General features: G+C 35.3%; 46 protein-coding genes and 1 other annotated feature. Of the genes, 45 read left to right on the forward strand and 1 reads right to left on the reverse strand.

What is annotated here, in order from left to right:
• Nucleotides 1-288 precede the first annotated feature (288 nt).
• The 12 genes from QA612_RS21095 to rsmI all read left to right on the forward strand — a co-directional run bounded on the left by QA612_RS21095 (nt 289) and on the right by rsmI (nt 10,400).
• Complete coding sequence (locus QA612_RS21095) at nt 289-813, forward strand: hypothetical protein (protein ID WP_278285814.1); 525 nt, start codon at nt 289-291, stop codon at nt 811-813.
• 1,099 nt (nt 814-1,912) lie between these two features.
• Nucleotides 1,913-2,140, forward strand: a complete 228-nt coding sequence (locus QA612_RS21100) for a sigma factor G inhibitor Gin (protein WP_278285815.1) — start codon at nt 1,913-1,915, stop codon at nt 2,138-2,140.
• A 485-nt stretch (nt 2,141-2,625) separates the two neighbouring features.
• Nucleotides 2,626-2,772, forward strand: coding sequence for a hypothetical protein (locus tag QA612_RS21105; protein WP_278285816.1), 147 nt, complete (start codon nt 2,626-2,628; stop codon nt 2,770-2,772).
• Between the two features lie 861 nt (nt 2,773-3,633).
• Entirely contained in the window at nt 3,634-5,088 is a 1,455-nt protein-coding gene (locus QA612_RS21110; protein WP_278285817.1) for an aminotransferase class I/II-fold pyridoxal phosphate-dependent enzyme, read from the forward strand.
• 12 nt (nt 5,089-5,100) lie between these two features.
• Nucleotides 5,101-5,727, forward strand: coding sequence for a dTMP kinase (tmk, locus tag QA612_RS21115; RefSeq protein ID WP_278285818.1), 627 nt, complete (start codon nt 5,101-5,103; stop codon nt 5,725-5,727).
• A gap of 116 nt (nt 5,728-5,843) precedes the next feature.
• On the forward strand, nt 5,844-6,173 hold the full coding sequence (locus tag QA612_RS21120; protein WP_278285819.1) for a cyclic-di-AMP receptor: 330 nt from the start codon (nt 5,844-5,846) through the stop codon (nt 6,171-6,173).
• 92 nt (nt 6,174-6,265) lie between these two features.
• Nucleotides 6,266-7,252 (forward strand): DNA polymerase III subunit delta', encoded by a 987-nt coding sequence (gene holB / locus QA612_RS21125; RefSeq protein ID WP_278285820.1) that lies wholly within the window; start codon nt 6,266-6,268, stop codon nt 7,250-7,252.
• 1 nt (nt 7,253) lies between these two features.
• Entirely contained in the window at nt 7,254-8,081 is an 828-nt protein-coding gene (locus QA612_RS21130; protein WP_278285821.1) for a PSP1 domain-containing protein, read from the forward strand.
• Nucleotides 8,082-8,096: 15 nt separating this feature from the next.
• Complete coding sequence (yabA, locus tag QA612_RS21135) at nt 8,097-8,456, forward strand: DNA replication initiation control protein YabA (protein ID WP_278285822.1); 360 nt, start codon at nt 8,097-8,099, stop codon at nt 8,454-8,456.
• 73 nt (nt 8,457-8,529) lie between these two features.
• Entirely contained in the window at nt 8,530-9,270 is a 741-nt protein-coding gene (locus QA612_RS21140) for a tRNA1(Val) (adenine(37)-N6)-methyltransferase (RefSeq protein WP_278285823.1), read from the forward strand.
• Nucleotides 9,257-9,550: a GIY-YIG nuclease family protein gene (locus tag QA612_RS21145; protein WP_278285824.1), complete on the forward strand. Its 294-nt coding sequence runs from the start codon at nt 9,257-9,259 to the stop codon at nt 9,548-9,550. Before QA612_RS21140 ends, QA612_RS21145 begins: the two co-directional genes overlap by 14 nt.
• Nucleotides 9,522-10,400 carry a 16S rRNA (cytidine(1402)-2'-O)-methyltransferase gene (gene rsmI / locus QA612_RS21150; protein ID WP_278285825.1) on the forward strand — a complete coding sequence of 293 codons (879 nt, stop codon included), beginning with the start codon at nt 9,522-9,524 and terminating at the stop codon, nt 10,398-10,400. Before QA612_RS21145 ends, rsmI begins: the two co-directional genes overlap by 29 nt.
• Before the next feature lie 192 nt (nt 10,401-10,592).
• On the opposite strand, the gene QA612_RS21155 is transcribed toward rsmI, so the two are convergent.
• Nucleotides 10,593-10,877: an AbrB/MazE/SpoVT family DNA-binding domain-containing protein gene (locus tag QA612_RS21155; protein WP_278285826.1), complete on the reverse strand. Its 285-nt coding sequence runs from the start codon at nt 10,875-10,877 to the stop codon at nt 10,593-10,595.
• A gap of 409 nt (nt 10,878-11,286) precedes the next feature.
• Nucleotides 11,287-11,562 (forward strand) — a binding site (T-box leader).
• Between the two features lie 68 nt (nt 11,563-11,630).
• Between QA612_RS21155 and metG the strand changes: the two genes are divergently transcribed.
• The 33 genes from metG to QA612_RS21320 all read left to right on the forward strand — a co-directional run.
• Nucleotides 11,631-13,604 (forward strand): methionine--tRNA ligase, encoded by a 1,974-nt coding sequence (gene metG / locus QA612_RS21160; protein WP_278285827.1) that lies wholly within the window; start codon nt 11,631-11,633, stop codon nt 13,602-13,604.
• 112 nt (nt 13,605-13,716) lie between these two features.
• Entirely contained in the window at nt 13,717-14,484 is a 768-nt protein-coding gene (locus tag QA612_RS21165) for a TatD family hydrolase (protein ID WP_278285828.1), read from the forward strand.
• A gap of 219 nt (nt 14,485-14,703) precedes the next feature.
• The gene (locus QA612_RS21170; protein ID WP_278285829.1) at nt 14,704-15,939 is read left to right on the forward strand and encodes a ubiquitin-like domain-containing protein; all 1,236 of its coding nucleotides are present in this window, start codon (nt 14,704-14,706) and stop codon (nt 15,937-15,939) included.
• Nucleotides 15,940-16,114: 175 nt separating this feature from the next.
• Nucleotides 16,115-16,681 (forward strand): ribonuclease M5, encoded by a 567-nt coding sequence (gene rnmV, locus QA612_RS21175; protein WP_278285831.1) that lies wholly within the window; start codon nt 16,115-16,117, stop codon nt 16,679-16,681.
• Complete coding sequence (gene rsmA, locus QA612_RS21180) at nt 16,678-17,565, forward strand: 16S rRNA (adenine(1518)-N(6)/adenine(1519)-N(6))-dimethyltransferase RsmA (RefSeq protein ID WP_278285832.1); 888 nt, start codon at nt 16,678-16,680, stop codon at nt 17,563-17,565. Before rnmV ends, rsmA begins: the two co-directional genes overlap by 4 nt.
• Nucleotides 17,566-17,613: 48 nt before the next feature.
• Nucleotides 17,614-18,492: a sporulation peptidase YabG gene (gene yabG, locus QA612_RS21185; RefSeq protein ID WP_278285833.1), complete on the forward strand. Its 879-nt coding sequence runs from the start codon at nt 17,614-17,616 to the stop codon at nt 18,490-18,492.
• A gap of 222 nt (nt 18,493-18,714) precedes the next feature.
• Nucleotides 18,715-18,987, forward strand: a complete 273-nt coding sequence (gene veg, locus QA612_RS21190) for a biofilm formation stimulator Veg (protein ID WP_278285834.1) — start codon at nt 18,715-18,717, stop codon at nt 18,985-18,987.
• Nucleotides 18,988-19,335: 348 nt separating this feature from the next.
• Nucleotides 19,336-19,518: a small, acid-soluble spore protein, alpha/beta type gene (locus QA612_RS21195; protein WP_278285835.1), complete on the forward strand. Its 183-nt coding sequence runs from the start codon at nt 19,336-19,338 to the stop codon at nt 19,516-19,518.
• Nucleotides 19,519-19,656: 138 nt separating this feature from the next.
• Nucleotides 19,657-20,520 (forward strand): 4-(cytidine 5'-diphospho)-2-C-methyl-D-erythritol kinase, encoded by an 864-nt coding sequence (ispE, locus tag QA612_RS21200; RefSeq protein ID WP_278285836.1) that lies wholly within the window; start codon nt 19,657-19,659, stop codon nt 20,518-20,520.
• Between the two features lie 154 nt (nt 20,521-20,674).
• Nucleotides 20,675-21,511, forward strand: coding sequence for a pur operon repressor (gene purR / locus QA612_RS21205; RefSeq protein ID WP_278285837.1), 837 nt, complete (start codon nt 20,675-20,677; stop codon nt 21,509-21,511).
• Between the two features lie 155 nt (nt 21,512-21,666).
• Nucleotides 21,667-21,954 carry a septation regulator SpoVG gene (spoVG, locus tag QA612_RS21210; RefSeq protein ID WP_278285838.1) on the forward strand — a complete coding sequence of 96 codons (288 nt, stop codon included), beginning with the start codon at nt 21,667-21,669 and terminating at the stop codon, nt 21,952-21,954.
• Nucleotides 21,955-22,400: 446 nt separating this feature from the next.
• Nucleotides 22,401-23,777, forward strand: a complete 1,377-nt coding sequence (gene glmU / locus QA612_RS21215) for a bifunctional UDP-N-acetylglucosamine diphosphorylase/glucosamine-1-phosphate N-acetyltransferase GlmU (RefSeq protein ID WP_278285839.1) — start codon at nt 22,401-22,403, stop codon at nt 23,775-23,777.
• 17 nt (nt 23,778-23,794) lie between these two features.
• Nucleotides 23,795-24,745 (forward strand): ribose-phosphate diphosphokinase, encoded by a 951-nt coding sequence (locus tag QA612_RS21220; RefSeq protein ID WP_278285840.1) that lies wholly within the window; start codon nt 23,795-23,797, stop codon nt 24,743-24,745.
• Nucleotides 24,746-24,886: 141 nt separating this feature from the next.
• Nucleotides 24,887-25,522, forward strand: coding sequence for a 50S ribosomal protein L25/general stress protein Ctc (locus QA612_RS21225; RefSeq protein ID WP_278285841.1), 636 nt, complete (start codon nt 24,887-24,889; stop codon nt 25,520-25,522).
• Nucleotides 25,523-26,128: 606 nt separating this feature from the next.
• Nucleotides 26,129-26,686, forward strand: coding sequence for an aminoacyl-tRNA hydrolase (gene pth / locus QA612_RS21230; protein WP_278285858.1), 558 nt, complete (start codon nt 26,129-26,131; stop codon nt 26,684-26,686).
• An 82-nt stretch (nt 26,687-26,768) separates the two neighbouring features.
• On the forward strand, nt 26,769-26,999 hold the full coding sequence (fin, locus tag QA612_RS21235) for an anti-sigma-F factor Fin (protein ID WP_278285842.1): 231 nt from the start codon (nt 26,769-26,771) through the stop codon (nt 26,997-26,999).
• Nucleotides 27,000-27,097: 98 nt separating this feature from the next.
• Nucleotides 27,098-30,658, forward strand: a complete 3,561-nt coding sequence (gene mfd / locus QA612_RS21240; protein WP_481804465.1) for a transcription-repair coupling factor — start codon at nt 27,098-27,100, stop codon at nt 30,656-30,658.
• Nucleotides 30,659-31,059: 401 nt separating this feature from the next.
• On the forward strand, nt 31,060-31,599 hold the full coding sequence (gene spoVT, locus QA612_RS21245) for a stage V sporulation protein T (RefSeq protein ID WP_278285843.1): 540 nt from the start codon (nt 31,060-31,062) through the stop codon (nt 31,597-31,599).
• Between the two features lie 364 nt (nt 31,600-31,963).
• Entirely contained in the window at nt 31,964-33,571 is a 1,608-nt protein-coding gene (locus QA612_RS21250; protein WP_278285844.1) for a putative polysaccharide biosynthesis protein, read from the forward strand.
• A 22-nt stretch (nt 33,572-33,593) separates the two neighbouring features.
• Nucleotides 33,594-35,066 carry a bifunctional methyltransferase/pyrophosphohydrolase YabN gene (gene yabN / locus QA612_RS21255; protein ID WP_278285845.1) on the forward strand — a complete coding sequence of 491 codons (1,473 nt, stop codon included), beginning with the start codon at nt 33,594-33,596 and terminating at the stop codon, nt 35,064-35,066.
• Nucleotides 35,067-35,088: 22 nt separating this feature from the next.
• On the forward strand, nt 35,089-35,349 hold the full coding sequence (locus tag QA612_RS21260) for an RNA-binding S4 domain-containing protein (RefSeq protein WP_278285846.1): 261 nt from the start codon (nt 35,089-35,091) through the stop codon (nt 35,347-35,349).
• A 107-nt stretch (nt 35,350-35,456) separates the two neighbouring features.
• Nucleotides 35,457-35,768 carry a sporulation protein YabP gene (gene yabP / locus QA612_RS21265; protein ID WP_278285847.1) on the forward strand — a complete coding sequence of 104 codons (312 nt, stop codon included), beginning with the start codon at nt 35,457-35,459 and terminating at the stop codon, nt 35,766-35,768.
• Complete coding sequence (gene yabQ / locus QA612_RS21270) at nt 35,765-36,361, forward strand: spore cortex biosynthesis protein YabQ (protein ID WP_278285848.1); 597 nt, start codon at nt 35,765-35,767, stop codon at nt 36,359-36,361. The genes yabP and yabQ overlap by 4 nt, the downstream gene beginning before the upstream one ends.
• A gap of 6 nt (nt 36,362-36,367) precedes the next feature.
• Nucleotides 36,368-36,754 (forward strand): FtsB family cell division protein, encoded by a 387-nt coding sequence (locus QA612_RS21275; protein ID WP_278285849.1) that lies wholly within the window; start codon nt 36,368-36,370, stop codon nt 36,752-36,754.
• A 76-nt stretch (nt 36,755-36,830) separates the two neighbouring features.
• Entirely contained in the window at nt 36,831-37,274 is a 444-nt protein-coding gene (locus QA612_RS21280; protein WP_278285850.1) for a S1 domain-containing RNA-binding protein, read from the forward strand.
• Between the two features lie 803 nt (nt 37,275-38,077).
• The gene (gene spoIIE / locus QA612_RS21285; protein WP_481804466.1) at nt 38,078-40,567 is read left to right on the forward strand and encodes a stage II sporulation protein E; all 2,490 of its coding nucleotides are present in this window, start codon (nt 38,078-38,080) and stop codon (nt 40,565-40,567) included.
• A gap of 77 nt (nt 40,568-40,644) precedes the next feature.
• Nucleotides 40,645-41,382 (forward strand): vWA domain-containing protein, encoded by a 738-nt coding sequence (locus QA612_RS21290; protein WP_278285852.1) that lies wholly within the window; start codon nt 40,645-40,647, stop codon nt 41,380-41,382.
• On the forward strand, nt 41,342-42,337 hold the full coding sequence (locus QA612_RS21295) for a protein kinase domain-containing protein (protein ID WP_347568892.1): 996 nt from the start codon (nt 41,342-41,344) through the stop codon (nt 42,335-42,337). The genes QA612_RS21290 and QA612_RS21295 overlap by 41 nt, the downstream gene beginning before the upstream one ends.
• Before the next feature lie 48 nt (nt 42,338-42,385).
• Nucleotides 42,386-43,162 carry a threonine/serine exporter family protein gene (locus QA612_RS21300; RefSeq protein WP_278285853.1) on the forward strand — a complete coding sequence of 259 codons (777 nt, stop codon included), beginning with the start codon at nt 42,386-42,388 and terminating at the stop codon, nt 43,160-43,162.
• A gap of 16 nt (nt 43,163-43,178) precedes the next feature.
• Complete coding sequence (locus tag QA612_RS21305) at nt 43,179-43,628, forward strand: threonine/serine exporter family protein (protein ID WP_278285854.1); 450 nt, start codon at nt 43,179-43,181, stop codon at nt 43,626-43,628.
• Entirely contained in the window at nt 43,612-45,003 is a 1,392-nt protein-coding gene (tilS, locus tag QA612_RS21310) for a tRNA lysidine(34) synthetase TilS (RefSeq protein ID WP_278285855.1), read from the forward strand. Before QA612_RS21305 ends, tilS begins: the two co-directional genes overlap by 17 nt.
• A gap of 57 nt (nt 45,004-45,060) precedes the next feature.
• Nucleotides 45,061-45,600, forward strand: coding sequence for a hypoxanthine phosphoribosyltransferase (gene hpt / locus QA612_RS21315; RefSeq protein WP_278285856.1), 540 nt, complete (start codon nt 45,061-45,063; stop codon nt 45,598-45,600).
• A 74-nt stretch (nt 45,601-45,674) separates the two neighbouring features.
• On the forward strand, nt 45,675-46,770 hold a 1,096-nt coding region (locus QA612_RS21320), incomplete at its 3' end, for an ATP-dependent metallopeptidase FtsH/Yme1/Tma family protein (protein WP_278285857.1).

Below are 46,770 nucleotides of genomic sequence, written 5' to 3' on the forward strand. Positions count from 1 at the left end.
GTTGTACATTCCTAAGAGGCTCCGTATCAAGTTGTAAATATTCACCCTCTTGTATAGGAAATATTATTTGCAGAAAAGTGTACATGATTATATTGTAACTATCAATGCGAATGGGTCTTTCTTCCATTTAATTTTCTTCATCTCCTATAGGATTATTTAACTTTAGTACATTACTATATTAATAGATTTAATGTCAAAAATAAACATATTATGTAAAAATTATATTATATATAATATACTCTAATAGAGTATAATAATTCCAAAATGAAACCTCGAGGTGTAAAGAGAATGAATAAGAAGTCGCTAGTTGTAATTTTTGCTATATTTGGTTTAATTGTTGGAGTCTATTTCTTAACTACGAGTGGTTCACAAAATGGTACCTTGGCTCAGGACCGAGGAGAAAGTCTAGATAATTCTTTAACCGAAAATGAAAAGAAAGAACAAGTGAAAGAGAACGAGCATGAGAGTGTTAGAGAGTTGGAGAATTTTTTGCATCTCTTGTTTGGTAGTGATGCTTCGGTAGAAGAAATCATATCTTATCTTGATCCCGACTTTTATACAATGGAGGATTTAGAGGAAATATCAATGTTGTTAGAGGATAGTGATCCCCCACTTCAAGTTTTAGATATAAATTTATATTACTGTAACGACTCATATAGCGAAGATAAAGAATCTAATATAGAAGAATTGTGCTATATTCAAACTTACGAAAGAATGGAGGGGGCTTTCGGAAATATGATGGACTATTACCTCATAAAAAAAGAAGGTCTTGATAATTGGGTGATTCAAGCTAATCCCTATAATAAAGAGTAAGATAGCTATTCACTACAAATACCCTTTGAACATCCCTCACTTAGTATAGCTTGAAGTGGGGGATGTTTTAATTCCTGGATGCGATGTTCTAACGAACTTTTGTGATGTGCTTGGCACGTTGGGTAGGTCCATTCTCGTATAGTTACTGTTTGACTTAACCATTAAGGAAAATCAGAGCCATGAAGGTAAATTTGAGAAAAAAACGGGATAATCCTATGATAATCATGATGAGAGAGAATCGTGCTTTTCGGACTAATGCACGTATACTTTTTTCTCCATCTGGAATAATCGAGATGATAATTTCTCTCGAAAGATAATGCTCAATGACGGCACAAGGAATGATGTTTTCTTTTTTTACATTCTTATACTCACTGAGGGAAACCACTATCGTTCCTGATACTTCCCGTTTTCACTTTCGAGATACAGGCAATATATGGGGAGATTAGCTTGATTCGGCTATACGGAGAAACTTTTTTTGAATGATGCAAGGGTAGACATCAAGAAAAGTAAGATTTCCTATGCCTAGTGTCATTCTCATTCGTTTCAGGTACTTTTTCAGTGTCATTTCCATAAGCGACACATCCTTCCGTTACTCCTTATTTAGAGTTAGGTTCCAAAAGGGTGATTGGTTGGTGTAACGATTAGTTCTCATACTTAATTCCACACGCATCCAAGATACACTTTGAGGCGATGTGTTAAACGGTTCCAGCGTATTTATTCGATAGATAATAGACCTTTTTGATTCCAGATCGAGCAAGGGAATAATGTGACATATATAGAACAACCACTAAGATCCTCTGTACTGTTTAAAATAGCATTCAATTCAGCCTGGACAACAAATGGGTATTTAGTATCCAGCCACTCGTCTTCCCTTAGTTTCTAGTAAACCAATTTTAAATTACTTCATTTTCATATTTATCATTTTTTAGTTGTTTCAGAAATGTAGTTCGACAGATGACTTTATCTAATCTGTTAATATAAGTTTAATTGTTGTAACACGATAATAAATGATTGCATACAGTAAATTATATGTTTTCGTAGTTTAAAAGGAATAGATTTGTCCTTTCTCGGCCATACTATGAATGGAGGTGGAGAAGCGATGAAAAATATAATGCCTGCTAAAAAGCAAAATAGCTTACAAGACTGCTTAATTTGTGAAGAAGAGAAAGACCGTGGAATTCATTTATTAAACTATTTTATTTGTGTAGAATGCGAAAAAGATATTGTTCAAAGTGAGACAGAGGATCGAGGATACAAATTGTACTTGGACCGATTAAGAAAAGTAAAAGACACATTAATATCGATGAAAGAAGATAAGGTTCATTAATTTTATGAACCTTTTTTACTTTGAAAATATAAAAATTAAGTAATGGTTCAGGAGTGAATGGCGGTGACTCCAGTGACGAGCATATGCTTCACGAATAAGCTTCGAGTTGTCTCGACGCATATAACATCAGAGCAACACTTGCAGAGGCAGAGACAGGACAATATACTTTAGCAGTATACAAAATGTATAGTGAGGAGGCTGAGGCTTTGCCTGCGGAAAGCTTCCTCCAGTAACGGATGAACACCTTTGATAGAAAATTTTCAATCCACATGGTGCAAATTTCCACTTGCGTCGAGGTCTATCCTGAAAAAATAAGATAGAAGCAGCTTATCTGCCCGCAATTAGTGGAAAAATTGAAATGCGGAAAGATAGAAGTTGCCAATGTTACCGCAAACAGAGAAAAAGAAAATTTGCGGGAAGATAGAAGCTGTCAATGTTACCGCAAACAGAGTAAAAGAAAGTTTGCAGGAAGATAGAAGCTGCCAATGTTACCGCAAACAGAGAAAAAGAAGGTTTGCGGGAAGATAGAAGCTGCCAATGTTACCGCAAACAGAGAAAAAGAAGGTTTGCGGGAAGATAGAAGCTGTCAATGTTACCGCAAACAGAGAAAAAGAAGGTTTGCGGGAAGATAGAAGCTGTCAATGTTACCGCAATCAGAGAAAAAGAAAGTTTGCGGGAAGATAGAAGCTGTTAATGTTACCGCAAATGAAGTGAAAGCAGAAATGCGGGATGAATGAAGACGATAATCTTCCAGCAAACGGGGGAAGGTCACAAATGTAGGAAGGGAGTATACCTTAGCTAGAGTATTTTCATGCGTCATGGTGCAAATCTCCACTTGCATCGGCGGTCTACCCTGAAAATAGCTAATCCTATTAGGTTCAATCAGGGAGCATGAGGGAGTGTGAGAGAGCTTGAACTAGGGTAAAATGAAGCAGGTACAGTTGAAGCAGGTACAAAAGTATCCGGTTCAATCCGCGAGCAAAACAGAGTTTGAAGGAGATTGAACCAGGTTAAAATGAAGCAGGTACAAAAACCAGGTAAGAATAAACCATAAAACCATATAGAAAAAGCTATTATTGAAATTTCGACTTCCACATAGAACGAGAGACTTCTAGATTAGTAATTTTCATCCCACATGGTGCAAAAATTTTCACTTGCATCGAGGTCTATCCTAAAAGTAGCAATACTCAACGGTTATCATTCGCTACAGCTCACTTCACTTTTTATCCAAGGGAAAGAGTGCCACATCTTAATTTGCATTTACAGTGACTTCTTTTATTAGGAACAATCACTGTGTGTCCTCAATTACATATGTAGTCCACTATCCTATTAATGCCCTTTATAAATGACCTCCTTCTTAATGAAATTTTTACCCAAAGAAAATGAAGATTTATTTTCACTCTAGCCAATTAAAATGAATGGTAAACGATCAACATTTTTATCCTCATGTCTTGTATAATAAAGGTAAGCATTGTGTGATTGGAGAAATAGAAATGGATCAAAGTAAAACACCTATATATAGTGCCCTTGTCAAACACCGAAATAAGGAAAACATTTCGTTTCATGTTCCAGGACATAAAAATGGGTCGGTATTTTTTGAAACTGCGAAAGAATTATATAAAAATATATTAGAAATAGATGTAACTGAAATTTCTGGAATGGATGATTTACATTATCCAACTGGTATTATTAAAGATGCACAACAATTAACTGCTCATTTATATGGCTCTAAATCTAGTTATTTTTTAGTTGGTGGATCAACTGTAGGTAACCTTGCAATGATAATGAGTATGGTTGGTACTGGGGATCAAATTCTTATCCAACGAAATTCTCATCAATCAGTTTTCCATGCTGTTGAGTTATCTGGTGCTATGGCAATATATTTAGAACCAGAAATAGATATTGAAACGGGTTTATCTTTAGGTGTCTCTATAAGCGTATTGAAAGAAGCTATAAGCCGTTATCCTAATGCAAAAGCAATTGTATTAACAAACCCTACTTATGAAGGATATGGACAATCATTATATAAACATGTAAAAATAGCTCATGAAGCTAACATATATATTTTTGTGGATGAAGCACATGGTGCTCATTTACTTGTAGAGGATAATAGATGGCCCATGTCTGCCATGAAAGCTGGAGCTGATATAGTTGTTCACTCTGCTCATAAAATGCTTCCTGCGATGACAATGAGTTCTTTTTTACATATAAATTCAGAACGTATTGATGAGAACAAAGTTAGGCAGTATTTAAAAATGCTCCAATCAAGTAGTCCTTCCTATCCATTAATGGCATCATTAGATGTTGCTAGAGCTTATCTAGCAAAGATGGTATCAGATGGCTGTGAAAAAGTAACCAATGAGTTAATGGAATTGAAGAAGGAATTAATGGAAGGAGAAACATGGCATTTAGCCCCTCCTATTATTGGTGACTATCGACAAGACCCTTTAAAATTGACTTTTCTAACAAAAGGGAATGCTTCAGCATATGAATGGCAAGAGAATTTTGAATCATATGGTATGTATCCTGAGCTTGTAACACCTAACCATTTAATATTAACCCTCCCCTTTTCAATTGAGGGAATAGCAAATACAAGAAAGTTGTGTAATGATATAAAAACATGCTTATTTATTCAAAATTTCCTAGAAGCCGGGGTAAAGCTATCAAATATTATTTATAATAAGCAACATATATCAGAACCAATATTAAGCTTAGAGGAATTAAATAAAGTATCTAAAAAACATGTCTATTTGGAAGAGTCTTTGGGGGAGATTGCTGCAGAAACAGTTACTCCATATCCTCCAGGCGTACCACTTATTTTAAGGGGAGAAGAAATTCAAAGTTTTCATATAGAAAAGCTAAAGTTTTTAAAAAATAATGACGTATATTTTCAAACAGGGGATTTATGGAAGGAAATAGGCATATGTGTAGTGAATTATAGTAGGTAAGGAGAATGTGTTTTGAGTGGACTTTTTGTAACATTTGAAGGCGGAGAAGGAGCAGGGAAAACGACTGTTCTAAGAGAAATAAAGAAGCGGTTAGATGAAAAAGGTAAGAAAGTTGTTATGACTAGAGAACCAGGTGGAAGTATTATTGCTGAAAAAATCAGAGAAATTATTTTAGATCCTGCTCATACAGAAATGGATTCAAGGACGGAAGCGCTTTTATACGCTGCTGCTAGAAGGCAGCATTTAGTAGAACGAATTGTTCCTTCCTTAACGGAAGGTTACAACATTTTATGTGATCGTTTTATAGATAGCAGTTTAGTGTATCAAGGAGTTGCAAGAAAGATAGGGATTGAAGAAGTATTTAAAATCAACTTGTTTGCAACGGATGGCTTAATGCCACACAAAACTTTATTTTTTGATATTGATCCTGAAATAGGCTTAAAAAGGATCGCTAGTCATGGTGGCAGAGAGTATAATCGATTAGATAGAGAAACACTAGATTTTCACTATCTAGTTAGACAAGCATATAGCGACTTACAAAAGAAGCATCCAGAAAGAATTCAATTAATTGATGCATCTGAAACATTAGATAATGTAATCGAAGCTACATGGGCATATTTAGAGCCCTTAATAAGATGATATTGAATATTAAAATATTCTATATTAAAAATCATGCAACGTTTGTAACTTGATATAATACACTATATAATATAAGCATTTCCAAACAATTTTTTGGGATATGAGGAGGTATGGTGATGAAATTAATTATGGCGGTTGTTCAAGACAAAGATAGCAATCGATTGTCAGATGCACTAGTGGAAAAGGACTATCGAGCAACAAAGTTGGCAAGTACAGGGGGATTCCTTAAAGCTGGTAATACAACTTTTTTAATAGGTGTTGAAGATGAAAGTTTAGAAGATGTTCTATCTATTATTAAGGATAACTGTAAATCTCGTGAACAGCTTGTAGCACCAATTTCTCCAATGGGGGGGAATGCAGATTCCTATGTTCCATATCCTGTTGAAGTTCAAGTTGGGGGAGCAACTGTATTTGTTTTACCTGTTGAGCAGTTTGAAAAGTTTTAATTCATCCATACTAAGGTGCAATTATTTTTTTTCAATAAATATACTAGTGGAGTGATTGTAAAGGTTTTCCATTTAAGAACGGAGATTGTCCTATGAGTTGGGAAAAACTGCAGAGCACACAGTCAAATGTAGTGAAAATGTTATCAAATAGCTTAAAGAAAGACCGTCTTGCTCATGCTTATTTATTTGAGGGTCCAAGAGGTAGTGGTAAAAAGGATGTTGCAAAAGTTCTAGCAAAATCACTATTTTGTATGAATAAAAATGGAATCAATCCTTGTTTATTATGTGTTCATTGTAAACGTATTGATTCTGGTAATCATCCTGATGTTCATTTTATAAGTACGGAAGGACAAGCTATAAAAGTGGATCAAATTCGTCATTTGAAAAAGGAATTTAGTTTTCGAGGAGTAGAGTCTGAAAAAAAAGTATATATTGTTGAGGATGCAGAAAAAATGACAGTTAATGCTGCAAACAGTATATTGAAATTCCTAGAAGAGCCTGATGGGATGGCAGTTGCTATACTCATGACTACTCAGTATCATCGTATTCTTAAAACAATCGTTTCTCGATCACAGGTTTTATCTTTTGCACCCTTAATTCCTGAAAGACTTGTAAAAAAATTAGTTGAAGAAGGGATAAACGAAGGGGATGCACGAATTGTTTCACAAATCACATATGATTTGGAAGAAGGTATCCAACTTTGCCAAGATAATTGGATTGCAGATGCTAGAAGTAAAGTGATACAATTAATAGATGAAATTTATTTGCGTCCAAAGTATGCATTTATAACGTTACAAGAAGGTTGGATGACTTTCTTTAAAGAAAAGAAGGACATGCAATTAGGATTAGATTTATTGATGATCTGGTATCGAGATGTTTTACGTTTTCAAGTAGGCCATCATGAGCAACTTGTTTATATAGATCAACAAAATAAACTTCAAGATCAGTCTTTAAAGATTTCACAACGAAAGCTGGGGTCTAACCTCCAGGCGGTTATGAATGCAAAAAGAAGGTTGGATGCAAATACCGCTCCCCAGCTATTAATGGAGCAATTGCTTCTTAGGTTACAGGAGGGATAACGTGCATCGAGTAGTAGGTGTTCGATTTAAAAAAGCCGGGAAAATTTATTATTTTTCCCCAGGTGAAATAGATATAGAAGAAGGAGAATATGTCATTGTAGAAACTGCAAGAGGCATTGAATTCGGAAAAGTAGTTATAGGTGTAAAAGAAGTACATGAAAATGATGTAGTAATGCCTTTAAAAAGTGTTCTACGTATAGCTACTGAAAAAGATAAACTTATTGTTACTGAAAACCGCGAGGAAGCTCAAAAGGCTTTTGAAGTATGTATAGAAAAGATTGCCATTCACGAGCTTGATATGAAGCTTGTAGATGTGGAATATACATTTGATAGAAACAAAATTCTTTTCTATTTTACTGCGGATGGTCGAATAGATTTTCGTGAACTCGTAAAGGATTTGGCTTCGATTTTTAGAACTAGAATTGAGCTACGCCAAATTGGTGTACGTGATGAAGCGAAGATGCTAGGTGGTATAGGGCCATGTGGTAGGATGTTATGCTGTTCAACGTTTTTAGGGGACTTTGAACCAGTATCTATAAAAATGGCCAAGGATCAAAATTTATCCCTTAATCCAACTAAAATTTCTGGTTTGTGTGGCCGCCTCATGTGTTGTTTAAAGTACGAAAATGATTTGTACGAAACAGCAAAAAAAGATTTGCCTGATATCAACCAAGAAATGAAGACAAGCTATGGTAGAGGAAAAGTTGTTGGTTTAAATATGTTAGAACGCCTTGTTCAAATTGAAATTTTTGAATCAAATCGAGTGATTGAATTTACTTTAGATGAGCTTATTGAAGAAGGAGCAATCACCACGGAAGCCACGAAATAATGAGGTGTGGATATCGTGAATAAACAGGAAATCTTTAGTCGTGTAAGCCAAATGGATGAAAGTATAGGAGAGCTACATCAAGAATTAAACCAATTGAAGGAACAGCTAGCTCTATTATTAGAAGAAAATCATCATCTCCAAGTTGAAAATGATCATTTACGTTCACGATTACAGCAAGCAGTAGATGAAGAACTAGATGATAAGAAACTAGAGGAAAAAGATGAATCGGGACGGCTCCGTTCAGATTTTGGTGAAGGCTATGATAACTTAGCTCGACTCTATCAAGAGGGATTCCACATCTGTAATATGCACTATGGAAGTATTCGAACAGAGGGAGATTGTCTCTTTTGTTTATCCTTTTTAAACAAGAAATAACGTAAATAAAGTCTTCCCAATTGACTATGGGAAGACTTTTCTTATAATATGCCTTAAAGTGAGGGAGAAACCCATGACTAAATTAATTCAGGAACGTATAAACTATATGCCAGGAAAAAAAAGATATATTTTTCAACGTAATGATATTTTCACCTTTTCTATGGATGCAGTATTGTTAGCTAAATTTGCGAAAGTACCGAAGGAAGAAGGTAAGATTGTTGATCTATGTGCAGGTAATGGTGCAGTACCACTAATGTTATCATTAAGAACAAATGCAAAAATAGATGCCGTTGAAATACAAAAAGAACTATGTGATCTTGCTGAGAAAAGTGTAGAGTATAATAGCTTGGAAAAACAAATTTCTGTTATAAATCAAAATATTATGAAGTTATCAGATGAAGTGAAATGGGGTTCCTATGATCTAGTAACGTGTAATCCTCCTTATTACTCCATTAACTCTCATAATAGAAGAAATAATAATGAAAAAGTGTCAATTGCCCGTCATGAACTTGAATGTACACTGGAGGATGTTATTCGCATTTCATCTAGGCTTGTTAAACAAACAGGTAGATTTGCGATTGTACACCGACCAGAAAGATTAGTGGAAATAATTATGTGTATGATTAAATGTTCGTTGGAGCCTAAAGTACTTCAATATGTTTATCCAAAACGTAAAAAGGAGCCAAATATGGTATTTATCGAGGCTGTAAGAAATGGAGGACCTGGGATAAAAACCTTAGAACCGATTTATGTTTACGACAACGAAGGGCATCATTATACAGAGGAGTTTAAGAATCATTATGAGCAGTGGTAATCATTATGTTTATGTTCTTCAGTGTCAAGATACCACCTATTATACCGGCTATACTACGGATATAGAAAAACGTATGAAAGCACATAAAGAGGGGAAGGGTGCAAAATACACTAGAGGACGTGGACCATTCTCCATCGTTCACGAAGAGACATATTCAACAAAAAGAGAAGCACTGCAGCGAGAATATTTTATTAAACAATTATCTAGAAAAGAAAAGGAAAAATTAATACACAATAAAGGGGGAGCAAAAGATGAATATTCAAAAAAGCTATCAAAATGAAAGTGGTGGATGCCTGTATCTTGTCCCTACCCCTATTGGAAATTTGCAGGACATGACATATAGAGCTGTGGAAATACTAAAAACTGCTAATATTATTGCTGCTGAGGATACAAGACATACGAAAAAATTATGCCATTATTTTTCAATTGATACACCTTTAATTAGCTATCACGAACATAATAAGCGAGATCGAGAAGATTATTTAGTGGAAAGAGCTTCGAATGGAGAGGTAATTGCTGTAGTAAGCGATGCAGGGATGCCTGCCATATCAGATCCAGGTTCTGATTTAGTTGCGAGGTTCGCAAAGGAACAAATTCCAGTTATAGCATTACCAGGGGCAAATGCAGCACTAACCGCACTTGTTGTTTCTGCTTTACCGACAGATAATTTTACCTTTATAGGATTTCTAGATAGGAAGAAAAAAGATAGAGACCTCATGTTAGAAAAGTGGAAAAAAAGTAGAAGTACATTGCTCTTCTATGAAGCACCTCATAGAATTAAGGATACTTTGTTTGCAATAAAAGAAATTTACGGTAATCGTGAAATAGCTTTGTGTCGTGAAATAACAAAGCAATACGAAACGATTATTAGAGGAAGAGTAGATGAAATTGTAGATTTCGTAATAGAAAATGCTATTAAAGGAGAATGTGTTCTTGTAGTTAAAGGAGCTTCTGAAGAAGAATTAAATGAATCTGCAGAAGATAATTGGTGGGATAAGCTTTCAGTAGTGGATCATATTAATACATATATAAATGAAAAGGGTTATTCCTCGAAGGATGCAATTAAACAAGTGTCCATGGATCGTCAAATGAAGAAAAGAGATATATATCAAATTTACCATGTTGAATAAAAGTTTAGACTTAAGAGAAAATGTGAATGCTTGTGGAAATTAAGTAGATTGTAACGAATCGAATCTAGAATAAAAGCTCTTTTTTTCATATCTTTATGGAACTTGATATTAATTTGTAAACAAAGGTTAATAATGAGGTGTAAAAAAACAATCCTATATCAGGTTAAGATGTAGGATTGTTTGGGTTACTAATTAATCTTGTTTTGCTAAGTAGCTTTCTAATTCTTGAATAATTTCTTTTGCACCTTGTGGACTTAAAATGATTTTACCTTCTGCGATAGAAAGATTATCATCAGATACTTCACCAGTAACTTGGCATGTCATATTAGGCTTGTATTTTTTTAAGACGATTTTTTCATCGTCAACATAAATTTCTAATGCGTCCTTTTCAGCAATATCTAGTGTGCGGCGTAGCTCGATAGGAATAACTACCCGACCTAACTCATCTACTTTACGTACAATACCTGTGGATTTCATAATTTTGTTTCTCCTCCCATGTGTGTTAATAATAGTCGTTGTCATTTGTTGTCAAGTTTCGACAAAATCTATCAAACTTAGAATACCAACTTTTCCAAAAGAAGTCAATTAAAATGTGTTTAAATTAAAACTATTTTTCCAAATCACTTCCTTTTATACAAATTTACTTCTTTTAGTTATGATACAACCTATACCCATTTTAAGGAATAAACTAACTAAATATTTGATATTTTTTACATTTTTTTATAATCTAGTAGGATAATAATTAATAGTCGCATTTAAATTACATATAATGGAATTTTTATGAAAATAAACTAATATCTACATACATTTCTCGTATCTTGACACATTTACTTGGATTAGGTATATTCTGAGTACAGATGCAAATACTAGTAATAAAAATGAACATTTATTTCTGATGACAGGATGAGTAAAAAGGGAGATTCATGACAGAGAGCCAGGGTAGCTGAAAACTGGTATGGATGAACTTTTGAATATGGTCCTACGAGGAGTTTGCTTTCGAACGTATATTAAACGCAAGAGGGTAACGGGTTTCCACCGTTAAATGGAAAGAGCTTCGTAATGAGTCATTTGATTTGAATGATAACGGAGCATCAGAGGCTGTTTTTACAAAAGGAACAGTAAATCTGGGTGGTACCACGTGAGATTAACTCTCGTCCCAATTGAGGACGGGGGTTTTTGTTTTATAGATAGAAACTATTTTTTTATGAACAGAAGGAGGATTTACAAACAATGGCAAGAGCAAACAATTCATTTTATATTACAACACCAATTTATTATCCTAGTGGTAAACTTCATATTGGGCATGCATATACCACTGTTGCTGGAGATGCAATGGCAAGATATAAACGCCTTCGAGGATATGATGTAATGTATTTAACAGGGACGGATGAGCATGGTCAAAAAATCGAAAGGAAAGCAGAGGAAGAAGGAGTATCTCCTCAAGAGTTTGTTGATAATATCGTAAGTGATATTCGCAAGCTGTGGGATAAACTAGACATTTCTTATGATGATTTTATAAGAACAACGGAAGATCGCCATAAGGAAATTGTTCAAAAGATTTTTAATCAGCTATTGGAACAAGGAGATATTTATCTTGACCAATATGAAGGCTTGTATTGTACCCCTTGCGAATCATTTTTCACAGAGTATCAAGCCAAGGATAAAAATTGCCCCGACTGTGGTCGACCTGTAGAAAAAGTAAAGGAAGAGTCATACTTCTTCCGTATGAGTAAATATGCTGATAGATTATTACAGTACTATGAAGACAATCCAGAATTCATACAGCCAGAATCACGGAAAAATGAAATGATTAATAACTTCATTAAACCAGGATTAGAAGATTTAGCTGTATCTCGAACCTCATTTAATTGGGGAGTTAAGGTTAAAAGTGATCCTAAGCATGTAGTTTATGTTTGGATTGATGCCCTGTCCAATTATATAACTGCTTTAGGTTATGGAAGTGATAATCAGTCAAAATATGAAAAATTCTGGCCTGCAGATGTTCATTTAGTTGGAAAAGAAATTGTACGTTTCCATACTATTTACTGGCCAATCATGTTAATGGCATTAGACTTACCGTTACCGAAAAAAGTATTCGGTCATGGATGGTTGTTAATGAAGGATGGAAAAATGTCTAAATCGAAGGGGAATGTTGTTGATCCAGTGCCGTTAATTGATCGATATGGATTGGATGCTTTAAGATATTATTTACTTCGAGAGGTTCCGTTTGGATCAGACGGAGTATTTACTCCGGAAAGTTTTGTAGAACGCCTAAATTATGATTTGGCTAATGATTTAGGAAACTTGTTAAATAGAACTGTGGCTATGGTTAATAAATATTTTGATGGAGAAATCCCGAAATATGTAAAGAATGCTACACCATTTGATGAAGTACTTGTAGAACATGTTCAAGCAACGGTTACAAAAGTTGAGAATTCAATGGAGGACATGGAATTTTCCGTAGCCCTTACGGCAATTTGGCAGCTTGTAAGTAGAACGAATAAGTATATTGATGAAACACAGCCTTGGATACTTGCAAAAGATGATGAGGCAAATGAACAATTGGGATCGGTAATGTACCATTTAGCTGAGTCTCTTCGTTACATTTCAATTCTTATTCAACCATTCCTAACGGAAACTCCTGAAAAAATATGGAGCCAGCTAGGTATAACTGACGATTCTACATCATGGGATACTTTAAAAGAATTTGGTCATTTAGCTAATGGAACGAAAGTAGTCAGTAAGGGAGAGCCTCTCTTCCCTCGATTAGAAGTTAAAGAAGAAGTGACACACATTGTTGAATCAATGGGTGGAGTAATTACTTCAGATGCTGATGAGGATTCAAAAGGAGAAGAAAAACAAGTGGAGCCCCCTGAGGTGGATGAAATAACCATTGATGATTTTACAAGAGTAGAACTTCGAGTTGCTGAAGTTATAAAAGCTGAAAAAGTTAAAAAGGCTGATAAATTATTAAAAATCCAACTTGATTTAGGATATGAACAACGACAGGTTGTTTCAGGAATTGCAAAGTACTATACGCCAGACAATTTAGTTGGTAAAAAGGTTATTTGTGTAACAAATTTAAAACCAGTTAAGCTAAGAGGAGAATTGTCTCAAGGGATGATTTTGGCAGCATCAGAAGGAGATGACTTAACATTGGCAACAATTGAAACATCTCTTCCAAATGGAGCAAAAGTAAAATAATTGCTATAGAGATTGAATGTGGATATTGAAAATCTAAGATCGCCTTTCCAATTGGGAAGGCGATTTAGATTCATGTGAAGATAAAGAACAATTTACATTAGGAGGAAAAACGATGCTATTTGATACTCATGTTCATTTAAATGCTGATCAATATGAGAATGATGTAGAAGAGGTGATTGAAAGGGCGAGGAAAGCTGGTGTGTCGGAAATGGTTGTAGTGGGATTTGATGAAAAAACAATAAAAAAAGCAATGGAGCTAGTGGATTCATATGAATTTATCTATGCGGCTATTGGTTGGCATCCTGTAGATGCAATTGATTTAAATGAGGAATATCTCCAATGGATTCGTCAGTTATCATCTCATGAAAAAGTGGTTGCTATAGGAGAAACTGGACTAGATTATCATTGGGATAAATCACCTAAAGAAGTTCAAAAGGATGCCTTTAGAAAGCAAATACAGCTTGCAAAAGAAGTGAAGCTTCCAATCATAATTCATGATCGTGATGCTCATCAAGACATAGTTGAAATATTAAAGGAAGAAAATGCAGAAGAAGTTGGGGGAATTATGCATTGCTTCGGGGGGAGTATCGAGATAGCTAAAGAATGCCTTAAAATGAATTTTTATATATCTTTCGGAGGTCCTGTTACTTTCAAAAACGCCAAACGACCGAAGGAAGTAGCAAAAGAAATACCGTTGAATCGATTACTCATTGAAACAGATGCACCATTTTTAGCTCCTCATCCATATCGCGGAAAGCGAAATGAACCTGAATATGTAAAAATAGTTGCAGAAAAATTAGCAGAGATAAAAGAAATTTCATACGAAGAATTAGCAAAATCTACTACTGAAAATGCAAAAAAACTTTTCGGTATTAATTGACAAGAGTTGATAGGGATTTTTGAAGGAACTTGTCCAAAACAAGGTTTTTTTCTATCGTTCTACAAGGGTTTGGTAGGGCATATAATAGTCATGTCGATAAGTTACCCTTTCCTAATTTTTAATAATAAAAGATAATAGGCAACGTAACATTTCACAAAATTGATGTTGACAAGGTGGTGGAGGTGGCATATTATTGATTCCTGAAGGAGGGGTTCAACCATGACTCAATGGATGAAGCGAATCTTCTCTGAATTTTCTTGGAGAAAATTTGCCATATCCAGTGTTGGCCTCCTGACGTTGATGGGGATACTTATCTTTGCAATTTATGAAGTGACGAAAACTTCTGTAACCGTATCATTGAATGATGAAAATATTACGGTTTACACCCATGCATCAACTGTTGGTGAGGTTTTGGAAGAACGTGGTATTGACGTAAGTGTTCACGATTACATCGAACCATCCATAGACACGACTATTACAGACGCACTGAAAATAACATATACACCTGCACAACAAATTTTTGTTAATATCGATGGTGAAGCCAAAGATATTTGGACAGTATCAGGAACAGTAGAAGAGCTCATGGACGAATTAGGTATTACGGTCAATGAGCACGATGTTATCGAACCGTCATTAGAAAAAGAGTTAACTGATGAAATAAAGGTGACTTATGAACCATCGTATGCAGTGACACTATTTAGTGACGGGGAAGAAAATAAAGTATGGACGACTTCAACAACGATTGGTGACTTATTAGAGAAAGAAAACATTACTCTTAATGAATTAGATAAAGTAGAACCAGCTATTGATGATGAAATAAATGAAGACACTGATGTAAATATCGTTCGGGTTGAAAAAGTGACAGACGTTGTGGAAGAAACCATTGACTTTGCTACTGTAAAAAGGAACGACTCAAGCTTAGAACGGGGGTCTGAGGAAGTTGTAGAATCAGGCCAGGAAGGTCGTCTAAAAAAACACTATGAGGTTATTTTTGAAGATGGCGAGGAAGTATCACGTGAATTAGTAAAGGAAGAAATGGTTCAAGAAAGTCAAGATCGTATCGTTGCTGTAGGTACAAAAGCTCCACCAGCTCCACCAGCTCCAGCGCAGAATCAAACTGTTTCTCGTGGATCAGGAGAATGGTCGTCATTTATTGCAACAAAATACACAGCATTTTGTCCTACAGGATGTACAGGTGTAACTGCTACAGGGATAGATGTTTCTAATACAATTACACATAATGGTAATAGAGTAATTGCGACTGATCCATCTGTTATTCCTATGTATTCTCTAGTAGAAGTAAGGACGCCTAATGAAACATTTGTAGCACAAGCATTAGATACTGGAGGAGCAATACAAGGAAATAAAATTGATATACTCGTAAATAGTAGAAGCGAGGCTATGAATTTCGGGATTCAGAATGTGCAAATTAGAGTTATAAGAAGAGGTAGATAGTTTAATAGTATTTATTTGACACAGAGTTAGACTCTGTGTCATTTTTTTGAGATAATGAACTTTATTTCTTCCATTCATACAAAAGTAAAAATACATGTATACTAAACAACAAATATGACTGAAGTATGGATACAATAGATAATACATACTGTATTTAGTTTGCGAGGGACATTTAATGGTTATTGAAGAAGTGATTGTTGTAGAAGGAAAAAATGATACTCATGCATTGAAGAGGGCTTTTCAGTGTGACACGATTGAAACGAATGGATCAGCAATAGCAGATCAGGTTATAAATAAGATTAAGCTAGCAAAGGAAAGACGTGGCATAATTATATTCACGGATCCTGACTTTCCAGGAGAGAAGATTCGTAAGACCATTGATCGAGCTGTACCTGGTTGTAAGCATGCTTTTCTTCCAAAGGAATATGCAATTGATGATAGGAAGAAAAAAGTAGGGGTTGAGCATGCATCAAAAGAGAACATTATGGAAGCAATTCAACAGGCTAAACCTACTGTTATCGATCACAATGATCTTGATATTATCATTTCTAAAGAAGAATTACTATTAGCAGGTTTACTTGCAGGAGAAGGTAGTCGTAAAAAAAGAGAACTATTAGGGAAAAAATTGAACATTGGTTATACAAATGGAAAACAGCTATTAAATCGACTTCTTCAATTTCAAATAACAAAGGAAGAATTTTTAGATGCGTTACGACTTATTGAAGAGGAGAACGAAAAATGAATGAAATAAAAGATATTGCAACACCGCAAAGAACGAAGAAAATATTAGAAAAATATGGATTTACTTTTAAGAAAAGCTTAGGTCAAAATTTTTTAATTGATACAAATATATTAAGACGGATAGTGGAGTCAGCAAAGTTAATGGAAACTTCTGGAGTTATTGAAGTTGGACCAGGAATTGGAGCTCTAACGGAACAGTTGGCTAAAAAGGCGGAAAAGGTTGTAGCATATGAAATTGATAAACGGTTAATACCAATTTTACAAGAGACGTTATCTCCTTATGAGCATGTGAAAGTAATTAATCAAGACATCTTAAAATCAAATGTAAAACAAATGTTAGATGAAGAATTTAAACAAGACCAAGATATTGCTATTGTAGCTAATCTTCCGTATTATGTTACAACTGCAATTTTAATGAAGCTGTTAGAAGAGGAGTTACCTATTCGATCTATTGTGGTTATGATTCAAAAAGAAGTAGCGGAACGAATCGCAGCAAGTCCTAATTCCAAGGATTATGGTTCATTATCAATTGCTGCACAATTTTATGCTATCTCTGAAACTGTATTTACTGTACCGAGAACGGTTTTCGTACCACAACCAAATGTTGATTCGGCAATATTAAGATTAACAATAAGGGATAAGCCTCCAGTTTCTGTAACGGACAAGGATTTTTTCTTTGAAGTTGTAAGAGCTTCCTTTACACAGCGTAGAAAAACCATATTAAATAATTTGTCACAATATTTTAATAGCACTTTGTCTAAGTCAGAGGTAGAGGATATTCTTCAATCTGCTAAAATTGAACCGAAGCGAAGAGGGGAATCCTTATCCATGGAGGAATTTGCAATTTTGGCTGAAACTCTTTATAAAAGACAAAATACGTTGTAGCAACAACTAACTTCCTTGCATAATTTATCGTGTGAGGAGGCGTATGTCATGGCGAAAATTCAAGTGGATAGTATTGTAGGAAGAAATTCATACAAATGTGATATTTTGTTTCGTGTGAAACGAATTGACGGTAATTATGTAGAATTACAAGGGGAAGACGTTCGTCTCGTTGCTGATGCACCTCTTAGTGATTTAATTTTAATAAAAGAAGAAGATCGAAAGAAAAGAGAAAAAAAACAAAAACAGCAAGAAGAAAACTGTTATCAGCTGTTTCGCCAAGACCGAAAACTAATAAGAGAAAAAAATGAATATGATGTTACTTCAGGTTATACAAAAAAAAACAGTTATTTTGAACTTCCTGGTAAAGTTCTTCATTTAGACGGTGATTCTTTATATTTAAAGAAATGCACTCAAGTATACGATCGTTTAGGGGTCCCTGTTTATGGAGTCCATCTTCAAGAAAAGGAAATGCCAATGCAAGTAGCTTCTTTAATAGAAATGGTGCGCCCTGATATTTTAGTTATAACTGGTCACGATGCCTATAGTAAAACAAAAGGCTCTGAGCATGAAATGAAAGCGTACAGAAATTCTCAGCACTTTGTAGACACAGTAACGGAGGCTAGGAAAGTTGTACCTTATATGGACCACCTAGTAATTTTTGCAGGAGCATGTCAATCTAATTTTCAATCAATACTTAAAGCAGGTGCTAATTTTGCTAGCTCTCCTAATAGAATTAACATTCATGCTCTAGACCCTGTTTATGTTGTATCAAAAGTTAGCTTGACTCCTTTTATGGAACGAGTAGGTGTATGGGATATATTAAAGACTTCATTGACAGGTGAAAAAGGATTAGGTGGAGTTGAAACGAGTGGTACTTTAAGAAGAGGGATGCCTCATACTCCAGAAAATAATAATAACTCTCAATAAAAAATATCCATTTACTAATGGTTACCAGACTGTATCAAAGGCGAATTGATACAGTCTTTTTAAAAAATTTACATAATTTTGTCGGATTGGTACATGATAAAAAATAACATAAGCAAATCAGTAATTTTTAATTGACACCATGAGTATACATTGATATAATTTTAATTTTATTTGACTTGTATACCTTTCTGTGTTAAACTTAGGACAAGTGAGGTGTGGTGGATGGCAAAAACATTAATCGAGATTAAGCAATCTTTAGACGAAAAAATAGGGAAAAGGATTACCATTCAAGCTAATGGGGGAAGACGTAAAACGATTGAACGTTCTGGTCTTTTAGAAGGTACGTATCCATCCGTTTTTACAGTCAAGCTTGATCAAGATGAATATGCTGTTGAGAGGGTTTCCTATAGTTATACAGACGTATTAACGGAGACAGTTAAACTCACTTTGACAGATGAAATGGACGTTTCCTTAGAAGCAACGGAAAATGTATAAAAAGCTTAAATAAAAAAGGCTATCAATAATACAGACGATTATCCAAAAAAATTCCCAACTAGTTCTTTTCAGTTGTGATTTTTTTGGATAATCGTTTTTTCGTGTGTGGCTATCATGTTACCACCCGGTTCAGAAGTGAAAGACGACATTTCTTGCGGGAAGGCGAATCCGGAGCTAAGATGGCGACTTTACGCCGTTGCCCACAGGACGAAGGCATACCTTAGGTGTAATTGGACTGACTGTAACGGATGCTCCAGCGGAAAAGTGCAAGATGAGGCCCCGCAAATATGATTTGTTTATTTGGATATAATAAACATTAACGCAGAGCAATGGAGGGTGATGTAACGAATGAGCAGAAGACGAGGAGTTATGTCAGAACAATTTAAAGAGGAACTGGCAAAAGAGCTTGGCTTCTATGATACAGTCCAACGGGAAGGTTGGGGAGGCATTCGTGCAAGAGATGCTGGAAACATGGTTAAGCGTGCGATAGAGTTAGCTGAACAGCAAATCTCCAGTAATCAACAACAATAAATTTGTTCTGCGTCAGGAGTTGAAGCAATCCTCTGCTTCAACTCCTTTTTCATCAAATTAATAAGTAAATGGTAGTATAAGAAGTTAACAAATGGTAAAATAACCTAGGTTGAAACGGATTATAAGTAGGTGATAAATGTGCAAAAAATTGTAAAAGCACCAGCAAAAATAAATTTAACATTAGATGTTGTTCGAAAAAGAGATGACGGGTATCATGACGTGGAAATGATTATGACCACTGTCGATCTTGCTGATCGTATAAAACTAGTATCATTAGATGAAGATCAAATTATTGTTGATGTGACAAAAGGTTATGTTCCTAGTAATGAAAATAACTTAGCATATATAGCTGCAAGAGAATTGAAAGATAGACTAGGGATAAAACAAGGTGTATCTATATTTATTGATAAACAAATACCTGTATCTGCCGGTTTGGCTGGAGGTAGCACAGATGCTGCTGCGGTATTGAGAGGGTTAAATGATATGTGGGAGCTTGGGCTGTCCATAGAGGAGTTAGCTGATATAGGACTTTCTATAGGTTCTGATGTCCCATTTTGTGTTCATGGTGGGACAGCTATTGCTAGAGGTCGTGGAGAGTTATTAGAGTTTCTTCCAACCCCGCCTCCGTGTTGGGTTATCTTAGTTAAGCCGTCTGTTGGAGTATCTACGAAAGATATTTATGAACGTTTAAATGTATCAGAGCTAAAGCACCCAGATACAGAGGGTATGGTAAATGCGATCACTAACCAAGATTTTAATGGTGTATGCTCTCGATTAGAAAATGTGATGGAAAAGGTAACCTTTGAATTACATCCTAAGGTGGAAATATTAAAGGAACGCTTAATTCAATACGGAGCAGATGGTGTTGTGATGAGTGGGAGTGGACCAACTATTTTTGCTATTACCCAAAATGAACATCGTGCTATTCGATTATATAATAGCTTAAAAGGGTTTATGGAAGAAGTATATGTTGTTCGCCTTTTAGGGAATAAACACGAATAATTCTTTTAACATCTTGTTAATTCCGTATAAAAATGGTATATTACACATTGAATATTCGGATTTTACATGTTAAGAAGGATAATAATTTTTTTCTACAATGAATTTAAATAATTGTAGTTGAAAAATTTGTCACTTCCCATATCGGAGGGTACTTATGAAATATAGAAGAAGTGGTCGATTAGTTGATATGACAAATTATTTTTTGACGCATCCTCATCAACAAATCCCTTTAAGTTATTTTTCGGAAAGTTATGATTCAGCTAAATCTTCTATTAGTGAAGACATATCGATAATTAAAGAGGTCTTTGAATATAACCGACTAGGAACAATTGGAACAACAGCTGGCGCATCAGGTGGTGTGACTTTTATCCCTACAGTTGATTTAACGAGAACAGAATCACTTATTGATGAGTTATGTTATCGTTTAGAAGACCCAGAACGATTATTGCCGGGTGGATATTTGTACATGATGGATGTAATTGGTGACCCTTTATTAACCCAAGATCTAGGTAGAATATTTGCCTCTAAATTTCGTAAATCAAAAGTTGATGCTGTCATGACAATGGCTACTAAAGGTATCCCTTTGGCATACTCTGTCGCAGGACATTTAAATGTTCCAGTAAGCATTGTTCGTCATGAACATCGAATTACGGAAGGTTCTTTGGTTAGTATAAATTATGTATCAGGATCACAAAAGAGGATTCAAACAATGTCTCTTGCAAGAAGAAGTCTAGCACCTAATTCAAATGTGCTCATTATTGATGATTTCATGAAGGCTGGAGGAACCATTCGAGGTATGATGGACTTAGTAAAAGAATTTCAATCTACCATTGCAGGGATTGGGGTTTTAACGGAAGCTGTGCATCATGAGGAAAAGCTAGTTAATGAGTATGTCTCTCTAACAAAGCTATCGGAAATGGATATAAAATCTAAAAAAATTAAAGTGGTAAGAGGAAGTATATTCGATAATCCATTTTATTTACAGGATTAAGTAATTTGTGTTTTGTCACAATTTGTATAAAATTTGACAAATGAATAAAATTTCATAATTATTTTCTCTTTTTTTCTCCAAAAAGAAGGAGTTCGCGATAAAATGTAGAAAAAAGTATAAAGCGTTTATTTTTTTGCGAAAAGGTGGTGGCAGATATGGAAGTAACAGATGTGAGACTTCGCCGTGTAAATACGGAAGGTCGTATGCTTGCAATCGCATCTATTACCATCGATGATGAATTTGTCGTTCATGACATTCGTGTAATCGACGGCAATAATGGAAAATTTGTGGCTATGCCAAGCAAGCGTACTCCCGATGGAGAATTTAGAGACATTGCTCATCCAATTTCCTCTAAGACTCGTGAAAAAATTCAGTCAGCAGTATTGGCTGAGTACGACCGCGCTGGTGAAGAAATAGAGTTTGAAGAAGCGGGTGCTTCTTGATTTAAAAGAGAGACCTTAGTCAATAAGTAGACTAGGGTCTTTTTTTTTGAAAACACTTACATTGGTATTTTTGTAGAAGACTGAACTCGAAAATAAAAAGGCTTCAGGAGTGAAAGGCCGTGACTCCAACGACGAGCATGCACTTCTCGCATTCACTACGAAATGTCTCGATGCAAATATTATCAGAATATTATCATGTAGGAGGAAGAGACAGGAACATGGGATTCATGGAGTTCTTGGCTTAATTGCATTTCCCTATCCCCGCTAGTTACTACTCCATTGAAATCTATTGTCCATTAAATGAGACATTGTAGTAAAATATAAGAGTAATATATATATAATAAGGCTGTCTATAATAAAATTGACATTAAATGCGTAGCAATCTTGAAAAGAACGTCAATTTAGGATATATTCGTAATGGAAAATGAGCCTTTGGAGGATAATATATGAATAATCGGTATGCAGTTATTTTAGCTGCTGGTAAAGGTACAAGAATGAAGTCGGATTTGTACAAGGTTTTACATCAAGTTTGTGGAAAGCCTATGGTACAGCATATTGTTGATCAGCTTAAAGGTTGTCAAGTTGATAAGGCAATTACAGTCGTAGGGCATGGTGCTGAAAAAGTAAAAGAACAGTTAGGTGCGGATGTATCTTATGTTTTACAAGAGGAGCAATTGGGTACTGGACATGCCGTTTTACAAGCAGAGCCCATGTTAGGTAATCAGAATGGAACAACCATTGTTGTTTGTGGCGATACGCCATTACTAACAAGTGAAACAATGAATTCCTTGATTGAAGAACATGAATCAAAAAATGCAAAAGCTACTATTTTAACAGCATTAGCCAGTGATCCAACAGGATATGGACGTATACTAAGAAGTCATGAGGATGGAACGGTAAAGAAAATAGTAGAACATAAAGATGCTTCGGAAGAGGAACGCTTGGTGAAGGAAATTAATACAGGTACGTATTGCTTTGATAATCAAGCATTGTTTCAAGCATTGAAAAATGTAGGTAACGATAATGTGCAAGGTGAATACTACTTGCCAGACGTTATTGAAATTCTACAAGAGCAAGGTAAAATCATAGCAGCATTTCAAACCCCTCTTTTTAGTGAAACGATAGGTGTAAATGATCGTGTTGCTTTAAGTCAGGCTGAAAAGGTGATGAAAAATCGAATTAATGAAAGACTTATGAGGGATGGAGTCACATTAATAGACCCTGACAATACGTACGTATCCTCTGATGCCAAAGTTGGTAGAGATACAATTATTTATCCTGGAACGATAATAAAAGGGGAAACAATTATCGGAGAACTGTGTGAGGTAGGTCCTCATAGTGAAATTGAAAATAGTAAAATTGGGAATAATACTTTAATTAAACAATCTGTAGTACATGATAGTGATGTAGGAGATTTCGTATCAATTGGACCATTTTCTCATTTGCGACCAAAAACCCAATTAAATGATCATGTTAGAGTTGGAAACTTTGTAGAACTGAAAAAAACATCTATGGGTGAAGGTAGTAAGGCTTCTCACTTAAGTTATTTAGGAGATGCAGAGATAGGTAATGGTGTGAATGTAGGTTGTGGATCAATAACAGTAAACTATGATGGGAAAAATAAGTACTTAACTAAAATTGAAGATGGGGCTTTTATTGGTTGTAATTCCAATTTAATAGCACCTGTAACAATAGGTAAAGAGGCATTTATTGCGGCTGGATCCACTATTACAGATGATGTCCCAAGTGAATCTTTAGCTATTGCCAGACAAAGGCAAACAACAAAAGAAGGATATACCAAAAAGAAGAACATAGGAAAATAATGGAGGTTTTTAATAGCATGGCTCAGTATGGAGACGATTCGTTAAAAGTATTTACACTTAATTCTAACCCAGATTTAGCGCACGAAATTACAGACTACATCGGTATTCAAATGGGTGAATGTTCTGTAGACCGTTTTAGTGATGGTGAAGTTCAAATTAACATTGAAGAAAGTATTCGTGGATGTGACATCTTTGTCATTCAATCCACTAGTTCACCAGCAAATGAACATATAATGGAGCTTTTGATTATGATAGATGCATTAAAGAGAGCTTCTGCAAAAACAATTAATGTTGTAATTCCTTACTATGGCTATGCACGCCAAGATCGAAAAGCTCGTGCACGTGAGCCAATTACTGCTAAATTAGTAGCTAACTTACTAGAAACTGCAGGTGCTTCACGAGTTATTTCTCTTGATTTACATGCAACTCAAATTCAAGGTTTCTTCGATATTCCAGTAGATCAGTTAGTTGGTGTTCCTATTTTAGCTGATTATCTTCAAGAAAAGAATTTTGAAGATCCAGTTATCGTTTCTCCTGACCACGGAGGGGTAGTAAGAGCTAGAAAAATGGCAGATCGTTTAAAAGCACCTATTGCTATTGTTGATAAACGTAGACCTAAGCCTAATGTAGCTGAAGTTATGAACATTGTTGGTAATATTGAGGGCAAGACTGCAATCCTTATTGATGATATTATCGATACTGCTGGAACAATTACTCTTGCTGCTAATGCAATGATGGAAAATGGTGCGAAGGAAGTGTATGCTTGTTGTACACACCCTGTTTTGTCTGGGCCAGCTATTGAACGTATACAGAATTCAAAAATAAAAGAGCTTGTTGTAACAAATTCTATTCCACTATTAGAGAGTAAGAAAATAGATAAAATCACACAATTATCCGTTGCTCCATTACTTGGTAAGGCAATAATCCATGTACATGAGCAACGTTCAGTAAGTAGATTGTTTAATTAAATTTCTTCAATTTTGATTGTTCCATATACGAATAAATCATTTTTTCGATAAACTGATTCGTATTCTGAAAGTCGAGGTTTCAATTCATTCAAATTAGGGAAGAACAATATAATAACCGAAAAAAAGGATGAGGTGGTAAACATGGCTACAGTTTTACAAGCAGATAAACGAAAAGATTTAAGAGGATCAAGATTAACAAACATTCGTAATAAAGGTGAAGTACCGGCAGTTATTTATGGAAAAGCTTTTGGAAATGAACCTGTTAAAGTCGATCAAATGGAATTAATCAAAATGATTCGTGAAAACGGAAGAAATGGTGTTTTTCAATTAGATATTGATGGTCAAAAAACAGATGTAATGGTTTATGATCTTCAAGTAGATACATTAAAAAACGAAATTATTCACGTTGATTTCTACGCAGTAGATATGAAAAGTGAGCTTGATGCAAATGTTACTATACAAGTTGTTGGAGAATCTGTAGGTGTAAAAAATGGAGGTGTTCTTCAACAGTCGCTGTATGAGGTTTCTGTTAAGGCATTACCAAACGATATCCCTGAAAGCATCGAAATAGATGTGAGCTCTTTAGATGTGAATGATTCACTTCAAGTAAAGGATCTAGTGAGTGGTGCTAAGTATGAAGTAAATAATGATCCAGAAGAATCCGTTTTATCTATTCTTCCACCAACAGAAGTACCTGATGAAACAGATGGTGAGGAAGAAGCTTCAGAGCCTGAACTAGTAGCAAATGAAGGAAATGAAGAAACGGAAGAAGAATAATAAATATAGGACAAGAGGTATAGCCGTCCAGGTTATACCTCCTTTTAATAGTTATTAGGTATAGCTATTTTCAGGGTAGACTGCCCATGCAAATGTTGATTTGCACCATTGGGGATGAAAATACTCATCAAGGAGGTTCATCCGTTACTGGTGAATCAATTACGCCTAAGGGCAGCCCGCGTCCTGTGGGCAACTGCGTAATCCTGCCATCCTGGCTGCGCGGGCAATGCTTCAGCCTCCACACTTCGCACTAACGTGCCGAATTGTCGGGTCTTCTGCAATTGCTTTTCCCGCTGGAGTCGTCACCCTTCACTCCTGAACCGTTTCTATTTTCAGGGTAGACTGCCCATGCAAATATTGATTTGCACCATTGGGGGGGGGGGAATACTCATCAAGGAGGTTCATCCGTTACATGCGGAAAGTGAAGTGGTGTGGAACGAATGATTAACATAACCTTTATTTGTTAATACTGCTAAGTTCGATTACACTTATTTTCAGGGTAGACGATAAGCTTGAAAAAGAAATTTAATATGCTAGTCTAGGGGAGAAAATATGTTTTTTAAAAATCTGTTTACTAAGCAAAGGGATGAAAGAGAGGACGTACCAATGAAGCTTGTTGTAGGTCTTGGTAATCCAGGTAATAAGTTTGATCAAACTCGACATAATATTGGTTTTGAAGTTATTGATAAATGCCTCGACCAGTTATCTATCGATTTAGATCAATCAAAATTTAAAGGAATATATGGTTATAAAAAAGTTGGTGATGTAAAATTATATTTATTAAAGCCAATGACTTATATGAATTTATCAGGTGAGTCAATTATTCCTTTAATGAAATATTATAAAATTGAAAAAGAAAATTTATTAGTAGTGTATGATGACCTTGACTTACCCCCTGGAACGATACGTTTACGTCAAAAGGGAAGCCACGGTGGTCATAATGGGATTAAATCAATTATTTCACACTTAGGATCCGATCAATTCAATCGGATTCGTGTTGGTATTGGTAGGCCATCGCAAGGACAGCCTGTACCAGACTATGTGTTAGGTAAATTTAATGAAAATGAACGGAAATTTGTGGACGAAACAGTAGAAAAAGCAGCTAATGCTGTTGAAGCATGGACAACAAACTCTTTTATTAATGTAATGAACGAGTATAATTAAATATAGATATATGGCATAGATTGGTCTGAATCCGTGCATACTTTATAGTATGAAATGCATAGCATGAAAGAGGAGGACCGTCATGGCAATTCATTATTATTGTCGACATTGTTCAAAAAGCATTGGGAAATTAAGTGATTGGGAAGCCGATGATCAAATGTTAGGCTTTAACCAATTAACTGATGAGGACAGAAAGGAAATGATTGAATGTGATTCGCAAGGTCATATTCAGGTTAAGGTTATTTGTGAGGACTGTGAAAGGACTCTACAAGAAAATCCAGACTATCATGCGTTCGAGTCCTTTATCCATTAAGACAAAAATCGACAAGCTTTGGTGCTTCGTGCCAAAGCGTTTTTATGCTGATTTATATAGAAATAGTATTAGAAGAATTAAATCGAGGGGGGATACTAGTGAGAGGGTTTATGGAACAAGTATATAATGGGGATGATGTAACAAGTATTATTGAAGGTATTGAGGCTAACTTATCTGAACAGATGGTCTCAGGCTTAGTTGGTTCAGCTAGGTCTCTTTTACTTGCCACCGTGTTTGAGAAGACAAAAAGATCTCAATTAGTCATAACCCATAATTTATTTCAAGCACAAAAATTATATGATGATTTAGCTTCTCTATTAGGTGATGAGAATGTTTATTTATATCCTGTTAACGAATTAATTGCCTCTGAAATTGCTGTAGCAAGTCCAGAGATGAAAGGTCAACGAATAGAAGCATTAAATCGGTGGGCATCTAAAAAAGACGCAATTATTATTTCACCAATGGCGGGGGTAAGACGATTTTTACCTCCTATTTCATTATGGAAGGATTGCCAACTAGATTTTGAGGTAGGAAAAGATATTGACCTACAAAAAATGTTAGAACAACTTGTAAAGATGGGATTCCAAAGAGTAGAAATGGTTTCAACTCCAGGTGACTTTAGTGTTCGAGGTGGAATAATTGATATTTATCCATTAACAGAAGAAATGCCTCTACGTATAGAACTTTTTGACACGGAAGTAGATTCTATCCGATTTTTTGATGTGGAGACACAACGTTCCATTGATCAAGTTCAAACTATTAAAATAGGACCAGCAAAAGAGGTTCTATTAAATGAAGAGAATTACTTATTAGGAGCAAAGAAACTAGAGAGTGCATTAGGAAATAGCTTAAAAAAAATTAAAGATAAATCAATTAAAGAAAAGATGACTGAGCAAGTAGGACAAGAAGTCTACTGGTTAAAGGAAAACACTTCCTTTGATGCTATGTATAAATATGTCTCCCTTTTCTATGAAAAAAGATTTACTTTACTAGACTACATGCCTGAAAACGGGTCGATTTTCATTGATGAAGTTAGTCGTGTTCAAGAAATGGCAAAGAGTTTAGAAAAAGAGGAAGCTGAATGGCATACAACAATGATTTCGCAAGGTGCTTCTGTTTCAGACTTAGAATTATCAAGACCTTGGGAAAGCATCATAGAAGAGACAAGTTTCCCGAGACTATATTTAAGTTTATTTTTACGACATGTTCCTTCAACAAACCCTAAAAATATAGTAAACATTCAAAGCAAAACGATGCAAAATTTTCACGGACAATTGCACTTACTAAAAAATGAAGTGGATCGTTGGAAGGATGCTAACTATTCGATTACCTTTGTCTGTGGTGATAAAGACCGAGCAGAACGGATGAAGAGAACCCTTGATGATTATGATATTGAGGCTTCTATCGTATCAACTGAAAATCCTCCTTTATCAGGGCAAGCGCAAATTATTACTGGCCAGCTCATGACAGGCTTTGAGCTTCCGATGCAGCGTATGATAATCATTACAGAAGAGGAAGTTTTTACAAAGAAAACAAAAAAGCCAAAAAGAAGACAAAAGCTTTCCAATGCAGAACGTATTAAAAGCTACTCGGAGCTTAAAGTAGGAGACTGGGTTGTACATGTCAATCACGGTATAGGGAAATATTTAGGAATAAAAACGTTAGAAGTGGCTGGTATCCATAAAGATTATATGCATATATCCTATGCAGGAAATGATAAACTTTACGTTCCAGTGGAACAAATTGATCAAGTTCAAAAGTATGTAGGGTCCGAGGATAAAGAGCCGAAGCTTTATGCTTTAGGGGGAAGTGATTGGAAGAAGGTCACGAAAAAGGTACGTTCTTCTGTACAGGATATAGCGGATGATCTGATTAAGCTGTATGCAGAAAGGGAAGCGAGCAAAGGGTTTGCTTTTTCTAAAGATGGTCCTGAGCAGCAAGAATTTGAATCATCATTTCCTTATGAAGAAACAGAAGACCAAATAAGAGCAATTGAAGAAATTAAAGATGATATGGAAAAAGAAAGACCTATGGATCGACTCCTCTGTGGAGATGTTGGGTATGGAAAAACGGAAGTAGCATTGAGGGCAGCTTTTAAAGCGATAATGGATGAGAAACAAGTAGCAATACTAGTTCCAACTACTATTCTTGCTCAACAGCACTATGAAACCATTAGAGAACGTTTTCAAGATTTTGCTGTAAACGTTGGTTTATTAAGTCGCTTTCGTACTAGGAAGGAACAAAAGGAAACGGCAGATGGTTTGAAAAAAGGTGTAGTTGATATAGTAGTGGGAACTCATAGACTACTCTCTAAAGATATTGAATTTAGTGATTTAGGACTGCTTATCGTTGATGAAGAGCAACGATTTGGTGTTACTCATAAGGAAAAGATTAAGAAACTAAAAGCGAATGTAGATGTATTAACATTAACAGCAACTCCTATACCACGTACCCTCCATATGTCTATGCTAGGTGTAAGGGATTTGTCTGTAATTGAAACACCTCCTGAAAACCGATTTCCGGTGCAAACGTATGTGGTAGAGCATAATGATTCTTTAGTTAGAGAAGCAATTGAAAGGGAAATGAGTCGAGGAGGACAGGTATTTTATTTATATAATCGAGTGGAAGATATTGAAACAATAGCAGATAAAATAACGATGCTTGTCCCAGATGCAAATGTTCGTTTTGCACATGGTAAAATGACAGAAACAGAGCTAGAATCGGTTATGCTAGATTTTCTAGAAGGGGACACCGATGTACTCGTTACGACAACCATAATTGAAACAGGTGTAGATATTCCAAATGTAAATACGTTAATAATTAACGATGCTGATAAAATGGGACTTTCACAATTGTACCAGCTAAGAGGGCGTGTTGGACGTTCCAACCGAGTTGCTTATGCTTACTTTACTCATCAACGGGATAAGATTTTAACAGAAATCGCTGAAAAAAGACTACAATCCATTAAAGAATTTACAGAATTAGGTTCTGGCTTTAAAATAGCGATGCGCGATCTATCCATTCGAGGAGCAGGTAATCTTCTTGGAGCAGAGCAGCACGGCTTTATTGCATCTGTAGGTTTTGATTTGTATTCACAAATGCTAAAAGAGGCTATCGATAATAGGAAAGAAGGATTGAACCCGGCTACAGTGGTTGAGGATAAAAAAGAGATCGAAATAGACATTCAAGTAGATGCCTATATTCCTGAAATGTACATTCCTGATTCTAAACAAAAAATCGACATGTATAAACGATTTAAATCCATTGACTCTCAACAGGATATTTTAGAACTAGAAAGTGAAATGCTTGATCGTTTTGGGGATTATCCGAAAGAGGTTCGCTACTTAATACAAGTTGCAAAAATTAAACAATATGGAAAACAGGAAGGTATAGATTCCATCAATGAAAAAAATAAGGAATGTAAAATCATAGTAGGACAAGAAACGACAGATCTTATTGATGGATCTAAATTATTTTCATTAGTAAACGGAATTTCAAATAAGCTAAATTTATCCATGACCGGTGACCAGATTACCATTCATATAAAAAGAAAAACACTATCTGATGGAGAATATTTATCATTGCTAGAAGAAGTTCTTTCGAAGCTAGATGAAGTTCAAAAGGATTTTTCAGAGGAAAGTAAACAAGCGTATATGTAAATTATTTAGGTGAACCGGGCATTAGCTCGGTTCATTTTTATAGACTACCCTGAAAATACGCGGTATAAAAGTTCAACGAAGTATAGACAAATATGCTTATTTTCATCCCCCATGGTGCAAATCTCCACTTGCATGAGAGGTCTCCCCTGAAAATAGATAAACTATTATAAAGATAAACAAATCATTCGTTCCATCCCACTTCGCTTTTACCACAAGGGTTTAAAACCGTATTCATTTTGATTTTTCTTATCATTTCTTAGGTAAATAACAAATTTATTCAACAAATGGTGAATAGTTCTTTTTTTTCGTTTAATAATAAAGACAAGATTCAGCTAACTAAATTGAATACTTGCACGCAAGCATCGACGTGAATACAACAAGGAAAGTGAGGCAACGTAAGTATGAAAGCAACTGGAATTGTTAGACGTATTGATGATTTAGGACGTGTGGTTATTCCGAAAGAAATTCGCCGCACATTAAGAATTCGTGAAGGTGATCCATTAGAGATATTTGTGGATCGTGATGGAGAAGTTATTTTAAAGAAGTACTCTCCTATTTCTGAATTAGGTGATTTTGCTAAGGAATATGCAGATGCATTATATGATAGCTTAAACCATACTGTTTTAATTGCAGACCGTGATACATATATTGCGGTTGCAGGAGGGTCTAAAAAGGAATACCAAAATAAAGGTATTGGTGAACTTGTAGAATCTGCAATGAGTGAACGGAAAACCATGATTGAGGGACAAGCTGGTGAATATCACTTGGCTGGAGATTCAAAGGAGCAAGTGAATGGGTATTGTATTGCTCCAATCATAGCAAATGGTGATCCTATTGGAGCTGTTATTTTAATTGCAAAAGATGGGACAGGCATGGGCGATGTGGAAAAGAAGCTAGCTGAAACTGCAGCTGGATTTTTAGCTAGACAAATGGAACAATAAATTTATACATTATTTAGTTGTAAACACATGTGATCCTTTAAGCAGGAATTCACATGTGTTTTTTAAATGGATTTTTTCAAAGATATAAATGGATTACCTTGAAAATAAATGGCTTCAGTAGTGAAATGCTGTACTACAGTACGAGCATCCCCTTCTCGATTTCACTACGAGCTTTCTCGACGTAGATGAATCCAAAGCAATACTAGTAGAGGGCTGAGGAGTTATCGGCGGAGCCTTGTGCTTTTCTTACATGGAGGAATAAATGGAGTATTTATTATGTAAGCAAACTCAAATTCAAACAATGGAGTAAACGTATGCTATAATGGCTAAGATTAATTATGTACAGTACAGGAGAGATCCAAGGATGAAAGAGGACAAAGTGCTAACTAGTTCGTGGATAAAGGGAGCTTTGTATTTATCCATTGCAACTTTTATTGTTAAAGCATTAAGTGCATTATACAAAGTCCCTTATCAGAATATGACAGGTGATGTAGGGTATTATGTTTATCAGCAAGTCTATCCTTTGTATGGTATTGTATTTGTTTTAGGAACATATGGATACCCACTAGTCCTATCTAAAATGTTAGCTGAAGACAATGAGAAAGGATCTTTCGATGATAGACAGGGACGAATGGATCGAATGATCGTTCTTTTTTTATTTATGCTTATATTTAACGGTATCGCTGGTATATTATTTATAGTATTTGCAACACCTATTGCTTTACTAATGGGAGATGTTCAACTATCCCAACCAATACGCTGGCTAGGATTACCCTTTTTCTTAATACCTTTCTTAGCTCTAGGTAGAGGGTATTTTCAGAGCACGAAAAACATGCTACCAACCGCTTTCTCTCAAGTAAGTGAACAAATGGTACGAATTATTGCCATTTTACTTATTGCTGCATGGGCAATGGGGAAAAATGATCCTTATCTAGCTGGAACGTCAGCTGGAATAGGTGCTTTACTAGGAAGTTTATTTGGAATTATTGTCATGCTTCTATTTTGGAGAAAAGAATATAATAGAAGGGGAAATAAATTATCAATTAAGAATTTTAAACTCCCTCATCATTGGATAAGAGATGGAAAAAGCTTTTTTATTTCAAGCTTTCTTGTGTCTGTAAGTGCAATGGCATTAATCATTTTTCAATTTATTGATTCTTTTTCTATTTACAGGTTATTAATATATGGTGGAATTCGTTCTGAAGAAGCGGCTGTTTTAAAAGGGATTTACGATCGTGGTTGGCCAATGATTCAACTAGGTGCAACAGTAACAACAGTCTTTTCTTATGCTCTCATACCTTACATGGTGAAAGCATATGCAGGAAATGAAAAGAGTAAGCTACAAGAATATGTTAGTCAATCGATCAAGGTTTGTCTTGTTTTTGGTGGGGCCGCTAGTATTGGCTTAATAGCAATTATGAAATACTTGAATCCTATGCTCTTCACAGACCAGTCTGGAACATTAGCATTACAAATGTTAGCTTCTACAGTTTTATCAGGTGCGCTATTTATGACAGTTGCAGCGTTATTACATTCAGTAGGGAAAGCTCGTTACTCTGTATTTCTGTTGGTGATTGGTCTTGGAATAAAAGTGCTAGGAAATGTTGTTTCTATCCCTAGATTTGGTATTGAAGGGGCAGCATTCTCCTCATCTTTTAGCTTTTTGATTATGGCAGTAATTTCACTTGTACTACTTTATAAGTGGAATCTTATAAAACATATACATGGTTTATTTTATGGGAAATGGATATTATCACTTGTTGGGTTAGTTGTTTCTGTGTGGTTAATTCAACAAGGGATGTTAATGATACTACAGTTTGAACAACGAATGATTGACACAATCGTTGCTTTTGGTGGTGCTATGCTTGGGGCTTTTATCTTTTTGGTTATTATATGGAAATTAAAGTTATTTACTAAGTCTGAATGGGAGAGCCTACCAAAGATTTCAAAGCTTCTTCCATACAAATCTTGAAAGGAAAAGGATTGTGGTAATAATGAATAGGGAAATTACAATCGTAGGTTTAGGTGCTGGTGATTTAAATCAGCTTCCTATGGGTATATATCGAAAATTGAAAGAAGCATCCACAATTTTTGTAAGAACAATGGATCATCCTGTAATTGAACAATTAGAACAGGAGGGGCATTCCTTTTCTAGCTTCGATTATGTGTATGAATCTTATGATGCATTTGAAGCTGTATATAAAGAGATTTGTGAGAGGCTGTTGGAGTTAGCTGAGGATGGGCCAATGGTCTATGCAGTTCCAGGTCATCCCTTAGTAGCAGAGTCAACTGTAGAAACGCTATTAGAGTGGGAAAAACAAGATAGAGTGTCATTACATATTATTGGTGGACAGAGTTTTTTAGACCCTATGTTTGCAGCTCTAAAAATCGATCCAATCGATGGATTTCAACTATTAGATGGTACGCAACTTCGACGAGAGATGATACAAATTCGACAGCACGTCATTATTGCACAAGTTTACGATAGTTTTATTGCTTCTGAAGTAAAACTAACACTTATGGAGAAATACCCTGATGATTATGTTGTGTTCATCGTTACTGCTGTTGGTAGTGAAAAGGAATCGATACAACCAGTAAAGCTATATGAATTAGATCGATTAACTACATTGAACAACTTAACGGCTATTTATGTTCCACCTGTAAAAGAAGAAACGCATCTCTACCGAGACTTTGATATGCTTCGACATGTAATCGCTGAATTAAGAGGTCCAAATGGATGTCCTTGGGATAAAGCTCAAACACATGTATCGTTAAAAAAGTATTTAATTGAGGAAGCTTATGAAGTACTTGAAGCAATTGATGAAATGGAAGAAGACCACTTAGTTGAGGAATTAGGGGATGTTTTTCTTCAAGTATTGCTTCATGCACAAATTGGTGAGGATGATGGTTTATTTTCTATAGAAGATATAATTGAAGGATTAACGGAGAAAATGATTCGTAGGCATCCACATGTATTTGGGGATGCGACGGCAAATGACCCAGATAAAGTAGTTACTCAATGGGAAGACATCAAGAAGCAAGAAAAGGCAGGTAATGAAAAAGAAGATAGAAACTCTTCCATTCTCTCGTCCATCCCTCAAGGGCTGCCGAGCTTATTAAAAGCATTAAAGATTCAAAAGAAGGTAGCAAGGGTTGGTTTTGATTGGGGAGAAGAAGCACCAATGTGGATGAAGCTTCAAGAAGAAATATCAGAATGGTTTCAAGCATTAAAAGAGGGAAATAGTGAAGAGGCGGCGAAAGAATTAGGGGACGTATTATTTGCCTTTGTTAATATTGCTCGTTTCCATGACATAGATCCTGAAGAAGCTTTGAGACAAACAAATGAAAAATTCATTCGTCGTTTTCAGTACATTGAGAAAGAGCTTAGGGGTCAAGGGGAAAAGTTAGATGATCAAACTCTAGATACGTTAGATGCCTTATGGAATGAAGCAAAAACAAAGGAATAGTTGTTAAAGGGGAGTATACAAAATGAGACTAGATAAATTTTTAAAGGTTTCACGTTTAATTAAAAGACGGACGATGGCAAAGGAGGTTTCTGACCAAGGACGGGTTGAGGTAAATGGTCAAACAGCTAAAGCTGGAACGAATGTAAAAGTAGGAGATGAAATTGGCATTAAATTAGGTCAGAAAAAAATTGTCGTCCGAGTAGAACGTATAGAGGAAATGATGAGGAAAGACGAAGCAAATAGTTTATATTCACTATTAAAGGAAGAACGACTTGATGATTGAGTATGAAATTAAACCCATGCAAGAATAAAATAATATAAGAGGCTTGTTCTAATCTTTTTTCCTAGCTCATACATATTAGCAAAGGTTGTTTGAGGAGGGAAAATAAGATGGAGCATTCCTATGGCTATACAACGAATGGACAAGGTGGTAGAAAACCAGGAGACCATCAAATAACAATGCGTGGACGAAAGATTTTAGACATAACTGGGGTAAAGCAAGTAGAAAGCTTTGATAATGAAGAGTTCTTACTTGAGACAGATATGGGGTTTCTTTCTATACGTGGTCAACATCTTCAAATGAAAAATTTAGATGTTGAACAAGGAAATGTTTCAATTCAAGGACGAGTAGATGATTTAGTGTACTTGGATGAACACCATAGCGGTAAATCTAAAGGCTTGTTTGGGAAGTTGTTCAAGTGACACTAGAAGTACAGTTCTTATCAATGCTAGCAAGTGTTGGAGTAGGAATATGGTTCGGGGCTTCCTTTGACACATATAAACGCTTTATAGGGAGTCCCCAGCGTTTTCGCTGGACTTTATTAGTAAATGATATCTTATTTTGGTTAGTACAAGCACTTATCTTTTTCTATGTACTTCTCCAGGTTAACCAAGGTGAGGTTCGTTTTTATTTGTTTTTAGCGGTGTTACTAGGGTATTCCATTTACCGTTCATTATTTGAAAAAATTTATCTTCGAATTCTTGAATGGATGATCCATTTTACTGTTAAAACATATAACATCATTGCTAACGCGATAAAAGTCCTAGTAATCAATCCAATAAAATGGTTATTGAAAGTCCTCCTAAGCTTGAGTATGATATTACTAACAACAATTTGGAGAATTATCTATATTTTATTTAGAATTATCATCTTTCCAGTTCGTTGGATTGCTAATAAATATGTCCAAGCCTATGGTAATCCTTTAGAATCCTTTATTAACAGACTAAAAAGAGTAGTAAATAATGTGAAAAAACAGTGTAGAAAAATAGTTAATAAATTTAGTGGGAAGAGGTGAAGTCATATGAATAGTAATCAGAAGGGGAATGTAAAGCGGCTTACTACAGAATATATGGAAAAACAAGGACTCCTTCAAGAGCAAAAATTAAAACGGCGTAAAGGTTTAAGAAGACGCTTATCAGTCTATGCTATTGGATTTTCAGTGTTTTTTGTTTTAATAGGCATTACGTTAATGAATCAACAAACTGCTATACAAGAACAAAATGTAGAAAAGCAATTGCTAGAAGAAGAGCTACTATCCCTTCAAAATAAAGAATCAGATCTTAGAGAAGAAATTGAGCTTCTTCAAGACCCAGAATACATTGCGGAAATTGCTAGAAGAGATTACTATTTGACCTTTCCCAATGAAACTTTGTTCCAACTTCACCAGTCTTCTACTTCTTCACGTTGACATGACTCTTTAGTAATAGGTATAATAAAATAAAATGAATTTTTTTTTAAGACATTTAAGGAGGAGCATTTTTTTCATGTCAATAGAAGTAGGCAGCAAGTTGCAAGGTAAAGTTACCGGTATAACAAATTTCGGAGCTTTTGTTGAATTGCCTGGCGGTTCGACTGGCTTAGTACACATTAGTGAAGTAGCTGATAACTACGTTAAAGACATTAACGAGTTTTTAACAGTAGGAGATGAAGTTGAAGTAAAAGTTTTAAATGTAGAAAGTGATGGTAAAATTGGACTTTCTATTCGAAAAGCGAAAGAAGCACCACCATCTGAAAAACCTGTAAGATCTGAACATCGTCCACAAAAACGAGGTTCACGTAATAACAACAATAATAATAACCGACCACAACGTTCCATGACATTTGAGGATAAAATGAGTCGATTCTTAAAAGACAGTGAAGAACGTTTAACCTCGCTGAAACGGAATACAGAATCTAAGCGTGGAGGTCGAAATTCCAAAAGGGGATAACCTTGCTGCTAAATAGATATATTAAACATCAACACTTGCCAAATAGGCAAGTGTTTTATTTATTGTTTAGAAATTTAAAAATTCTCTCATGTAAATGAATTTTAGAATAAAAAATTTTAAAAAAGATGAACATTATTTTCGATTCCAGAGGAAGACGACAACTCTAGCGATGAGCATATGCTTCACGATTATGCTTCGAGTTGTCTCGATGCACTTAACAACAGAGCAATACTAGTGGAGGCAGAGACAGGACAGCGTAATTGATACGTCTGTAGTAGCGGAGATTGAATTAAATATAAACTTTTTGTATAAATATTCGTGTTTTAGAAAGAAATAAAGAATTATGAAATTGACTCATGTAGATAACTTTTTCAAAAAATTGCTAGCTTCAGGCGCCTTGCGCTTTTCTTATTGACTTTTTACAGGTAGTACTTCTTTTTATCCGAAATAAAATAATGGCAATAAATATCAAATTTTCAACATAGCTAAATTATATAGCTTAATATGATAAAAATCTTCCGAGGTTCTTCGTCATTTTCATTCATTATGTGTTTTTTTACAAAAATAATAAGGACTATCCTAAAATAGAATATTACTTCCTCGTAAATCCCGTTATAAATGGGTTATGAACTAATTAAGTTGAAACTATTAATCATATGACAAATGATTAAGGGAACAAACGATCTGTAGGATCACCTATTACTAGGACGTTTATCGCAGATTATCGTCGAACACTTTTTTATTTTAGAATTGTTGTTTTGACAAAATCTTCATTCTAAACGTGTTTATAATGTTACCACGATATGAGACAGGTGGTGAAAGGATTGTTACATCGTTTAGCATTAAAGACCGTTGGTGGACAAGCTGAAGCATTTATTAATGGAGGTGTATCCACAAAAAAAGTTCGAAAAAAAGAAACGGAATTTGATAGGACGACAGGACACTCGTATAAAACAACCTTAATTATTTTAGGATTAGGATTTTTATTAGGAAGATCAGTTATTCTTTTTCAGCTGCTTCCTTTCGTTATCCCTTTTTTAGCAGTTATCTTTCATTGGAGAAAAGAATATACAGTAGTTGCAGTATTAGCTTTAATAGTTGGATCTACAAGTATTTCATTCCTCTATGCAGGACAAACTGTTGTTGCTATTATGTTTTATTTTTTGGTTCAAGGAGTGACTAATTCTTTTTCAAACGAGAAAAAGCTTATTCCACTTACCGTATTTATTTCTGTTTTATCAGCAAGATATTTAGGTTTTATTATCATGGATGGGCACTCGTGGTACCATGTACTCACATCTATAATAGAAGCTGGAATGGCAATGGTTGTCACAATGATTTTCTTTCAAAGTATTCCGTTAATCTTTGAGAGAAAGAAAAAAATATCTTTAAAACATGAGGAAATTGTTTGTCTAGTAATATTATTAGCATCCTTAATGACAGGGACAGTTGGCTGGCTCATCTTCCAATTATCAGTGGAGCAAATTATTGCTAGATATATAGTACTAATTTTTGCATTTGTTGGTGGGGCTGCAATTGGATCTACCGTTGGTGTGGTAACTGGCTTAGTACTTAGTTTAGCCAATGTGGCTAACCTTTTTTATATGAGTCTTCTTGCATTTTCAGGTTTGTTAGGAGGGCTCCTAAAAGAAGGAAAAAAAATATCTGTTGCTATTGGATTAATTATCGCAACATTACTTATGGGGATGTATGGAGATAATCAAGTTTCAATGGGATTATCTCTTTATGAAAGCTTAGTTGCCATAGCATTATTTTTAGTTACACCAAAAAAATGGACAACTCATATTTCCAAGTTTATTCCTGGGACCCCTGAGCATTCACAAGAACAACAACAATATTTAAGAAAAATACGTGATGTAACTGCAGGGAAAGTAGAACAATTTTCTAACTTATTTTTAAGCTTATCGAAGAGCTTTTCTTTATTAGATACAAAGGGAGATAAGACGACAGAGGAAAGGGAAGTTGACTTGTTTTTAAGTCGTGTAACTGAACAAACATGTCAAACATGTATGAAAAAACATCAGTGTTGGACGAAAAAGTTTTCTGATACTTATGGATTGATGGAACAACTAATGCGGGAATGTGAACAAGAAGGGGAAGTGTCAAATCGGAAATTATTAACAGAATGGAATCATCATTGTATTATAGGTGATCGTGTCGTTGATGCCATGAAAAAGGAACTTAATCAACATTATGCTAGTAAACAGTTAAAGCAACAATTAATTGAAAGTAGACGATTAGTTGCGGATCAATTAAAAGGTGTATCTAAGGTAATGGAGGACTTTGCAAAGGATATTCAAAGAGAAAAGAAAGCTCATGAAAAACAAGAATCAGAAATTATGGAAGCTATACAACGGGCTGGTATTGATGTAGAAGGTGTAGATGTATATAGCTTGCAAACTGGAAGTGTAGATATTGATATTACCTTGCTTAGTAATTCTTACAACGAAGGAGAGAAGATTGTAGCGCCTTTATTATCTGATATATTACAGGAAACCATTATTGTAAAGCATGTTGAAGGAGCATCTATATCAGGGGATGAATCAAGGATTACATTTGGATCTACAAAAGCTTTTGTAGTTAAAGAAGGAGTTGCCCACGCAGCAAAAGGTGGTAGATTAGTCTCTGGAGATAGCTATTCAACAATGGAATTAGGTGCCGGGAAATATGCCATTGCAATAAGTGATGGAATGGGTAATGGAACAAGAGCACATATTGAGAGTCAAGAAACAATCGGTCTATTAAAAAATATTCTCCGATCTGGTATTGAAGAAACAGTTGCAATTAAATCAATAAATTCTATCTTATCATTACGTTCGGATGAAGAGGTATTTTCCACACTTGATTTATCGATGATTGATTTGCAGGATGGCTTTGTAAAGTTTTTAAAAGTAGGGTCTATTCCGAGTTATATTAAAAGAGGAGATAACGTTAAAGCAGTAGAAGCAGGTAACTTACCAATAGGAATTATACAAGAATTGGATGTTGACGTTGTTACGGAGCAGTTAAAGGCTGGAGATCTCTTGATCATGATGAGTGATGGTATCTATGAGGCGCCAGTAGTGGCAGAAAATAAAGATATTTGGATGAAGAGAATAATTAAAGAGTTAGAAACGGAAGATCCACAGGATATTGCAGATATTTTAATGGAACGTGTAATAAGGGAAAGTGGAAATGTAATTCATGATGATATGACGATCGTTGTTGCAAAACTAGATCATCATCTACCAAAATGGGCTACGATTTCAGTACCATATGAGAAAAAAGCTTAATAATATATGAGCTGTGGAGTATAATCTCTCTCAATCTTGTAAATGCTATTAGCAATTAGAAGATTGGAGGGGTTACTGTGAGTAAGGGGACGTTAAGACAAATTCTACTTTTAACAGATGGATGTTCAAATACGGGAGACGATCCAATTGCTATATCTGCTTTAGCAAAAGAAGAGGGTATTACAGTAAATGTAATAGGGATTGTAGATCAAGGCCACTTAAATGAGCAAGGAATTTCTGAAATTGAAGCAATAGCCGATTCAGGTGGAGGTATTAGTCAAATCGTATATGCTAAACAGCTATCACAAACGGTTCAAATGGTAACAAGGAAAGCGATGACACAAACGATTCATGGTGTTGTAAATAAAGAAATATCTCAAATCTTAGGTGAAGAAAAAGAGTTAGAGGATTTGGAGCCAGAAAAGCGAGGTCAACTAATGGAAGTAGTTGATGAACTCGGGGAAACGATGGATTTAGACATTTTTATTTTGGTAGATACAAGTGCTAGTATGAAAAATAAACTACCAATGGTTCAAGAAGCTTTAATAGATTTATCTGTTAGTCTTCGATCGCGTACGGGTATTAACAATTTTGCTCTGTATTCATTTCCTGGGAAAAGAAAAGAAGTAGATAAATTAATTCAGTGGACACCTCATTTTGACTCTTTATCAGGAGCATTCAAAAAGATGTCTACATCTGGAGTTACCCCTACTGGACCAGCGTTGCAAGAAGCAGTGCGTCTCTTTCAAAAGAGAATGAAGAAGAGAGGAACAGATGAAGATGAGAGATTCGATCTCGAAGAAACAGGAATGTAAACTACTTCCTAATCAACGAGTCGTAGGGAAGTGGCATAAAAACTCTTATCGAATCATAAAGCAATTAGGCTATGGAGCTACTGGAACAGTATATTTAGCGGAATTTGGTAATGAATTAGTTGCGTTAAAAATAGCAAGTGACTCCATGTCCATATCCTCTGAGGTTAATGTTCTTCGTCATTTTTCCAAGGTCCAAGGTCCAAGCCTTGGACCTCATTTTATTGATACAGATGATTTTGTGACAACTCAAGGTGTATATCCATTCTATGTGATGGAATATATACAAGGTGAGTCATTTCTTCCTTTTGTTCGACAACGGGGAGCCGAATGGGTTGGTATATTAATCGTTCAACTTTTAAAGGATTTAGAGAAGCTTCATCAAGAAGGATGGGTATTTGGTGATCTAAAGCCTGAAAATTTATTAGTAACCAAAAAGCCATATCAGGTTAGATGGATCGATGTTGGTGGTATGACAAGAGTAGGAAGAAGCATAAAAGAATATACCGAGTTTTTTGATCGGGGGTATTGGGGTTTAGGAAGTAGAAAAGCGGAAACTTCGTATGATTTATTTTCTGTAGCAATGCTCATAATCAATCGTAGCTATCCTGCTAGGTTCGAGAAAAAGGGCCATGATAGTCTACGAACACTTCTAACGAAATTTCGAGAAAAGACTGAATTAAAGCCTTATGAATCTATCTTTCGAAAAGGAATTAAAGGAGAGTATAGTAGTGGACTAGTTATGCGTAAGGAATTAATCCAGATTATTCAAACGACTAGCTTTACACCACAAGTTGAAAAACAATTAAAAAGTCCGTTGAGAAAACAACAAAAAGGTCTTAAAAAAAAGAAAAGAAAGAAAAAAAAGCTTCATATTGTTGGATTTATGGAAACATTAGTTGTAGCCTCTTTTCTTCTCATTATATATATTCTATACTTATTTGGACAAACGATGTAAGCTTCTATACTATAGTCATTTAGTGTAATCTAATAGGACGGATAACCGATGAGAGTAGGTGGAATAATGGGGAAAGCAGATGATGTCATGGACATCTGCTTACTTGCTGGGGAAATCATGCTTAAGTATGGGGCAGAGACGTACCGAGTGGAAGAAACGTTAGAACGGATGTCAAAAGCAGCATCTTTTACTAATGTACATTGTTTTGCAACGACTACTGGAATTTTTTTATCATTTGAAGAGAAAAAAGAAAAAGAAGATCTCATGCAGATGGTGCGAATTGATGATCGTATGCAAGACTTAAGTAAAGTAACAGATGTAAATCAAGTTTCAAGAGAATTTGTTGCAGGTGAGCTAACGGTGGAAGAGGCTCGTCAAAAACTAAATGCCATTGCTAATGCTCCAATGGAATACCCCCTTTGGTTAATACATATAGCCTCAGGGGTTGCAGGTGGTGGGTTTTCTTACTTGTTTGGTGGAGGTTGGTTTGACCTCTTTCCTGCTTTTTTAGCAGCAGTTGTATCGAGTATCGTTGTCGTGGAATTTGAACGATATTTAAAAGTACGATTTGCTGCAGAATTTACTGCTGCTTTTTTTGGAGGTTCAACAGCAATTATTCTTGTATACATAGGATTTGGAAGTAATCTTGATCAAGTTATCATCGGATCGTTAATGCCATTAGTACCTGGTGTTCCCTTAACGAATGCAGTTCGAGACTTAATGTCTGGTGATTTAGTAGCAGGTGTAAGTCGAGGGGCTGAAGCACTACTTACATCCTTGTCTATTGCAAGTGGTATTGCATTGACAATCTCTATCTTTCTTTAAAAGGAGTGCTTAGTAAATGCATTTAATTACTGAACTTTTCATTACTTTTATTGCAATAGTGGCATTCGGTATCATTTTTAGTATTCCGAAACGAGCACTCTTATTTGGTGGAACGATAGGAATGATAACATGGGGAGTTCTGCAAAGCGGACTTCTTCTAGGTACGTCATCTGTTTTTTCTACAGCGATTGCTTCTTTAACCGCAGCAATTATTTCTCATTTCCTTGCTAAGAAAATAAGAATACCAGTAACGGCACTTTCTATTCCTGGAATTTTACCTTTAGTTCCCGGGAGTCGAGCTTATTTTACGATGTTATCATTTGTTGAAGGTGATTATCTAACTGGGCTAGAATATGGTGTAGAAACAATGCTTCAAGCTGGAGCTATAGCAGCAGGTCTCGTCTTTGCATTAGCCATATTCTCATTTGGGAAAGGGATTGGTCATCGTTATGAACCAAACCGTTAAATCATTTATAGAAAAACATCAGTTGATTTGTGAAAATGACCATATATTAGTTGCTGTATCAGGTGGGCCTGATAGTATGGCTCTTATTCATTATCTTCATAAAGAACATAAAAAAAACATGAAGTTATCTGTTGCCCATGTGGAACATGGATTAAGAGGGAAACCTTCTCTAGAAGACCTAGAGTTTGTTAAAAGCTATTGCGAAAAGGAAGGCATCCCTTTTTATTTTCATCAACCAGATGTAAAAAGTATAAAAAAAGAGCATAACTTTTCAACACAGGAAGCAGCTAGATTTTGTCGCTATACATGGTTTGAGAAGCTTATGGGAGACATTAGAGCAACAAAGCTAGCAATGGCTCATCATGGGGATGATCAAATTGAAACAGTTTTAATGAGACAAGTTCGTGGTAGTGTATCTAGTTTAAAAGGAATTCCTGTGAAGCGGGTGTTCAGTAGTGGGGAGATTATTCGACCATTACTATGCTTGAATAAAGATGAAATTCTTACCTACTGTGAGAAGAATAATATTATATTTCGAGTAGATGAAACAAACGAAACAAATACGTACAAAAGAAATAGATTTCGTTCTTCAATATTACCTTTCCTGAAAAAAGAGAACCCTCAGGTACATAGGACATTTCAACGACAAAGTGAATGGTTTAAAGAAGAGGACGATTTGTTACATTCATTAGCTGAAGAAAGAATAAAGGATTTGATAACGAAAAAGGTGAAGGATTGTATCACTTTACATATAAATCCTTTTATATCCATGGCAAGACCTTTACAAAGAAGAGGAGTTCATCTAATATTAAACTATCTGTCTGTAGATGCTTCTCGCTATATTACAGCTGACCATATTGATGATATTGTGACACTAATGAGTAAAGGGTTTCCATCTGGTTCCCTTCATTTACCCAATGATATCATTGTAGAAAAGTCATATAATGAATGTCTTTTTTTCATAAATACACATAATGAAGTGTACAACCCTATATCTATTAGAGAAATACCATTTTCAGGCATGGTTAATTTAAAAAAGGGAAAGATAAAAGCAACGATTGCTAATGAATGGGAGGGGTCTAATCATAATAATGCAGTATTCTTAGCTGATATAGAAAAGCTTTCCACCCCTTTATTTGTTCGTTCTAGAGAGAATGGAGATAAAATGAAACCATTAGGACTAAAGGGGACGAAGAAGATAAAGGATATTTTTATGGATGCTAAGATCCCTATAAGAGAACGAGAGGAATGGCCAATCGTTGTAGATAATAGGGGAGAAATAATCTGGATACCGTTTTTAAAGAGATACAATGAAGCACTTGTAGATGAGGAAACGGATAGAATTTTAATTTTGCAATATAATCATAATGAATAGAAATACATAGAAAAAACGTAAGTATATGTTTTATTTTAGGAGGGTCTAATACAAGATATGAGAGAAGATATTCAGGAAGTGTTGATTTCGGAAGAGGAAATTCAACAAAAAGTAAGGGAATTAGGTAAGCAAATAACGGAAGAATATGAAGGAAGATTTCCACTTGTTATTGGTGTGTTAAAGGGGTCCTTACCTTTTATGGGAGATCTCATTCAAAGAATTGATACGCATATTGAAATGGATCTAATGGATGTATCTAGTTATGGGAATGATACTGTTTCCTCTGGAGAAGTTAAAATAGTAAAGGATTTAAATACCTCAGTAGAAGGGCGAGATGTTCTAATATTAGAGGATATTATTGATAGTGGTTTAACGTTAAGCTACCTAGTTAAATTATTTCATTATCGAAAAGCTAATTCTGTAAAAATTGTTACTCTTCTAGATAAGCCTGAAGGTAGAAAAGTAGACCTTGTACCAGATATGGTCGGTTTTATCGTCCCAGATGAATTTGTTGTAGGTTATGGGTTAGACTATGCGGAACGCTATCGTAATCTTCCATATATAGGAATATTAAAACCGGAGATTTATGAAAGTTAATATTAATTGTAGTAAAACATATTTATATGGTAGTATTATTTAAGTGATTTTTTAGCCGTGGGAGGAGGTAAAGAATGAATCGAATTTTTCGAAATACGATATTTTATCTATTAATTTTCTTAGTGATTGTGGGGATTGTAAGTGTATTTCAAGGTCCACAAGAGGATACTGAGGAAATAAGTTTTAATACATTCCAAGAATATTTGGAAGAAGGTTCAATTGAATCGTTAAATATTCAACCGAGACTAGATGTATATACAGTAACAGGTGAATTAAATGGATCTGTTGATTCTGAATATGAATACTTTGTTGTAAATGTTCCGGATGTTGCATCCGTATTAGAACAAATAATGGCAACCGATCAAGCGGAATTAATATGGCAGGAAGCGGATCAACCTAGTGGATGGGTGAACTTCTTTACCGCAATTATACCGTTTGTAATTATCTTTATTCTCTTCTTCTTCTTATTGAGCCAAGCTCAAGGTGGCGGAAGCCGTGTAATGAACTTCGGTAAGAGTAAGGCGAAGCTAGTAAGTGAGGATAAGAAAAAAGCGCGCTTTAAGGATGTTGCTGGTGCAGATGAGGAGAAACAGGAATTAGTTGAAGTTGTTGATTTCTTAAAGGATCCTCGTAAATTCTCACAAATTGGTGCTCGAATTCCTAAAGGGGTTCTATTAGTAGGACCACCTGGTACTGGTAAAACATTACTTGCTCGTGCTGTAGCTGGTGAAGCGGGAGTTCCATTCTTCTCCATCAGTGGTTCAGATTTCGTGGAAATGTTTGTTGGTGTTGGTGCATCGCGTGTTCGTGATTTATTTGAAAATGCTAAAAAGAATGCACCTTGTATTATCTTTATAGATGAAATTGATGCAGTTGGTCGACGTCGTGGTGCTGGTTTAGGTGGTGGACACGATGAACGTGAACAAACATTGAACCAATTATTAGTTGAAATGGACGGATTTGGAGTGAATGAGGGGATAATCCTTATTGCAGCTACTAACCGTGCAGATATTCTTGATCCAGCTTTATTACGTCCGGGACGTTTTGACCGTCAAATTATGGTAGGTCGTCCAGATGTAATTGGCCGTGAAGAGGTATTAAAAGTACATGCGAGAAACAAGCCTTTAGCAGAAGATGTTGATCTTAAAACAATTGCTCAAAGAACTCCTG

The sequence above is a fragment of the Evansella sp. AB-P1 genome (genome assembly GCF_029688925.1).
In the GTDB taxonomy this organism is placed as follows: Bacteria; Bacillota; Bacilli; order Bacillales; family Salisediminibacteriaceae; genus Evansella.

Bases quoted from the DNA above. Each gene is read 5' to 3' on its own strand.
- QA612_RS21095 (WP_278285814.1), top strand. From the start codon at position 289: ATGAATAAGAAGTCGCTAGTTGTAATTTTTGCTATATTTGGTTTAATT.
- QA612_RS21110 (WP_278285817.1), top strand. From the start codon at position 3,634: ATGGATCAAAGTAAAACACCTATATATAGTGCCCTTGTCAAACACCGA.
- QA612_RS21120 (WP_278285819.1), top strand. From the start codon at position 5,844: ATGAAATTAATTATGGCGGTTGTTCAAGACAAAGATAGCAATCGATTG.
- yabG (WP_278285833.1), top strand. From the start codon at position 17,614: ATGGCGAAAATTCAAGTGGATAGTATTGTAGGAAGAAATTCATACAAA.
- tilS (WP_278285855.1), top strand. From the start codon at position 43,612: ATGAACCAAACCGTTAAATCATTTATAGAAAAACATCAGTTGATTTGT.
- fin (WP_278285842.1), top strand. From the start codon at position 26,769: ATGGCAATTCATTATTATTGTCGACATTGTTCAAAAAGCATTGGGAAA.
- QA612_RS21145 (WP_278285824.1), top strand. From the start codon at position 9,257: ATGAGCAGTGGTAATCATTATGTTTATGTTCTTCAGTGTCAAGATACC.
- pth (WP_278285858.1), top strand. From the start codon at position 26,129: ATGAAGCTTGTTGTAGGTCTTGGTAATCCAGGTAATAAGTTTGATCAA.
- rsmI (WP_278285825.1), top strand. From the start codon at position 9,522: ATGAATATTCAAAAAAGCTATCAAAATGAAAGTGGTGGATGCCTGTAT.
- QA612_RS21105 (WP_278285816.1), top strand. From the start codon at position 2,626: ATGTTACCGCAAACAGAGAAAAAGAAGGTTTGCGGGAAGATAGAAGCT.
- QA612_RS21170 (WP_278285829.1), top strand. From the start codon at position 14,704: ATGACTCAATGGATGAAGCGAATCTTCTCTGAATTTTCTTGGAGAAAA.
- QA612_RS21155 (WP_278285826.1), bottom strand. From the start codon at position 10,877: ATGAAATCCACAGGTATTGTACGTAAAGTAGATGAGTTAGGTCGGGTA.
- spoVT (WP_278285843.1), top strand. From the start codon at position 31,060: ATGAAAGCAACTGGAATTGTTAGACGTATTGATGATTTAGGACGTGTG.
- spoVG (WP_278285838.1), top strand. From the start codon at position 21,667: ATGGAAGTAACAGATGTGAGACTTCGCCGTGTAAATACGGAAGGTCGT.
- QA612_RS21305 (WP_278285854.1), top strand. From the start codon at position 43,179: ATGCATTTAATTACTGAACTTTTCATTACTTTTATTGCAATAGTGGCA.
- rsmA (WP_278285832.1), top strand. From the start codon at position 16,678: ATGAATGAAATAAAAGATATTGCAACACCGCAAAGAACGAAGAAAATA.
- QA612_RS21100 (WP_278285815.1), top strand. From the start codon at position 1,913: ATGAAAAATATAATGCCTGCTAAAAAGCAAAATAGCTTACAAGACTGC.
- QA612_RS21300 (WP_278285853.1), top strand. From the start codon at position 42,386: ATGAGAGTAGGTGGAATAATGGGGAAAGCAGATGATGTCATGGACATC.
- yabN (WP_278285845.1), top strand. From the start codon at position 33,594: ATGAATAGGGAAATTACAATCGTAGGTTTAGGTGCTGGTGATTTAAAT.
- glmU (WP_278285839.1), top strand. From the start codon at position 22,401: ATGAATAATCGGTATGCAGTTATTTTAGCTGCTGGTAAAGGTACAAGA.
- QA612_RS21295 (WP_347568892.1), top strand. From the start codon at position 41,342: ATGAAGATGAGAGATTCGATCTCGAAGAAACAGGAATGTAAACTACTT.
- hpt (WP_278285856.1), top strand. From the start codon at position 45,061: ATGAGAGAAGATATTCAGGAAGTGTTGATTTCGGAAGAGGAAATTCAA.
- rnmV (WP_278285831.1), top strand. From the start codon at position 16,115: ATGGTTATTGAAGAAGTGATTGTTGTAGAAGGAAAAAATGATACTCAT.
- QA612_RS21250 (WP_278285844.1), top strand. From the start codon at position 31,964: ATGAAAGAGGACAAAGTGCTAACTAGTTCGTGGATAAAGGGAGCTTTG.
- veg (WP_278285834.1), top strand. From the start codon at position 18,715: ATGGCAAAAACATTAATCGAGATTAAGCAATCTTTAGACGAAAAAATA.
- QA612_RS21275 (WP_278285849.1), top strand. From the start codon at position 36,368: ATGAATAGTAATCAGAAGGGGAATGTAAAGCGGCTTACTACAGAATAT.
- QA612_RS21195 (WP_278285835.1), top strand. From the start codon at position 19,336: ATGAGCAGAAGACGAGGAGTTATGTCAGAACAATTTAAAGAGGAACTG.
- purR (WP_278285837.1), top strand. From the start codon at position 20,675: ATGAAATATAGAAGAAGTGGTCGATTAGTTGATATGACAAATTATTTT.
- QA612_RS21165 (WP_278285828.1), top strand. From the start codon at position 13,717: ATGCTATTTGATACTCATGTTCATTTAAATGCTGATCAATATGAGAAT.
- QA612_RS21280 (WP_278285850.1), top strand. From the start codon at position 36,831: ATGTCAATAGAAGTAGGCAGCAAGTTGCAAGGTAAAGTTACCGGTATA.
- metG (WP_278285827.1), top strand. From the start codon at position 11,631: ATGGCAAGAGCAAACAATTCATTTTATATTACAACACCAATTTATTAT.
- QA612_RS21260 (WP_278285846.1), top strand. From the start codon at position 35,089: ATGAGACTAGATAAATTTTTAAAGGTTTCACGTTTAATTAAAAGACGG.
- QA612_RS21225 (WP_278285841.1), top strand. From the start codon at position 24,887: ATGGCTACAGTTTTACAAGCAGATAAACGAAAAGATTTAAGAGGATCA.
- QA612_RS21220 (WP_278285840.1), top strand. From the start codon at position 23,795: ATGGCTCAGTATGGAGACGATTCGTTAAAAGTATTTACACTTAATTCT.
- QA612_RS21140 (WP_278285823.1), top strand. From the start codon at position 8,530: ATGACTAAATTAATTCAGGAACGTATAAACTATATGCCAGGAAAAAAA.
- spoIIE (WP_481804466.1), top strand. From the start codon at position 38,078: ATGAGACAGGTGGTGAAAGGATTGTTACATCGTTTAGCATTAAAGACC.
- holB (WP_278285820.1), top strand. From the start codon at position 6,266: ATGAGTTGGGAAAAACTGCAGAGCACACAGTCAAATGTAGTGAAAATG.
- yabP (WP_278285847.1), top strand. From the start codon at position 35,457: ATGGAGCATTCCTATGGCTATACAACGAATGGACAAGGTGGTAGAAAA.